General features: G+C 53.8%; 53 protein-coding genes. 17 read left to right on the top strand and 36 right to left on the bottom strand.

What is annotated here, in order from left to right; all coding sequences use genetic code 11:
* Nucleotides 1-558: 558 nt before the first annotated feature.
* A complete protein-coding gene (locus ABD920_RS04025; protein ID WP_345156965.1) occupies nucleotides 559-3,015 on the bottom strand; it encodes a bifunctional UDP-N-acetylmuramoyl-tripeptide:D-alanyl-D-alanine ligase/alanine racemase in 2,457 nt (818 codons plus the stop codon).
* A 210-nt stretch (nucleotides 3,016-3,225) separates the two neighbouring features.
* Here ABD920_RS04025 and ABD920_RS04020 point away from each other — a divergent pair, with 210 nt between their 5' ends.
* Nucleotides 3,226-4,176 (top strand): EamA family transporter, encoded by a 951-nt coding sequence (locus tag ABD920_RS04020; protein ID WP_345156964.1) that lies wholly within the window; start codon nucleotides 3,226-3,228, stop codon nucleotides 4,174-4,176.
* Nucleotides 4,177-4,275: 99 nt separating this feature from the next.
* On the opposite strand, the gene ABD920_RS04015 is transcribed toward ABD920_RS04020, so the two are convergent.
* The 4 genes from ABD920_RS04015 to ABD920_RS04000 form a co-directional block, all read right to left on the bottom strand.
* Nucleotides 4,276-4,572 carry a hypothetical protein gene (locus tag ABD920_RS04015; protein ID WP_345156963.1) on the bottom strand — a complete coding sequence of 99 codons (297 nt, stop codon included), beginning with the start codon at nucleotides 4,570-4,572 and terminating at the stop codon, nucleotides 4,276-4,278.
* A 257-nt stretch (nucleotides 4,573-4,829) separates the two neighbouring features.
* Nucleotides 4,830-7,424 carry a DUF5686 and carboxypeptidase regulatory-like domain-containing protein gene (locus tag ABD920_RS04010; RefSeq protein WP_345156961.1) on the bottom strand — a complete coding sequence of 865 codons (2,595 nt, stop codon included), beginning with the start codon at nucleotides 7,422-7,424 and terminating at the stop codon, nucleotides 4,830-4,832.
* A gap of 289 nt (nucleotides 7,425-7,713) precedes the next feature.
* On the bottom strand, nucleotides 7,714-8,700 hold the full coding sequence (locus tag ABD920_RS04005; protein WP_345156960.1) for an AbiH family protein: 987 nt from the start codon (nucleotides 8,698-8,700) through the stop codon (nucleotides 7,714-7,716).
* Between the two features lie 187 nt (nucleotides 8,701-8,887).
* The gene (locus ABD920_RS04000) at nucleotides 8,888-9,766 is read right to left on the bottom strand and encodes a DMT family transporter (RefSeq protein WP_345156958.1); all 879 of its coding nucleotides are present in this window, start codon (nucleotides 9,764-9,766) and stop codon (nucleotides 8,888-8,890) included.
* Between the two features lie 253 nt (nucleotides 9,767-10,019).
* Between ABD920_RS04000 and ABD920_RS03995 the strand changes: the two genes are divergently transcribed.
* Nucleotides 10,020-10,505: a regulatory protein RecX gene (locus tag ABD920_RS03995; protein WP_345156957.1), complete on the top strand. Its 486-nt coding sequence runs from the start codon at nucleotides 10,020-10,022 to the stop codon at nucleotides 10,503-10,505.
* Between the two features lie 304 nt (nucleotides 10,506-10,809).
* On the opposite strand, the gene ABD920_RS03990 is transcribed toward ABD920_RS03995, so the two are convergent.
* Nucleotides 10,810-11,445 carry a DUF4230 domain-containing protein gene (locus tag ABD920_RS03990; RefSeq protein ID WP_345156955.1) on the bottom strand — a complete coding sequence of 212 codons (636 nt, stop codon included), beginning with the start codon at nucleotides 11,443-11,445 and terminating at the stop codon, nucleotides 10,810-10,812.
* A 65-nt stretch (nucleotides 11,446-11,510) separates the two neighbouring features.
* Between ABD920_RS03990 and ABD920_RS03985 the strand changes: the two genes are divergently transcribed.
* Nucleotides 11,511-12,689: a hypothetical protein gene (locus ABD920_RS03985; protein WP_345156954.1), complete on the top strand. Its 1,179-nt coding sequence runs from the start codon at nucleotides 11,511-11,513 to the stop codon at nucleotides 12,687-12,689.
* On the opposite strand, the gene ABD920_RS03980 is transcribed toward ABD920_RS03985, so the two are convergent.
* The 5 genes from ABD920_RS03980 to ABD920_RS03960 form a co-directional block, all read right to left on the bottom strand.
* Entirely contained in the window at nucleotides 12,690-13,577 is an 888-nt protein-coding gene (locus ABD920_RS03980) for a 1-aminocyclopropane-1-carboxylate deaminase/D-cysteine desulfhydrase (protein WP_345156952.1), read from the bottom strand.
* Nucleotides 13,578-13,678: 101 nt separating this feature from the next.
* Nucleotides 13,679-16,126 carry a YfhO family protein gene (locus ABD920_RS03975; RefSeq protein ID WP_345156951.1) on the bottom strand — a complete coding sequence of 816 codons (2,448 nt, stop codon included), beginning with the start codon at nucleotides 16,124-16,126 and terminating at the stop codon, nucleotides 13,679-13,681.
* Nucleotides 16,127-16,168: 42 nt separating this feature from the next.
* Nucleotides 16,169-16,456: a DUF4834 family protein gene (locus tag ABD920_RS03970; RefSeq protein ID WP_345156950.1), complete on the bottom strand. Its 288-nt coding sequence runs from the start codon at nucleotides 16,454-16,456 to the stop codon at nucleotides 16,169-16,171.
* Between the two features lie 592 nt (nucleotides 16,457-17,048).
* On the bottom strand, nucleotides 17,049-19,862 hold the full coding sequence (carB, locus tag ABD920_RS03965; RefSeq protein ID WP_345156949.1) for a carbamoyl-phosphate synthase large subunit: 2,814 nt from the start codon (nucleotides 19,860-19,862) through the stop codon (nucleotides 17,049-17,051).
* A 139-nt stretch (nucleotides 19,863-20,001) separates the two neighbouring features.
* Complete coding sequence (locus ABD920_RS03960) at nucleotides 20,002-20,592, bottom strand: CAP domain-containing protein (protein ID WP_345156948.1); 591 nt, start codon at nucleotides 20,590-20,592, stop codon at nucleotides 20,002-20,004.
* Between the two features lie 128 nt (nucleotides 20,593-20,720).
* Between ABD920_RS03960 and ABD920_RS03955 the strand changes: the two genes are divergently transcribed.
* The 6 genes from ABD920_RS03955 (at nucleotide 20,721) to ABD920_RS03930 (ending at nucleotide 26,120) form a co-directional block, all read left to right on the top strand.
* Entirely contained in the window at nucleotides 20,721-20,942 is a 222-nt protein-coding gene (locus ABD920_RS03955) for a hypothetical protein (protein WP_345156947.1), read from the top strand.
* A gap of 260 nt (nucleotides 20,943-21,202) precedes the next feature.
* Nucleotides 21,203-21,604, top strand: coding sequence for a hypothetical protein (locus ABD920_RS03950; protein ID WP_345156946.1), 402 nt, complete (start codon nucleotides 21,203-21,205; stop codon nucleotides 21,602-21,604).
* 354 nt (nucleotides 21,605-21,958) lie between these two features.
* On the top strand, nucleotides 21,959-23,314 hold the full coding sequence (locus ABD920_RS03945; RefSeq protein WP_345156944.1) for a lysophospholipid acyltransferase family protein: 1,356 nt from the start codon (nucleotides 21,959-21,961) through the stop codon (nucleotides 23,312-23,314).
* A gap of 364 nt (nucleotides 23,315-23,678) precedes the next feature.
* Nucleotides 23,679-24,029 carry a hypothetical protein gene (locus tag ABD920_RS03940; RefSeq protein ID WP_345156943.1) on the top strand — a complete coding sequence of 117 codons (351 nt, stop codon included), beginning with the start codon at nucleotides 23,679-23,681 and terminating at the stop codon, nucleotides 24,027-24,029.
* 104 nt (nucleotides 24,030-24,133) lie between these two features.
* On the top strand, nucleotides 24,134-25,657 hold the full coding sequence (locus tag ABD920_RS03935; RefSeq protein WP_345156941.1) for an HTTM domain-containing protein: 1,524 nt from the start codon (nucleotides 24,134-24,136) through the stop codon (nucleotides 25,655-25,657).
* Between the two features lie 178 nt (nucleotides 25,658-25,835).
* The gene (locus ABD920_RS03930; protein WP_345156939.1) at nucleotides 25,836-26,120 is read left to right on the top strand and encodes a hypothetical protein; all 285 of its coding nucleotides are present in this window, start codon (nucleotides 25,836-25,838) and stop codon (nucleotides 26,118-26,120) included.
* 123 nt (nucleotides 26,121-26,243) lie between these two features.
* Here ABD920_RS03930 and ABD920_RS03925 read toward each other — a convergent pair whose 3' ends face one another.
* The 5 genes from ABD920_RS03925 to ABD920_RS03905 all read right to left on the bottom strand — a co-directional run bounded on the left by ABD920_RS03925 (nucleotide 26,244) and on the right by ABD920_RS03905 (nucleotide 30,879).
* Complete coding sequence (locus ABD920_RS03925) at nucleotides 26,244-26,693, bottom strand: hypothetical protein (RefSeq protein WP_345156937.1); 450 nt, start codon at nucleotides 26,691-26,693, stop codon at nucleotides 26,244-26,246.
* A gap of 78 nt (nucleotides 26,694-26,771) precedes the next feature.
* Nucleotides 26,772-27,863 (bottom strand): DUF3616 domain-containing protein, encoded by a 1,092-nt coding sequence (locus ABD920_RS03920; RefSeq protein ID WP_345156935.1) that lies wholly within the window; start codon nucleotides 27,861-27,863, stop codon nucleotides 26,772-26,774.
* A gap of 170 nt (nucleotides 27,864-28,033) precedes the next feature.
* Nucleotides 28,034-28,540 carry a hypothetical protein gene (locus ABD920_RS03915; RefSeq protein ID WP_345156933.1) on the bottom strand — a complete coding sequence of 169 codons (507 nt, stop codon included), beginning with the start codon at nucleotides 28,538-28,540 and terminating at the stop codon, nucleotides 28,034-28,036.
* A 237-nt stretch (nucleotides 28,541-28,777) separates the two neighbouring features.
* Complete coding sequence (locus ABD920_RS03910) at nucleotides 28,778-30,028, bottom strand: zinc dependent phospholipase C family protein (protein ID WP_345156931.1); 1,251 nt, start codon at nucleotides 30,026-30,028, stop codon at nucleotides 28,778-28,780.
* Between the two features lie 59 nt (nucleotides 30,029-30,087).
* Nucleotides 30,088-30,879, bottom strand: a complete 792-nt coding sequence (locus ABD920_RS03905; protein ID WP_345156930.1) for a phosphatase PAP2 family protein — start codon at nucleotides 30,877-30,879, stop codon at nucleotides 30,088-30,090.
* Between the two features lie 137 nt (nucleotides 30,880-31,016).
* Here ABD920_RS03905 and ABD920_RS03900 point away from each other — a divergent pair, with 137 nt between their 5' ends.
* Nucleotides 31,017-31,577 (top strand): DUF4864 domain-containing protein, encoded by a 561-nt coding sequence (locus ABD920_RS03900; protein ID WP_345156929.1) that lies wholly within the window; start codon nucleotides 31,017-31,019, stop codon nucleotides 31,575-31,577.
* A gap of 147 nt (nucleotides 31,578-31,724) precedes the next feature.
* On the opposite strand, the gene ABD920_RS03895 is transcribed toward ABD920_RS03900, so the two are convergent.
* The 9 genes from ABD920_RS03895 to ABD920_RS03855 form a co-directional block, all read right to left on the bottom strand.
* Entirely contained in the window at nucleotides 31,725-32,015 is a 291-nt protein-coding gene (locus ABD920_RS03895; protein ID WP_345156928.1) for a GNAT family N-acetyltransferase, read from the bottom strand.
* Nucleotides 32,016-32,018: 3 nt separating this feature from the next.
* Nucleotides 32,019-32,222: a hypothetical protein gene (locus tag ABD920_RS03890; protein ID WP_345156927.1), complete on the bottom strand. Its 204-nt coding sequence runs from the start codon at nucleotides 32,220-32,222 to the stop codon at nucleotides 32,019-32,021.
* A 122-nt stretch (nucleotides 32,223-32,344) separates the two neighbouring features.
* Nucleotides 32,345-32,839, bottom strand: coding sequence for a CHRD domain-containing protein (locus tag ABD920_RS03885; protein ID WP_345156925.1), 495 nt, complete (start codon nucleotides 32,837-32,839; stop codon nucleotides 32,345-32,347).
* A 196-nt stretch (nucleotides 32,840-33,035) separates the two neighbouring features.
* Complete coding sequence (locus tag ABD920_RS03880) at nucleotides 33,036-34,133, bottom strand: efflux RND transporter periplasmic adaptor subunit (RefSeq protein WP_345156923.1); 1,098 nt, start codon at nucleotides 34,131-34,133, stop codon at nucleotides 33,036-33,038.
* A 28-nt stretch (nucleotides 34,134-34,161) separates the two neighbouring features.
* Entirely contained in the window at nucleotides 34,162-34,536 is a 375-nt protein-coding gene (locus ABD920_RS03875) for a four helix bundle protein (protein ID WP_345156921.1), read from the bottom strand.
* Between the two features lie 26 nt (nucleotides 34,537-34,562).
* Nucleotides 34,563-35,813 (bottom strand): ABC transporter permease, encoded by a 1,251-nt coding sequence (locus ABD920_RS03870; protein ID WP_345156919.1) that lies wholly within the window; start codon nucleotides 35,811-35,813, stop codon nucleotides 34,563-34,565.
* A 210-nt stretch (nucleotides 35,814-36,023) separates the two neighbouring features.
* Nucleotides 36,024-37,268: an ABC transporter permease gene (locus ABD920_RS03865; protein ID WP_345156917.1), complete on the bottom strand. Its 1,245-nt coding sequence runs from the start codon at nucleotides 37,266-37,268 to the stop codon at nucleotides 36,024-36,026.
* 51 nt (nucleotides 37,269-37,319) lie between these two features.
* Nucleotides 37,320-38,045 (bottom strand): ABC transporter ATP-binding protein, encoded by a 726-nt coding sequence (locus tag ABD920_RS03860; RefSeq protein WP_345156915.1) that lies wholly within the window; start codon nucleotides 38,043-38,045, stop codon nucleotides 37,320-37,322.
* 368 nt (nucleotides 38,046-38,413) lie between these two features.
* A complete protein-coding gene (locus tag ABD920_RS03855; RefSeq protein ID WP_345156914.1) occupies nucleotides 38,414-38,629 on the bottom strand; it encodes a PLDc N-terminal domain-containing protein in 216 nt (71 codons plus the stop codon).
* A 113-nt stretch (nucleotides 38,630-38,742) separates the two neighbouring features.
* On the opposite strand from ABD920_RS03855, the gene ABD920_RS03850 reads away from it, so the two are divergent.
* Nucleotides 38,743-39,315, top strand: coding sequence for a hypothetical protein (locus ABD920_RS03850; protein WP_345156912.1), 573 nt, complete (start codon nucleotides 38,743-38,745; stop codon nucleotides 39,313-39,315).
* A gap of 44 nt (nucleotides 39,316-39,359) precedes the next feature.
* On the opposite strand, the gene ABD920_RS03845 is transcribed toward ABD920_RS03850, so the two are convergent.
* The 10 genes from ABD920_RS03845 to ABD920_RS03800 all read right to left on the bottom strand — a co-directional run bounded on the left by ABD920_RS03845 (nucleotide 39,360) and on the right by ABD920_RS03800 (nucleotide 49,395).
* Nucleotides 39,360-40,151 (bottom strand): pentapeptide repeat-containing protein, encoded by a 792-nt coding sequence (locus ABD920_RS03845; RefSeq protein WP_345156911.1) that lies wholly within the window; start codon nucleotides 40,149-40,151, stop codon nucleotides 39,360-39,362.
* Between the two features lie 155 nt (nucleotides 40,152-40,306).
* Nucleotides 40,307-40,489, bottom strand: coding sequence for a hypothetical protein (locus tag ABD920_RS03840; RefSeq protein WP_345156909.1), 183 nt, complete (start codon nucleotides 40,487-40,489; stop codon nucleotides 40,307-40,309).
* A 43-nt stretch (nucleotides 40,490-40,532) separates the two neighbouring features.
* Nucleotides 40,533-40,904 carry a GntR family transcriptional regulator gene (locus ABD920_RS03835; RefSeq protein ID WP_345156908.1) on the bottom strand — a complete coding sequence of 124 codons (372 nt, stop codon included), beginning with the start codon at nucleotides 40,902-40,904 and terminating at the stop codon, nucleotides 40,533-40,535.
* A 1-nt stretch (nucleotide 40,905) separates the two neighbouring features.
* Nucleotides 40,906-41,643 carry a hypothetical protein gene (locus ABD920_RS03830; protein ID WP_345156906.1) on the bottom strand — a complete coding sequence of 246 codons (738 nt, stop codon included), beginning with the start codon at nucleotides 41,641-41,643 and terminating at the stop codon, nucleotides 40,906-40,908.
* Nucleotides 41,644-41,647: 4 nt separating this feature from the next.
* On the bottom strand, nucleotides 41,648-41,845 hold the full coding sequence (locus ABD920_RS03825; protein ID WP_345156905.1) for a hypothetical protein: 198 nt from the start codon (nucleotides 41,843-41,845) through the stop codon (nucleotides 41,648-41,650).
* The gene (locus ABD920_RS03820) at nucleotides 41,835-42,686 is read right to left on the bottom strand and encodes an ABC transporter ATP-binding protein (protein WP_345156903.1); all 852 of its coding nucleotides are present in this window, start codon (nucleotides 42,684-42,686) and stop codon (nucleotides 41,835-41,837) included. Before ABD920_RS03820 ends, ABD920_RS03825 begins: the two co-directional genes overlap by 11 nt.
* Before the next feature lie 321 nt (nucleotides 42,687-43,007).
* Nucleotides 43,008-44,411 (bottom strand): dihydrolipoyl dehydrogenase, encoded by a 1,404-nt coding sequence (gene lpdA, locus ABD920_RS03815; protein WP_345156901.1) that lies wholly within the window; start codon nucleotides 44,409-44,411, stop codon nucleotides 43,008-43,010.
* A 33-nt stretch (nucleotides 44,412-44,444) separates the two neighbouring features.
* Nucleotides 44,445-44,801 (bottom strand): four helix bundle protein, encoded by a 357-nt coding sequence (locus ABD920_RS03810; protein ID WP_345156899.1) that lies wholly within the window; start codon nucleotides 44,799-44,801, stop codon nucleotides 44,445-44,447.
* 127 nt (nucleotides 44,802-44,928) lie between these two features.
* Nucleotides 44,929-46,527 carry a 2-oxoglutarate dehydrogenase complex dihydrolipoyllysine-residue succinyltransferase gene (gene odhB, locus ABD920_RS03805; RefSeq protein ID WP_345156897.1) on the bottom strand — a complete coding sequence of 533 codons (1,599 nt, stop codon included), beginning with the start codon at nucleotides 46,525-46,527 and terminating at the stop codon, nucleotides 44,929-44,931.
* 108 nt (nucleotides 46,528-46,635) lie between these two features.
* Nucleotides 46,636-49,395, bottom strand: coding sequence for a 2-oxoglutarate dehydrogenase E1 component (locus tag ABD920_RS03800; RefSeq protein WP_345156895.1), 2,760 nt, complete (start codon nucleotides 49,393-49,395; stop codon nucleotides 46,636-46,638).
* A gap of 636 nt (nucleotides 49,396-50,031) precedes the next feature.
* Between ABD920_RS03800 and ABD920_RS03795 the strand changes: the two genes are divergently transcribed.
* From ABD920_RS03795 to ABD920_RS03785, 3 genes are all read left to right on the top strand, one after another.
* A complete protein-coding gene (locus ABD920_RS03795) occupies nucleotides 50,032-50,334 on the top strand; it encodes a WYL domain-containing protein (protein ID WP_345156893.1) in 303 nt (100 codons plus the stop codon).
* A gap of 67 nt (nucleotides 50,335-50,401) precedes the next feature.
* Nucleotides 50,402-50,881, top strand: a complete 480-nt coding sequence (locus ABD920_RS03790; protein ID WP_345156892.1) for a very short patch repair endonuclease — start codon at nucleotides 50,402-50,404, stop codon at nucleotides 50,879-50,881.
* A gap of 66 nt (nucleotides 50,882-50,947) precedes the next feature.
* A complete protein-coding gene (locus tag ABD920_RS03785; RefSeq protein ID WP_345156891.1) occupies nucleotides 50,948-52,702 on the top strand; it encodes a M28 family metallopeptidase in 1,755 nt (584 codons plus the stop codon).
* An 83-nt stretch (nucleotides 52,703-52,785) separates the two neighbouring features.
* Here the strand turns inward: ABD920_RS03785 and ABD920_RS03780 are convergent, their stop codons facing one another.
* Nucleotides 52,786-53,442 carry a DUF5602 domain-containing protein gene (locus ABD920_RS03780; protein ID WP_345156889.1) on the bottom strand — a complete coding sequence of 219 codons (657 nt, stop codon included), beginning with the start codon at nucleotides 53,440-53,442 and terminating at the stop codon, nucleotides 52,786-52,788.
* Between the two features lie 508 nt (nucleotides 53,443-53,950).
* Between ABD920_RS03780 and ABD920_RS03775 the strand changes: the two genes are divergently transcribed.
* The 3 genes from ABD920_RS03775 (at nucleotide 53,951) to aspA (ending at nucleotide 56,910) form a co-directional block, all read left to right on the top strand.
* A complete protein-coding gene (locus ABD920_RS03775) occupies nucleotides 53,951-54,145 on the top strand; it encodes a hypothetical protein (RefSeq protein WP_345156888.1) in 195 nt (64 codons plus the stop codon).
* Between the two features lie 141 nt (nucleotides 54,146-54,286).
* Nucleotides 54,287-55,471 carry a ribonuclease D gene (locus ABD920_RS03770; protein ID WP_345156886.1) on the top strand — a complete coding sequence of 395 codons (1,185 nt, stop codon included), beginning with the start codon at nucleotides 54,287-54,289 and terminating at the stop codon, nucleotides 55,469-55,471.
* Between the two features lie 29 nt (nucleotides 55,472-55,500).
* The gene (gene aspA, locus ABD920_RS03765; RefSeq protein WP_345156885.1) at nucleotides 55,501-56,910 is read left to right on the top strand and encodes an aspartate ammonia-lyase; all 1,410 of its coding nucleotides are present in this window, start codon (nucleotides 55,501-55,503) and stop codon (nucleotides 56,908-56,910) included.
* Nucleotides 56,911-57,073: the final 163 nt, after the last annotated feature.

Raw genomic sequence — 57,073 nt, 5'->3', positions numbered from 1 at the left:
AAGCAAAAGAATTAGGCGAATGTGCTGCAAGGATGCAAAAGATGTGGGAGTGAAAGGGTTATCTCTCATATAGACAGGGCAATTCCGATATATGATGCGGCCTTCAGAGTAAAGCGCTATAAGATAAAACCAAAAAATCGCCTATAAAAAATTTATTCATATAGCTAATCTCTTCATTTATATCATTCCCAAATTTCATTGCACATGAAGCCCCGCAGCAGGTTCGGAATACCTGGTCCAACCACCCCTGCCCCTCAGAGCTTTGCTCAGTAGCTCTAAATTCTCGTTTAGGCTACTCCAAGGAGGGGAGCCTGTTCTTGCTTCCGCCACACTCAGAGACTATAGCAGGCAATACAGTTGTGAAAACAAACATACCATATATAGCCAGACGCTTGCAATAAGCGGGAAAGGAGAAGGAGTAAGGAAAACTCCCCTCCTTAGACAAGGAGGGGCAGGGGTGGTTGGATATGCCTGCAAAATCCTGTCCGCATTGCAAACACCCTCCTACCGCATTCAAAGGGGTGCAACAGGAGAGCATTAGTGCACCAATTTAATACATCACTCCGAGTAAAAAACCCGCTTCACCCGGGCGCTTACATTCGTGAGCAGCTCGTACGGGATCGTGCCGATGCTTTTGGCCAACTCCACCAGCGTGAGCTGCGGCCCGAACACGATCGCCTCGTCGCCCGCTTTCACCTGCAGCCCTGTCACGTCCACCATGCACATATCCATGCACACGTTGCCGATAAGCGGGCAGCGCTGCCCGTGGAGGAGCACATGCCCGATGCCGTTGCTGAAGCGGCGGTCGTAGCCGTCGGCGTAGCCAATGGCGATGGTGGCAATGGTTTTGTCTGCCTCGGCCACGCCTTTGCGGCTGTAACCCACCGTTTCGCCCCGGCTTATATGCTTTACCTGCGACACCGTGGTTTTGAGCATGCTCACCGGCCGCAGCGCCTCCTGTTCACTGCCGGTTGCCTCCACGCCATATATGCCGATGCCCAGGCGCACCATGTCCAACTGGTGCTCCGGGAAGCGCACAATGCCTGCCGAGTTGAGGATATGCTTGATGACTTTATATCCCAGCTGCTCCTCTACCTCGGCGGCCATTGCCCGGAACTTGCTGATCTGCTGCTGCGAAAAGTCGTTGTGCACCGCCTCATCGGCACCGGCCAGGTGGCTGAAGGCACTCACCACCTGCACCTGCGGGTGCTGCCGCAGCAGGGCAAAAAGGGCTTCAAAGTCATCCGCTGTAAAACCAAGCCGGTGCATCCCGGTGTCCAGTTTCAGGTGTATTTTATATAGAGCCGTTCCCGACAACGATGCCATATAGGCCTGCAATTGCTCCAGGGCATATAGCTCCGGCTCCAGGCTGTACTGCCGCAGCTTCGCGAAACTGTCCGGCGAGGGGTTCATCACCATAATGGGCAGCGTAATGCCGTGCTCGCGCAGCGTCACGCCCTCGTCCACATAGGCCACGGCCAGGTAATCGACGCGGTGGAACTGCAACAGGTTAGCCACCTCGAAGCTGCCGCTGCCGTAGGCAAAGGCTTTTACCATCACCATCAGTTTGGTGTCCGGGGCGAGTTTGGAGCGGTAGTAGTTGAGGTTGTGCACCAGCGCATCCAGGTTTACCTCCAGCACCGTACCATGTACTTTCTGCTGGAAAGCCTGCACAATCTTCTCAAAGCCGAACACGCGCGCACCCTTCACCAGGATCAGCTCATCCCGAAACCTTGCCGGGTTAAACTGGGCCAGAAAATCTGCGGTGGATCTATAAAACTCCGCCGGAACCCGGAACAGGCTGCTGTAACGACTGATCTTTTCGCCGATGGCTAGCAACCGCTCCACGCCCCGGGCCTCCACCAACTCCGCCACCTGCTTATAGAGCTTCTCCTCGGGCAAGCCTGACTCCAGCAGATCGGAAAGGATAATGGTGTGCCTGCCCCGCTGCGGCTGGTTCACCAGCAGATCGAGGGCAATGGCCAGACCGGCAAGATCGTTGTTGTAGGTGTCGTCGATGAGGTAGCAGCCGTTGATGGCCTCCTTCATCTCGAGGCGCATGGCCACGGGGTGCAGGCGGTCCAGGCGGTCCTGGATCTCGGAGAGCGGCAGGTGGCGGTACAGCAGCACCGACAGGCAATGGAGTGCGTTCTCCACCGAGGCCTCGTCGGTAAACGGAATGGCCAGCCGCTGCTTTTCATGCTTATATAGATACTCGATAATGGTTTTGTGGCCAACGGAGGTGCTGGCTGTAATGGTGACATCAGCGGGTTGCGTGCGCGACCAGGTGAAGGCCTGGATGCCCTGCGCCTGCACCGCCTCGTGCACCAAGGCATGGTCGGCGCAGTAAAACAGCAGCTCCACATCTTTAAAAAGCTTCAGCTTCTCGGCCGCCTTCTGCTGATGGGATGTAAACCCTTCGTCGTGGGCGCTGCCGATGTTGGTGAAGATGCCCAAGGTTGGCTGGATGATGCGCTGCAACTTTTCCATTTCGCCGGGCTGCGAGATGCCGGCCTCAAAAATGGCGTAAGTGTGGTTCTGATCCAGCTGCCACACGCTCAGCGGCACGCCCAGCTGCGAATTGTAGCTGCGCGGGCTTTTCACCACCATCTCGTCCGGGCTCAGCAGCTGCGCCAGCCACTCCTTCACGATGGTTTTACCGTTGCTGCCCGTTATCCCGATCACTGGGACGGAAAACTGCGCCCGGTGCCACGCGGCCAGCTTTTGCAGCGCCTCCAGCCCGTTCTCCACCAGCAGGATATTCGCCTCCGGGTATAAATGCTTCAGCTCTCCCGGCTCTCCCTGCTCCACCACCAGTTGCCTCACCCCTTGCGCATATAACTGCTCCAGGTATTTGTGGCCGTCGTTGTACCTGCCCCGGATGGCGAAGAACAGGGTGCCCGCCGGTTGCGAAAGCTTGCGGCTGTCGGTGAGCAGGTGAATGACAGGCAGCGGCTGTGCCGACTGCACCACCTGGCCTTGGACGATAGAAGCGATTTGCTGAAATGTGAGCATATATACTTTAAAGAGAACTTGGCTAAAGATAACCGGAGGAGTTAGAAAGTTAAAGAGTTACAAAGTTAGAGAGTTAGAAAGTTGAAATTTAAACACCCTCAAGCTGATCATTCAGAATTACAATTCAGCCATTCAACAATTTAACCATTCAACAACCATCAACTAACACGTAACAAATCCTTACCTTTGCGCTCTTTTTATATATACGCGATGGAAGCAACAAACAAAAATCCCTATTACGCGTCGGCCATCGCGGCCTTCGTTATATGGGGGTTTATACCATTTCCGCTGAAGGCGCTGGCAGCTTACCCCAGCGGCCAGATCCTGTACTTCCGGGTGATGCTGTCGGTGGTGTTGCTGCTGGCGATATCGCTTTTGTTCCGGCGCGGGCAGTTGCAGGAAACGCTGGCGCAGGTTAAAAACGCTTCAGCCCGTGATAAGCGTGCGTTTGTGCTGTATACCTTCTGCGGAGGCGCGCTGCTTACCGTCAACTGGCTGGCATTTATCTATGTCATCAACCACATCAACATCCAGACGGGCTCTTTCTCTTACCTGCTCTGCCCCATCCTCACGGCGGTGCTGGGTTTCCTGCTGCTGAAAGAGGAATTGCGCGCAAACCAGTGGCTGGCCATCGGGCTGAGTGCCCTGAGCTGTGCGCTGGTGGGAAGCGGCGAGATTACGAGCCTGCTGTTCAGTCTGCTGATCGCGCTGAGCTATGCTTTTTACCTCATTACGCAGCGCCTCCTGCGGGCCTACGACAAGATCGTGCTGCTCACGCTGCAACTGCTGCTTTCGTTTGCGCTGCTGGCACCGTTTTACGCTTACTTTAAGGGCGACAGCACCGTGGCGCTGGACACAAACTTTTTCCGGAACATCGCCATCCTAAGCGTGGGTTTTACGATAGTGCCGCTTTTCCTGAACCTCTACGCGCTGAAAGAGCTGAAATCCGGCACCATCGGCATCCTGATGTACATCAACCCGATCATCAACTTCGCGATGGCGTTCCTGTACTTTGGCGAGAAAACCACACCTGTGAAGCTGCTGGCTTACCTTCTGATTTTTATCTCGGTGGTTATATATAACCTGAACATCAAAGGGCGCAAAAAACGGGGGAACGGGCTGGTAATCCCCACCGTGGGCACCACGGCAGTCGGTAAATAAGAAGAAGCCCCGCCAGCAGTTAACTGGCGGGGCTTCTTCTTATTTTGCTTCCTAAATCACGCAGCCTCCGGACAGAAGATGCTGTGATTTATTACAGGTTTAGTTTTCCTGCTCCTTCTGCTTATCCAGCTCTTGCATTTCGCGGGCAGCTGAATCTACGTTAGAAGGCATATCACCAAACTGGTCGGCCTGCTCACCTGTCACGGCGGTATCGCCGATGGCTGCCGGGCGCGGCTCGTTCAGGTGCTCGGCATCGGTCATGTCTACAATGGCCTCTGAGGTGCTGGTATCGTCAGTCGGGTTCGTTGCGGGGCGCTCGCCGTTACAGCCAAAGCCCACGACAGCCGCAAACGCCACGGCTGCCCCTGTTTTATATATTTTTGATGTGATTTTCATGTTTGTTTCCAATTAGTCCTAAAGCTATTTTTAACGGCTTATGGGCTAATAGGTTATACAAGTGAGTTCTGAGTCGCGAGTTCTGAGTGCTGAATGCCGGATCAAACCACCCCTGCCCCTCCTGTTCGCGAGACCTACATAGAGTCCAAGGAGGAGAATAATTTTGAGACTGCACCGCCTTCGTGCTGTGGCTACTATGTAAACAATCAACAACTAACGATCAACAATTTAACCATATAGCCATTTAACAATTAACATTAAAACCCGACCCCGATGGTAAAGCCGGTCCTGGCTTTGTTGCCTTCCTGAAACGAGGTCACAAAATCAACCCGGATCACCTTGAAGATATGCTCAATGCCCAAGCCCAGTTCCAGGTAGTGGCGCGACTGCTGCGTGTTCAGGTAATTCAGGCTCACAACCTCCTGCCACTTGAGCCTGCGGAACAGCGGTACTTTGTTGAACAGGAAGCCGTTGAAATGGTGCTCGTAGTGCGCCTCCAGGTAGCGGTTGTTGGTGCTGTAGCGGTAGTAATCCAGCAACTGGAAGCCCTCATATATACCCGCAAACAAGGTGCGGTTGCCGTTGAAGTGCTTGTAATCCATGAGGTACATCGCCTTCTTGTTCCAGAAAACGCCGCCCATCACGCTGTACTTGCTGCTGCCCAACAAGCCCATGCTCACATCGTCGCTGATGTGCAACGCGGCTGTGCTGAAGTGCACATCGCTGCCCAGCGCTTTTAGGCCGGTGCGGTAGCCCAGCGTTAAGGTAGGGTACTTTGAGCCGAGGTTGATCTTGTTGTCCGGGCGGGATATATACTCCTGCCCCGGCCGGTAGCTTAGACTAAGGCTGAGCGTGAGCGCCTCGTGCGGCGAGAAGGCAGCATCTGCCAACTCAGCATTTTCCGGCACATTGGACGTAAAACGGCTTTCTACATCCTCCTGGTCCTTTCTCAAACTGAAGTCGGCGGTGTTTTGCAGCGGCATGCGGTGCGCGTAGTCCAGCCACCCGTTCAGGAAAACGCCATTAAGCGGCTCGCCCCGGTAGCTGACGCGGGCAAAATCGCGCTGGTACAGTTTCATATAGTTGCGCTCCGCCACCAGGGTATAGAGCGTGTTCACAAATGGGGAGATAGGGTTCACAGTGCTGATCTGCTCCACGTAGCGGCCGCCTTCCACGGAGACCGTGCTGTTGTCGATGGGGTCGTAGTTATAGGTCAGGCGGAGTTTGGCGTTGAGCTTTTCATTCGAGAAGCCGTAGCGCACAGCCGGGGCAATCTCGTAGCGGCGGCGGTCTTCGAAGCGTTTGGTGAACTCCATCCGCACATCAGCCACCACGCCCTCCACGGTGTTATACTGCAAAATACTTGGCTCCCCGGTAACACCCAGTATGGGGTTGATGCTGAAGAATTTGCGCTGAAAGGAGTTGGAGTAGGTGTACCCGCCCACCAGGAAGCTGCCGAAAGACGGTTTGTTGCGCACCCGGTCCAGCGAGTCCTGGTAGGGCTGCGACTTTTTGATCACTTCCAGGCTGTCCTTTTTATGATAATCCACCACCTCTTCCTCCGTCAGCGGCACCGGCCTGATGGCGGCCCAATAGGCCGAGTCGCGCTCGTTGGCATCTTCCTCCACCACCATGATCTCCTTGCTGAACAGCTTGTCTTCTAAAATTGGCTGCTGCGCTTCCGGCGCTACCTCCTGGGGTTCTATCACCCTTACCTTCGTTTTTTTGGCAGGCGCAGCGGCCGCTACGGCTGTTTCCTCCTCAGGCTCCGGCTCCACTTCCTGCAGCTGCGGTGGCCTGGCGTAGGCTGGCTGCACCTTGTAGTTGGAGTACACGCCCATGGCATAGCCTCCGCCCTTAAAGCCCAGTCCTGCCGCCTCAAAACTGAAACGCTGCGACACCGGCATCCAGACGTGCTCGGCCACCGGCGCATATACCTGCCGCACCCGTATCCAGTCGACAAACTCGATGCCCGCGCTTTTTGTCAGCCGCAGGTCGGTGCTGTGGATGCGCCAGCTGCCGTCTACGATATAAATGTTGCCCGAGAAAACCGGGTCGTTTTTGCGGCGCGGGATTACTTTGATCTTGTTGATGGTGCGTCCATCCTCCTGGAAAGTGCCCAGGTACTCGAAACGGTAATAAAAGAGTGCGTTGCTGGCCAGCGGCGACACAAACCCGCGCTCGCTCAGGCCCTCCACCTTCAGCAGGTTGTCGTAAAAGCTGATGCTCATCTCCGAGGCCTGGTTAAAGCTGAAGCCTTTCTTCTGGCCGCTCACCTTGCTCGAGATCATGCGCTCGTTTATCTTGTTCGGCTTCTTAAAACGCAGCTCCGACACCGACTCCGACAGGTACACAATGCCCGTGTCCACGTCCACTATCTTCATGCCCAGTATTTTGGACGGCACTTTGTCCATGCGGCCCACGCCTTTCATATAGACGCGGGCGCTCCAGGCGTTCACCTCGTTCTGGTGGTACTTGCGCAGCCGGATGGCGTTGCGCATGATGCCGTAGGCGGGGTCTTCGTCGGCGGCACGCACGGTTACCTCCTTTAGCTCCAGCACCTCGGGCTGCAGCTGCACGTTCAGCTCCTGCGTGCCCTCCGTTACCGTCACCGTCTCGAAGCGGGCGCGGTAGCCGACATATTTGAACTCTAAGGTGTAAGTGCCGGAGCGGAGCTGGAGCTGGTAATCTCCCTGGTCGTTGGAGGCGGTGCCGCTGGCGGTTTCCTTTATATAGATGCTGGCAAAGGGTAGGCCTTGTCCGTTCTCGTCGGTGATGCGCCCGCGCAGCATGCCTGCCATCGAAAGCACGGGCAGGAGCAACAGCAGCAAAAGCAGGTAAAAGTGGCGCATGTGCGAAAGGGTGTGAAGCGGCGGGAGGCGGATCAATAATTTTCTGTGTCGTACTGTTTCCATCTATCTCTCAAAATACGAGATATAGTTTAATAACGCAGAGATCGGCCCGAAATGTTTGGGGTGGAGAAATTTATATTGATCCACGTTTGGTACAAGAACAGTTGTGATTTACCGTACAAGTTATTATCAAGGAAATAGGGTGTAATAATATTGTACCCATCAAAGATTACACGTTATAACTATTACAATTTCTGTAGCTCCATGGCAACAAGAACTTTTATAGTATTCAATTTTTTTTCATGATTCCATGAAACATCTTTGTGTTAAGTCCTATGAAAATTTTTTTTTCAACAGTTTCCATCTCTTCTTCACTCAATTTTGTTTTGCTTAAGAAAAAATCTCTGAAGGTTCTTTCAGCTCGTGCTTGCATATGGCGTATTCTTGGTGGTATTTCAGCTCCTTTCGAAAAAATAATTAAATGGCAATCAGATTTAAGCCTTTCGCCAATGAGTTCCCACCATTTATTGTCAGTTTCTCCAATTGAAGAACCAAAAATGCAAATCATATTTGCAGAATTGATTGCATTGGTAAATTGTCCGTCAATATTATTTCTATTCGCTCGATTGCATTCACTCTTAACAATTGACTCTAACACATCTATATTACCGTGAAAGGATTCATTTTTTATTTGATTCTTATCGTTTACCCCTATAACCATGTCATTGTCTAAAAAGCCGTGTATATGCTTAATCTCTCGCAATATGATTGAAGATTGGTTTGTGTGATTTGCGAGTATTACATTTTTCTGTTTACCACCGAATATTCTTTCAATTACCGACGTGTAATTAAAAGTGTAAATATTCAAATTCCACTGATGATTTTCCCACCTCTTTTTGAGATTAAACAAGACTTCCTTGTCCGCTGGTAAAAATACACTTTCAGGGAAACTTAGATAATTGAAAAAGGCTTTCTGGTCAAATTCATAATTTTCAAGTTTTAGTTCTTCAAGATGAAGATATTTAGAAAGTTCATCCCCTATATCGAGCAAAATATCATCTAACTCTTCTATTTTTTCTAAGTGTTGTGTATAAGACCCGAGAGCCAACTCTAAATCTGACCAACTTTCATATGATTTTGATATATTTTCTTTCAATCTCTGAACATTAGCATTATCGGATTCTACAGTTTTATAATAATTATAAAAATCGCTATAACTTGTTTTTAATCCTAAACTTAGGTCAAATCCATTCCCAATAATGTAAAGTATCTGCATAAATTTTCTTTCCTTTTGAAGATGAAATTTAACTTTATCAAGTTGCTAACTTTAGATATAAAAAGGCATACGGCTTATTGACGTTTTTGACAAATAACCGCAACCTGACTTGCGCATATACTATATACCAAAAGCAATGTAATCAAAAGCTAAACTACTTTCCCTCTTGCCTATATAGCTGCCCGAGCTATTTTACCGCGACGCCTTCCTGCGCCACTGCCTCCCGCTTCGCCAGACGGTTTTTGTAGCGCATGTTCAGCACCACGCCCAGCAGCACCAGCGCCATGCCTATATAAGACCACAGGTTGAACAGCTCCCCGAACAGGAAGTAGCCCAGGATCAGGGCATATATGATGCCTATATAATTGAGGTTGGCGACTTTGGAAATCTCCTCCGTCTGGTACGACATCGTCATATAGTACTGCCCCAGCTGCGTGAGCACGCCCACCAGCAACAGCAGCGCCCAGTCCCAACCCTCCGGCTGCACCCAGTTGAACAAGCTGTATATACCCACCACCGGCAGCGTCACCAGCGGGAAGTAGAAGATAATGACCAGCGGGTGCTCCTTGGTGTTGAGCTTCCGGACGATGGTATAGGCAATGCCGGAGAAAACGGAACTCAGCACGCCCAGCCACAGGTAAAACGCATCCACGTCCGTCTCCACGCCCTCGATCACCAGCACCCCGGCAAACGACAGCCCGAAAAACACCCACTGCCAGGGCCGCACCCGCTCCTTCACGATAAAAATGCCCAGTATCGCCGTGAAGATGGGCGACATATACTGCACCGTGGCCGCCGTGGCCAGCGGAATGTTCTGGAGCGTGTTAAAGAACAGGAGCAGTGCCGTGGCCCCGGCGACTCCCCGCGCCACCAGCCATATATGATTGTTGCCCCACACACTCACGTTCGCGCGTCGCAGGTATATATAACTGATGAACAGCGAGATGATGGACCGGAACATGATCACCTCCGCCGCCGGTATATGCGACACCAGCTTCACGCTGACGTTCATCAGCGAAAAGAACAGCGTGGACAGCAGCATGTACTTTACTCCCTTGGAAAGCATGGGCTTTTACGATATGCAAGGCTGCAAAGGTCAGGATTTTTGGTTGTGGATTGTTGATTGCTGGTTGTTTATTGTTGATTGTTAGTTGCTGATTGTTAAATTGTTTAATGGTTAAATGGTTGATTGATGATGAGCTATATATAAACGGCACCACTCGTTTAACTTTTTAACTTTCTAACTCCCAAACTTTCTAACTCCGAAACTCTGCTTCAGCCCGTATTGTTTATATTTGAAGCATCAACCCATCCCCCACTTGGACCGACAAAAGAAGCAGAAGCACTACACGCCCAAAGAGGCGTTGATTAAAGCGGCAGCCTACTGTGCCTACCAGGAGCGGACGCAGCAGGAGGTGCGCTCGAAGTTATATACCTATGGCCTGGAGCCGGACGATGTGGAAGAACTGATCGTGCGCCTGGGCCAGGAGAAACTGCTGGACGAGGAACGGTATGCTCAAAGCTACGTGCGCGGCAAGTACGGCCTCAAGAAATGGGGCCGCCGCAAGATCAGCCAGGGCCTCAAAAGCAAAGGCATCTCCGACTACTGCATCAAACAGGGCATGAAGGAAATTGACCCGGAGATATATGAGCAGAACCTGCTGAACCTGCTGGAGAAAAAGGACGCCACCGAAAAGGAGAAGAACCCATTCCTCCGCCGCCAGAAGCTCACATATTTCCTGGTGAGCAAAGGCTACGAAAACGACCTGGTGCAGGATGCGCTGAAAGGGTTGGAGGAAAACTGAAGAAGTATAGAGATGCCGTAAATGCCGCAAGTTTAGCGCCAGCGTAACTTGTGGCTGCACTTGATGCAAGTTTGCAACTTGCATTCTGCGGAGCAGGAAAAGTGTAACTGAGGTTGCTTTGAATATCCTTTTGTCCAGAAGCTGGTTCAAACCACCCCTGCCCCTCAGAGCTTTGCTCGGTAGCTCTAAACTCTCGTTTAGGCTACTCCAAGGAGGGGAGTCTGTTTTCTTTCCATGGTTACAGCTATATATGGCTACTGTACAACCTTAGAATAGAAAACAATCAGCAAACAACAACTAACAATTAACGTCTCGGAGGGAGTTTCGGGTTCTGGATTCGGCGTTGCGGCACCAGCACCACGCGGCGGCCGGTGATTTCTTCCAGCATGGGTTTCAGTATCTTCTCGGCGTTTACCGTGGTCTGTCGCAGGATGCCGGAGTTCAGGGCAGCCTTTTTCACGTTCTGCTCGGCGTATTTATAGCCCTCCTCCACCAGCTCCGCATCCTGAAAGTAGGTGTTCTCCTTGCTGAAGACTTTTGATTTGCTATGGTCCACTTTATAGTAGCAGATCTCGGGGGCAGGCAAGGCCACCTGCACCAGCGTATCGCCCTGGAACTGGATATCCGCCTGCGTGATTTTGGCGAAGTCCACGCAGCCCACCGCCTCGCCCGACACGATCAGCACCAGCTTGGAATTGGGGATAAAACGGGAGACAGTTTTCTCGTACTCCACCACATCCTTAAAGTTGTAACGCACCAGTTCCATCCGGCCCAGGTCCTCTACCGAAGTCAGCACGGTATTAAAGTTCACGACTACCTCCGGTTCTTTCTTCTCCTCGGGTTTGTCAAAATAGCTTTTGAAGCTGCTCCATAGAAAGTATCCGGCCAATAGGATGAGAATCCAGGGCAAGAATTTGAACAGGAGGCGGAGCAGGGGCATGAGGCAGAATAAGTTTTTAGATGCGTGTGTAATTATATTACATTTATGCTGTTTCAACACAAACCATGCCCAATAAGTTACAGGCTATATTGCCTTGCCCCCAGCTAAGCGCCACCACCGAGACCAGAGCACAAGTAACATTGGCTCTCCTCTGGACACTCCTGCACACAGTGCTTTTCTTGAAGTACGGCGTCCGCACCACTGACGACTCCCGGGAGTATTTAGCCTATGCGCATTCCATCGCAGATGACTTCTACTTCGCCAACAACTATTACATAAAGTACCTGGGCTACCCGCTGTTTCTCGCGCTGCTGTTCAAGCTGGGGGTAGGCCTGAAAAGTGTAATTATAGTGCAAACGCTGCTTTCGGGTGTCGCCACCGTTTTCTTTTACCGCACAACGAAGCTGTTAGCTGGCAATGCGCTCGCTCCCGTCCTTTCTACATTTGTGCTGATCATTTGGTACGACCTGCAGTTGTTTCACGCCTTCCTCATGACGGAGTCGCTTTATGTAAGCTTGCTGATGTACGGGTTTTACCTCGTGGTGAAGTCGAATTCGGTGAGGCAATCCCTATGGGCGCTTCCGGTGTTGCTGTATGTGGCGCTGGTCCGGCCAAACGGCTTCATTGCGGTAGTAGCCTATATGGCTTATATCGTTACTGTTGCCTATTTAACTGCTCCGACAGTAAGAGCCAAACGAACGCTGCTCTTGTCCATAACAATCATTCCTACGCTCACCATTTTAGTCGTAGACCAGTACCTGTTACAATCTTTTACTGTTGTGGAAACTTACGAAAAAGGCGAAGTTATATACCTGTACAAAGGCCTGCTCGTGCATTCAGCTCAACCGATAATCATGCCTCCCGCTGATGCATCCCCACTTACAAAGCTCTACCTGTTTGTGCGAGACAACTCCTCCTATTTTTTCAGGATGTCTGGCCTCCGCTTCCTGCTGTTCTGGGGAAATGTGAAGCCGTTCTTTTCTGTGTTTCATAACACGATGATCGCGCTGCTTCTCTGGCCAATGTACATCTTTGGGGCTATCGCTTTATCAAAGTATCCTATATCCCTGCCTGTCCGGGTATTTGGCGCATTGCTGGTGCTGCAGCAGGCATTCATCACCACCATCACCAGTGAAAACGAGACTGGACGTTTCCTGATGAGCGTAGTATTTGTGGTGTTTGCCTTTGGAGCCACAGGAATCAGCTGGCAAATAGATAAGTGGAAGAAACAGGGGGAAGGATAGTTACACTTCCACCCCCAGCCGCTCCCTAAACCCGGCGTTGCCCTGCAGGCCACCCGTATGAACAGCAACGATCCGGCTGCCTTTGGGGAAGTAGCCCTGCCGGATCAGGTCGAAGAGGCCGTAGAGCATTTTGCCGGTGTAGATAGGCTCCAGCGGGATGTGGTGCTGCTTCTGGAAGGCCTGCATAAACGCCAGCAACTCCGGCTTTACCTTGGCATAGCCGCCGAAGTGGTAGCCGGTGAGGAGGCGCCAGTTGCTGAACTCCCGGCCGCTGTATTCATATACCAATTGCTTTATCTCCTCCTGCAGAAAGTCACCGCCCTTCAGGGCCGGAAAGACCAGCACCTGCCTCTCCCCGGCCAGCCCGGCGATGATACCAGCCGCCGTGCCGCCCGTGCCGGAGGCGCAGCATATATAATCGTAGCCGATGGCGATGTCTTCTACTATTTCCGTGCACCCTTTCACAGCCAGGCTGTTTGTGCCACCTTCCGGCAGTATATAAGGCTGCGCATACCGCTCCGACAGTTCCTGCAGAAAAAACGGATCCTCTTTTAGGCGGTACTGTTCGCGGGAGATATACTGCAGCTGCATGCCGGAGGCGGTGGAGAAGCGCAGGGTCGGGTTCAGAGGCAGGTGCTCCTCCCCCCGGATGATGCCGATGGTAGTGAAGCCATGTGCCTTTCCTGCCGCCGCCGTGGCGGCTATATGGTTGGAATAAGCCCCTCCGAAGGTCAGCAGGGTGTGGTGCCGCAGCCGCTTCGCCTCCTGCAGGTTGTATTTCAGCTTGCGCCACTTGTTGCCCGATATCTCCGGGTGCAGCAAGTCCTCCCGCTTTATATATAACGCGATCTCCTGCTCCTGCAGCAGCGGGTCCTGTAGTGCTTGCAACGGTGTTTCCATCTATCAAAAAGAAGCCCCAGCAAATTGCCGAGGCTTATATTCTCTACCTTATCAGGAGTTTAACTCTTAACTTTGAACTCTTAACTTATTTACACTTTCTCCACGATCGGCACCTCCGTCGGCTTTTTCTTTACCGCATAGGCAATGGCACCCACCACCACAAGCAGCAGCAGGACAGACGACACCAGGGAAATGGTGTTGCCTAGGGTATAGGCCTCCGGCGCAAACTTAAACTCAATGGTGTGCTTGCCCGCCGGCACCTGCATGGCCCGCAGGATATAATCCGCCCGGAAATGGTCGACCGGCTGCCCGTCGAGGTAGGCCTGCCAGCCGTCGGCGTAATAGATTTCGGAGAACACCACCAGCCCCTCTTTCTCCGCCTGGTACTCATACTTCAGGTAGTTCGGCTGGTATTCGGTGAGCTTGATGGTGGCGTTGTCGACAGGGAAGTTGCGCCTCCCTACCTCCGGAAACTTGGTTACATCTACCACCGCTGTCGCGCCGGCGTCAAACATGGTCAGGGCCTCCAGTTCCTCGTCCGGCGACTTCACCGGCTTTACTTCCTCCACAAACCAGGCATTGCCCAGGGCACCCGGCACGCGCTGCACCGACTGCTTCGGATCGCCGGTAATGGCATAGCGGGTGTTCAGCATGCGGTATACCTCCAGGTTGTTCTGGGAGATATGGCGGTCGATCACGTCCTGGTAGCGGCGCAGTTTGGCGCCGTGGTAGCCGCCGACGGATTTATGGAAGTAAGAGGTGCGGGCGTCGTTAAACGGGTTCGGCAGGTTGATGACGCGGTAGCTCAGGTCTTTGTCCTGCAGAATTACCTGGTCGGCGGGTGTCGGCTGGAAGTAGTTCGTCACCACATTCTGCTGAAAATCGCTGTTGTTCAGGTAGCGCTTGTCCACCGCCCACAGATCCACGAGCAGCAGCACGCCAACCGCGGCAATAGCGGAGGTGGCCGACAGCTTGTTTTTGAGATAGAAATACAGCACACCCGCCGCCAGCACGATAAACACCAGGGAGCGGAAGGCATCAGAGCGCATCAGCCCCTCGCGGTCGGCCCGGATGGCATCGATTGGGAACTGCGCCTGTATCAGCTGCTGGTCTGCGGCCGACACGAAGCTGGCGCTTCCGGCAAACAGCCACACCAGCAAACAGATCCCGCCTGTTATGCCTACCGAAATCAGCAGCTTCTTTTCCAAATCCTTGATCGCCTCCCGCTCGCGCAGCAGCTTCCAGAGGGCCAGCAGCGCCAGGAACGGCATCGTGATCTGCGCTATCACCAGCGCCGACGACACAGCTCGGAACTTGTTGTAGCCCGGGAAGTAATCGAACATGAAGAAGTTAAAGGCTTCTAAGTTTTTGCCCCAGGCCAGCATGATAGACAGAATGGTCCCCGCCACCAGCCAGCTCACCCAGCGCCTGTCAACAATAAAGAGGCCCAGCACAAACAGGAAGCAGACAATGGCTCCCACATATACCGGCCCGCTCGTCATGGGCTGCGGCCCCCAGTACATGGGCAAGCCCTGCTTTACGATCTGGTCGGCCTGCGCCGCCGGCACGCCCATGCTGGTGAAGGCCTTGTACGTCTCGGAGTCTTTGTCTAAGGTCGCGCTGGAGCTGCCGCCGTAGAAATCCGGGATCAGCAGCGTCATGGTTTCGCCGATGCCGTAGCTCCAGTTAAAGGCATATTCGCGGTCCAGGCCGCTGCCAATGTTCTCGCCGCTGTTCGGCTGCGTCAGCTCCGACTTGCCCCGGATGCTGTGCGCGCTGTACTCGGCGGTGGTATATAAGCGTCCGAAGTTCACGCCCACAGCCAAGATGGCAGCCACGCCCAGTACCAGCCCGCGCTTCAGCAACTCTACAATGGTGCCGTGCTTTACAGCATATATAACCTCCACCACGCCAAAGATGATCACCAGCAGCAGCATATAATACGTCATCTGCAGGTGGTTGAAGTGCAGGTTCAGCGTGAGGCCCACGGCAAACAGCGCGGCCCCGATCCAAAGGTTGCGGCGCAGCGCGTAGATCAGGCCGGCCAGCACCATAGGTATATAGGCGATAGTCAAGGACTTGGTGTTGTGACCCGCCTCCAGGATGATGATGTTGTAGGAGGTGAAGGCAAACGCCACCGCGCCCACCATGGCCAGCCACGCGCTCATGCCCATGGCCACCAGCAGGATGTATGCGCAAATCAGGGTGATGAATATGTTACCGGCCAGGGCTGGCAGGTTAAACGTCAGGATGGAGTGGATATAACCGGACCAGTCGCCGGGGAAGTGCGTGTTGATGAGGTAGGCCGGCATGCCCCCGAACATGGAGTTCGTCCAGAGGGCCTCTTTGCCGGTGGCCTCGCGGTAATCCTGTATCTCTTTGGCCCCACCCTTAAACTGCAGGATGTCGTGCTGGGCCAATCCTTTGTCTTCGAAAAGTACCGGTGAGAAGTACGCCGCCGTCAGGAGCAGAAAAACCAGCACGGCGATCAGATGCGGGAGCGCATCCCGCTTAAAATCAAAGGAAGTAGTTGTCATATCTTTCAAAAACCTCGAAACAGAGGTTGAAAGGTAACAGTTTTATTTTACTTCTTCATAATCCACGTACTCGCCGCCGTTGAAATCCTTCCGCCCCGGCTGCTCCGGAATATAGTCGATCTTCACGCCGCCCTGGGCCCTGCCGTTCTGCTGGCTGCCGTTGCTGTGGGGCTGTTGCTGCTGGCGCTGCTGGTTAGCGTTTGGGTAGAAGAACGTGCCGTTGCGCATTTTCTTCTTGATAAACATCCCGATCAGCCACCGGAACAGCACCGGTGCCACCATGCGGATAAAGAAGAGGATGAGGAGTGTGGTAAATATGAATTTGATCATGACAAAGCTTTCTTAGGTAAGGTGTATACTGCAAAAACAGTACCTATCTGTACTTACAACTCTTTTGCCAAAAGTTTGTTATATGCCGTTTTGGCGGTGCCGGGCAAAGATAAGAAGTATAGTTTTGAAATGCAGGATCCAATCACTTAGTTCCGGGGATATAGGAACTGCCGAAATATAGAACAGCTTTTAGAGGTGCGATTCATATCGCCATTCAATGTATTCTGCGTCTGGCTGCTTTGATACTGGGTCCAACCACCCCTGCCCCTCCTGGGGGTGAAGGGGCCCCCTTTGGAGTCTAAGGAGGGGAGTTTTTCCTACTCGTTCTTCTCCCTTCCATACTGCACGTGCCTTGCTATTGATATATCCTGACTATGTAATGTATGGTTATATATAAAATGTTTGTGTTGCAGCTATATCTCATACTATAGTCTTTAAAGCCTGAGGATGCAGCAGCAGACTCCCCTCCTTGGACAAGGAGGGGTAGGGGTGGTTGGACCCGGCACAGCAGACGCAAGCCTCTGTTCTGTACCCATATAAAAAAAAGCCCTCCCCTGTATAAGGGAAGGGCTTGATAGAAGAAATGCAGAACCTACTTACTCAGGTACAGATTCCTTTCCGAATATACCTTGGTAAAGTAATCGTCCTCCAGGTCGTCGATAAAGTAAATGGCCTCGCCGGTGGACTTCATCTCGGGCCCGAGCTCCTTGTTCACTTCCGGGAACTTGTTGTAGGAGAACACTGGCACCTTGATGGCATAGCCGTGCTTGTATGGGTTGAAGGTAAAGTCCTTCACCTTGTTCTCGCCGAGCATGATTTTGGTGGCGTAGTTTATATATGGCTCCCTGTATGCCTTGGCGATGAACGGGAACGTGCGCGACGCACGCGGGTTGGCCTCGATGATATACACCGTCTCGTTCTTGATGGCGAACTGGATGTTGATCACACCCACTGTCCGGAGCGCCACCGCGATCTTTTTGGTATAATCCTCGATCTGGTTCAACACGTGCTCGCTCAGGTCAAACGGCGGCAGCACCGCGTAAGAGTCGCCGGAGTGGATGCCGGCCGGCTCGATGTGCTCCATGATACCGCAGATGTACACGTCCTCGCCGTCGCAGATGGCGTCGGCCTCGGCCTCAATGGCGTTGTCGAGGAAGTGGTCCAGCAGCACCTTGTTGCCCGGGTGGTCTTTCAGCAGGTCGATGACGTGGGCCTCCAGGTCCTTGTTGTTGATCACGATCTTCATGTTCTGGCCACCGAGCACGTAGCTCGGGCGCACCAGCAGCGGGAATTTAAGCTCTTTGCTCAGTTCCAGCGCCTCCTCCGCCGTCTCGATCACGGCAAACGGCGGGTACGGGATGTTCAGGTCGCGCAGCAGCGAGGAGAAAGAGCCGCGGTCCTCGGCCAGGTCCAGCGCCTGGTAACTGGTGCCGAAGATCTTGATGCCGAAGCGTTCCAGCTTCTCGGCCAGCTTCAGGGCCGTCTGGCCGCCCAGCTGAACAATCACGCCCTCCGGCTTCTCGTGCAGGATGATGTCATATATATGCTCCCAGAAAACCGGCTCGAAATAAAGCTTGTCCGATATATCGAAGTCCGTCGACACTGTCTCCGGGTTACAGTTGATCATGATGGTTTCGTAGCCGCACTCCCGCGCCGCCAGCACCCCGTGCACGCAGCTGTAGTCGAACTCAATGCCCTGACCGATGCGGTTCGGGCCGGAGCCCAGCACCACGACTTTTTTCTTATCTGTTACAATGCTCTCGTTCTCGCCGTCGAAGGTGCTGTAGTAATATGGCGTGCTGGCCTCAAACTCAGCGGCGCAGGTATCCACCATTTTATATACCCGCGTGATGCCCAACTCGGTGCGCACGCTGTGCACTTCGCTCTCCTTGCAGCGCAGCAGGTGCGCAATCTGGCGGTCGGCGTAGCCTTTCACCTTGGCCTCGCGCAGCAGCTCGGTCGGTATCGTGGTCAGGCTGTATTTCTCTATCTCCTTCTCCAGCACGTCCAGCTCCTCGATCTGGGCCAGGAACCATGGGTCGATTTTGGTCAGGTTCTGGATGGTGCTGGTCGGGATGCCGATGCGCATGGCGTCCTTGATGCTGAAAAGGCGGTTCCAGCTGGCGTTCTTCAGGCTGTAAATCAGCTCCGCGTAGTCAGTCTTCTCCTTGCCGTCGGCCCCGATGCCGTTGCGCTTGATCTCCAGGCTCTGGCAGGCCTTCTGCAGCGCCTCCTGAAAGGTGCGGCCGATGCCCATCACCTCTCCCACAGACTTCATCTGCAGGCCCAGCTTGCGGTCTGCCCCCGGGAACTTGTCGAAGTTCCAGCGCGGGATCTTCACGATCACGTAGTCCAGCGCCGGCTCGAAGTAGGCGGAGGTGGTTTTGGTGATGGCGTTCTTCAGCTCGTCCAGGTTATAGCCAATGGCCAGCTTGGCCGCGACTTTCGCAATAGGGTAACCGGTGGCTTTAGAAGCAAGCGCGGAGGAGCGCGACACGCGCGGGTTAATTTCGATGGCGATAATCATATCGTCTTCCGGGTTCACGGAGAACTGCACGTTACAGCCGCCGGCAAACTGCCCGATGCCGTTCATCATCCGGATGGCAAGGTCGCGCATTTGCTGGTACACGGTGTCGGGCAGCGTCATGGCCGGGGCCACGGTAATGGAGTCGCCGGTGTGGATGCCCATCGGGTCGAAGTTCTCGATGGAGCAGATGATGATCACGTTGCCGATGTTGTCACGCAACAGCTCCAGTTCATACTCCTTCCAGCCCAAGATGCTTTGCTCCACCAGCACTTCGTGCGTCGGCGAGGCGTGCAGGCCGCGGGTAAGGGCGGCGTCGAACTCCTCCGGCGTGTGCACAAAGCCGCCGCCGTAGCCGCCCAGGGTAAACGAGGGGCGAATCACGAGCGGGAATCCGATGTCCTGCGCAATCTCCTTGCCTTCCAGGAACGAGGTAGCGGTCTCGCCCCGGCAAACGTTCACGCCCAGCTCCAGCATCTTCAACCGGAACTGCTCGCGGTCTTCTGTCGTCTCGATCGCTTTGATGTCTACCCCGATGATGCGCACCCCGTATTTTTTCCAGATGCCTGCTTTCTCACAGTCGATGGCCAGGTTCAGGGCCGTTTGCCCGCCCATGGTGGGCAGCACCGCATCAATCTTGTGCTTCTCTAAAATCTCGATGATGTACTTCTTCTCCAGCGGCTTCAGGTACACGTTGTCCGCCGTCACCGGGTCGGTCATGATGGTGGCGGGGTTCGAGTTGATGAGCGTTACCTCGATCCCCTCTTCGCGCAGCGAGCGGGCGGCCTGGGAGCCGGCGTAATCGAATTCACATGCCTGGCCGATAATGATGGGACCAGAGCCAATAATGAGAACGGATTTAATACTGGTGTCTTTAGGCATTTGAGTTGGTATGTATAAATTGCTCAAAGTTAAGGCAAAATGCTTAGCCGGGCAAAAGGAATCTCGCGCGAATTGAAAATCAGAAAGATTTTTGCCCGTTTTTATGCCATTCAGACATTATTTAACGCCAAAAATTATTTCACTGATTCTCCAGCTTCGGCGCAATCAGGATGCTGCAGTAGTACTTGTACCTGGAGTTGGGGTTGTAGGCAATGCCGATGCCCACATGCGTGGCCGGGGTGTCGCCGTCGTGAAAGCCCAGCAGGTGCTTCCGGTGGCCGAGGTTGGGCACCCCCTTGTCTACGATCAGTTGCTTCACAAAGTCAGCGGGGCCTTCGGTATTGGCCGCGATGGACTCCACGTTGTTCGCCCGGCTGTCTTTGGAGTAGAACGCCGGCAAGGGGTAGCCTGCCTGCCAAAGGTAGTAGTTCATGCCGCGGCCTTTTTTATCGATATGCGCCATATAATTTTTCCTGGCCATATCTTCGGCTTTCCGCTGTGCCAGCGCTGCCAGTTGCTCATCCCAGATCAAGGCAGGTTTGGCAGGCACCATGCGCAGCGCAGGCACTTTATATATAGCAGCGTATTGTGCGGGGTTCTGCCTTACCGCGTTTAGCTCTTCGAAGTTTGCCTCTATGGCTGTCTGTAGATCAACTGCGGGCGCTTGCATCGCCGGTGCGGCAGGCAGGAGCAGTGCAAGCCAAACGATCAGGTTCTTTAATGCCATCATTCTCTTTCCCCCTTTTGTTTCTTTAGGTTGATAACGCTGAATTCGGCCCATAATTTCGGGACACCTGAAAGAGGGGCACACAATCCGCCCGGTTTGCGTAAAAAGGGTAAGACCTATATAAAACGACCATGGAAGCACCGAAAGAAGAAGATATCATCACGAACGCGGACGAGAGTAAGCGCCTGCCTGACGAGAACCCGGAGCCGCTGACCGGCACGAAGAAAGAGGAGGTGGATATACTGGAATCAGGCTTCGAAGGCAAGGAAGAGGGCGGAAACGTGGCCGCCAAAAGCGAGGAGGGTACCCGGGAACTGGACGGCAGCAACGCCAACAACCTGCGCACGAAGTAGTCTGCCCCACTGCTCCTGAAACAAAGCGGCGGCGGCAGCGGCAGCAGGATACACCTGCGCCGTTGCCGCCGCCGCTTTATTTCAATACATTCAAAAAATCTTGCTTAATCATAATTGAAATTGGCAAACTGATGGTGCTACTTCAACTCAAACGGCTACTTTTTGGGTTTAAAGAAGCATTTAAAATAAGTAAAAGAATTTGTTATTACGTTGGTAATTAGTAATATTAGTATATGTAAATACCTAAAAGGCCGCCGCTTATGGTCCTCTTCGACTCAGAGTACATCCACGTTGAATATTACGCAGAGCACCATGTACTGGTCAGCCAGTGGTGTGGCGGCTGTAGCAGCGAGGAGTACCGGGAAGCGGTGACGATGACGTCCAATTACATCCGGAAAATGAACATCCCGTTTGCCATATCAGACAGGCGCCTGCTTCACCCGCTTTCTGTTGAGGACCTGAGATGGACCGGGACGGATTTCCTGAAAGAATTCAGCCAGCTCCCGCTGAAGCGTTTTGCCATCATCAACTGCTTCGATGAGGCGGCGGCGAAACAGCTGCATTACTTCCTTCACAGCAAGCGTTACCCCCTTCCATTCGAGGCGCAGGTATTCGAAGACCTCACTTCGGCATATGAGTGGCTGGTCTCGGTGGAGGCCTGACGCTGCTATTCCGCCGGCAGAAGCCCTGCCGCCTTGGCCCCGCATGCCACCTCTTCCAAGCCCCCTAAACTTCGTCCTGGTGTCGCGGCGCTGTGGATAATTGCTCATTCGCACGGCGCTTGCCGTAGCACCAGCCCTGCGAAGCATCCCATATATAGCCGTCGGCTGCTTCGCCTGCACCCGGTATATGAGTTTCTCCAACCCGTCCGGTGGTGCAAACTGCCAAAGCGCGAGTTTATGTTAGCGCTGAACTAAGCCGCGCCGGCGGCTTCGGCTTGCTGACAATTTGCTTATATTGCCTTTCGGGATCAAGTTCCATCTGTTCCGCAGTACCTTTCGTTACCTGATGCCGCCATGCTCTACGCCATCCTGAAGCTTATATATAAAATCGGACTGTGGATTTTCTTCCGCCGTTTCGAGGTGCATAACCGGCACCTGATGCCGGACGGGGGGCCGCTCCTGGTCGTATCGAACCACCCCAACACGTTCATGGACCCGATTGTGACGGCTTCACTGCTGCGCCAGCCGGTTTACTTCATTGCCAAGAGCACGGTGTTCGGGTCTGATTTTCAGAACTGGATGTTGCGCCAGATGCACCTGATCCCGATCCACCGCCGCGAGGATAATCCCGGCAAACCCGTGAGCAACGAGGAGGCCTTTTCCGCCAGCTTCGAGGCGCTCCGACAGTACAAAACACTCCTTATTTTTCCGGAGGGGAACAGTTTTAACCAGCGCCGCCTGCGCAAAGTAAAGACAGGCACTGCCCGCATCGCCCTGGGCGCCGAGGCGACGGGTGTCAAGGGACTGAAGATTCTGCCGGTAGGCCTGAACTACTCCGCTCCCACCCGCTTCCACAGTGATGTGTTCGTGAACGTGGGCGAGCCGATTCTGGTGGCCGATTATGCCACGGCCCACCGGCAGGACGGGCAGGAAGCCGTGCTCGCCCTGACCGAGGAGATCAGGAAGCGGCTGGAGCAGCTCATCATCCACACCCCCACGGATGAGGAAGACGAGATGGCCCGGCAGGTGGAGGCGATCTACAAAGAGCGCCTGGCGGCGGCGGCCCCCTCAGACATCCCGGCACACATCCAGGACTTCCTGCTGACAAAGGCCATCGTCAGCGGCATCAACTACTTCAGCCAGCGGGAGCCGGAGCGGGTGGCCGCGCTGAAAGAGAAGCTCAGCAGCTATATGCTGCAGCTCCGGCGCCTGCGCCTGAAGGACGAGATCATGGGCCTGCGCCGCAAAACCGTGTTGTGGCGGAGTGTGCTGCGCGTGCTTTACCTGGCCCTCGGGCTCCCGGTGTACGCATATGGCCTGTTGCACAACTACCTCCCGTACATCATCCCGTCGAAAGTGGCCAGGGCCGCCACCAGGGAACACGAATGGTACGCCCCCATCATGCTGACGGCCGGTATTTTCACGTTCCCGCTGTTTTACCTGCTCGAGGCCTGGCTGGCACAGGAACTGCTGCACCTTTCCTGGAGCTGGACGGCTGTTTACTTCCTGACCCTGCCGCTAAGCGGCTTTTTCACACTGCACTACTGGAACACCCTGCAGCACACACAGGAGCACTGGCTGCTACTGCGCCTCTTCGTGAAAAGGCGTGCCCTTGTGAAGAGCCTGAGGCTGCAGCGGGAGGAGATCATGGCGGAGCTGGAGGCGGCCAAAGAGGAGTACCTGGCACAGGCAAACAGGGGCCTGCAATGAAAAAAGGCCCGTTCTGAACTCAATCAACAGTTTCTATATATAACTATTTATATAGATAAACATCAGCACAGTCCCCTGCAACAAAATCACTACTGCCTATATATCAGACATTTAATATCACCCTCTATACGCCGTTTATTGCACAATAATTTTTGATCATTTTTAGATCGGCTCCGTAAAAGGCTTATTTGAGCTCTATTCTGAACTGACATTTCGGTTTAAGAGCCTCGGAAACAAACTTCAAAAAGGATCTAATATCAAAATTATGAAAAAGACTTTTGTAAATTTTTGCGCATCAACGCTTGTAATGAGTGGGCTTCTGTTTGGTTGCTCAACCACTGACACAACCACTGACTCCGAAGGAATGGATACCACAGACGATTACGGCACCACCACCGGAGCAACGACAGATGGAACGACCACTGATGGCACGACAACAGGTACCACTACCGGCATGACGACAGGTACAACCACTGGCACGACCACTGACGGCACAACGACAGGAACGACTACTGGTACCACGACTGGCACGACCACTGACGGCACCACGACTGGTATGACAACCGGAACGACAACGGGTACCACGACCGGAACGACTACCGGCATGACGACAGGTACTACAACCGGCACTACCACCGGGACAACTACTGGCACCACAACAGGTACGACTACTGGCACTACAACCGGGACTACCACTGGTTCCACTACTATGTAGGATGACACCGGACTTAGATTGAGACACTATACCACAAAAGCGAAAGGCAAGCACCGAAAGGTTTTTGCCTTTCTGCTTTTAGAAACGCCCTTACCATCTGACAGATGAAGTACCTGGAGCCATACTTCCGCAATGTTTTTACGGTAGACCTGCGTGCGCTGGCTGTGATGCGGATCTGGCTGGCAGGCATCATCCTAACCGACCTCGCCATCCGGGCAACGGACCTGGAGGCGCATTATTCGAACATGGGCGTTTTGCCGCTTCACGTGCTGCACCAGCACCTGTGGCTGCCTTACCTGTTCTCTTTCCATGTCATGAGCGGGCTGTGGCAGTTTCAGTTGGTGCTGTTTGCACTGGCGGCTGTTTTTGCGGTATGCATGCTGCTGGGCTATAAAACGCGGGTGTCCACTTTCGCGTCCTGGCTGTTGCTCCTGTCGCTGCAGAACCGGAACCTGCTGATTGGGCAAGGCGGCGACGACCTGCTTCGCATGCTACTGTTCTGGGGCATTTTCCTGCCTTGGGGCAGGTTCTACTCTTACGACGCCACCCGTATTCCCCCGCTTTCCGGCACCCCCTCCGGCACGAGCTGTTTCAGTGCGGCAACGGTGGCGTATATCGTGCAGGTCGGGATGGTGTATTTCAGCACGGCGTTGCTGAAGAACTCGCCCGAGTGGAACTCGGAGGGCACTGCCCTGTACTACGCTCTCAGCCTGGACCAGATCCTGATGCCCGGCGGCAGGCTTATATACCCTTACCCGGAACTCCTCCGGGTGCTCACCCTCAGCGCCTACTACACCGAACTGCTGCTGCCTTTCCTGCTGCTGATTCCGTTCTACAACAACTTCTTCCGGGTGGTGGTGGTGGTGGTGCTGTTTGGCTTCCATATCGGCATCAGCCTGACGCTTTTTGTAGGGTTGTTTTACCTCATCAACATGGCTTCGGTGGTGGGGCTGCTGCCGCGCCCGGTCATGGACTGGGTGGACCAACGGCTGTTTTCTTCTTTCAGGAGGCCCTATTCCGGGCAGTTCCAGAACATCTTCAAGCACCTCCGGCGTCCGTCGCTCCTAAGTGTGCAGGTAAAGCTGCAACGTCCGCTGGTGCCCCGGCACCTGTTGCCGCAGCTCCGCAACGGCTTTGTTACCGTTGCGCTGCTGTACTGCGTCTGGTGGAACCTGAGCGGCACCCACCTCCCGCTATATAAGCTGCCCGACAGCAGCAGGTGGTTTGGCTACCTGCTGCGCCTCGACCAGCACTGGGGCATGTTTGCACCAATCGTTTTCCGGGACGATGGCTGGTATATACTTCAGGGGCATATGGCAAATGGGAAGTCCATTGACCTGAACCAGCAGGGAAAGGCGGTGAGCGAGGTGAAGCCAGCCTCGGTGGTGTCGCTGTTTAAGAACGACCGCTGGCGCAAGTATTCGGAGAATTACCTTTTCGTGAACAACGCCTATATGCGCCCCTACTACTGCAACTACCTAATGCGCCGCTGGAACGAGGGCCACCCGAACCAGCCGATTACGCAGTTGGAGGTGATTTATATGAAAGAGCCGACACAGCCCGACTATCAGGTGGTAACGCCCACGCGGGAGGTGCTCTGCATTTGCGCCAACGAGCCGGAAAAGTAGGTTTTCTCATTTTCCGGCCTATCAAAACCTACATTAGCTCGTACAAAGGAGGTTATATGTAAAGTGAAGGTACCAAGGCAGCAGATGGTTATATCAACTACCCGCCTTACCATGGGACCAAAGCGTTGCTTTATTTTAAGTATATACCTGAGAATTAGAATATCAAAAAATGAAACAGATGAAAAAGACATATGCAATTTTACTGTCAGGCGCTATGCTCATGAGCGCAGGCCTGACGGGATGCTCCAGCGAAAACACCACCGGCGTAGACACCGAAACGAACGCGAACGAAGTAGACGGACAGCTAAACGACCCGGATGAAGGCCCCGTGACGGAAGAAAACGTGAGCCCGCTCGACACGGCGAATGGTGGCGCAGGCGCTGACATGAACGGAAACAGTAACTCCGGAACAGGCGACGAAACCAACCGTACCACTACGCCTGGCACAGACAGCGGCAATTGACTGATAAAATAAAAACATAAAAGGGAGGCTCTTGTGAGGGCCTCCCTTTTATGTTTTTATAGCTTTTAAACAGGAGCTTCTACAGCCTGGGATAAAGCATGGCTTTCGCCTCACCGTAAGGGTTTACTCATCCTCATCGTCCCGGAGGGCAAAACCCACGGCTGCGGCTACCAGACCGCCCAACAGGTAATACCCTATGGCCAGCGCCTGCGTCTCGGTGGTCTTGTTGCTTGGCTCCTCGCCCAGCCCCAACGGACCTGGCAGTAACACTGCTCCTGCCCCGGCTGCTGCACCCAGTACAGCCCCACGCCACCAGGCGCTTTTGCCTGTGCCCGCCATGCTATAATAAAGCGAGTTAGAAACCACGTCGCCTACCAATGCCCAGGTATGCAGTTTCTCTTTGTCCTGCGGTGGCGTCAGATCGGCTTTGTGCATTAGTTTTGAGATGGAGCGCATGCCCAGCACATCCATGCGCGGCGCGTCCGGGTTTAGCCTCCGCACCGTTTCGTGCACCGCCGTCACGACGCAGGCACCGGCAAGGCCGCCTGCTAAAGCTTTCAGTATGTCGTTCATAGTCTATTTAGGTTTCAGGTCATATATGAGTTGAATACACCTGTATAGCCTGCTGCGCCTCATAAGGTTTCAATCCGGCTATTTTACGAGTTGAATTAAGTCGGCGAGCACAGCATTGTTCTCCGCTTTCCGGGCATCCACCGGGCTGTCGAACACAACCAGTGCGTGCTTCTCATCAAATATGGCCAGGCCCTCCGCCTTGTCCTTGCCTGAGTCTGCGCCTGAACCGTGCGGCACCTCGCACAGGCGCTCCAGTTCTTTGGTATGCACCATGCATTCCTGCTCTGTCTGCACAAGGGCGTTGGGCCACCGGTAGATAGCGATCACACCATCCTGATCCATGGTGGGGCCGGCCAAGATGTACATGTCCTCCCCGAAAATGCGCAGTTCCCGGATGCCTTTGCCCTTCAGGTGCAGAAAGTGCTTTTTGTAGGGCCGCTTTTCGGTCAGCTGCTTCAGGTGTAACTGGCCTTTATCGTCCTCCTCTGTCTCTACCTCCAGTATAATGGCCCAGCCCCGGAGCACTGGCCCGCGCAACCCGATAAAAATCCGCTCCCCGCTCGTGGTCAATCCTTCCACATCAAACCCGTTGTCTTTACCCGGTATGGACAGGAAAGGGCTGATATGCTCGTCCTGTTGCAGCACGTCCGTGAGCAGGCTGCTGGTTTTGTCTCCGTGCAACTGGGCCGCCCGCAGCATATACCCCGGCCACTCCGGGTGCTCGCATTGCTTGTGCAGTTCGTACTGCCCGGTTTCTTCATTCAGCAAAAAGGGGATACGGGCCAGCAGGTAGCGGTTCGGGTCGTTCTGGACTTTTGACAGCCGCTTCATCTGCTTTTCCACGGAGTCGTGGCTGCGGGGCTTTTTGCGTTTGAGGCTGTGCGAACCTATAATCCATATATAGTTGTCGGTAGTGCCCATGCCCTCAATGTCTACTTCGCTGTTATCGCCGTCGGGCAGTTCCAGATAATCCCTCAGGTCGAAAGACTGGTGATCTCCAAAGGAGCCGTCGCTGTGATAGGTCAGGCGCTCAATGGTCGTGCGCTCGTCGCAGCTCAGCCACAGGTTGTCTCCCGTGCGAAGCCCTGTGGAAAGCCCGTCCCGCACGTGTTTCCCTTCCGGGTTCAGGCTTTGGCCGGCATCAAACCGGAGCTTTATCTTTTTTGTCATCAGCTTTATTTATATATACCCAAAATTTTCTCCCTTGTACGTGGCTTACCGGCCCAAGTCATTCGCCTTACCACTCACCTGCTACAAGGGCCGGTGCAGCGGCTCTACCAAACAGAAGAGCCGGACTCGCAGGCCCGGCTCTTCTCTGTATAAATAATCGTACTGGTAGTCTACTTTACTCTTGCATCCACTGCAGAACTTCCGGTTCTGTTCATGCTGCTGTTATAGCTACCTGATGTATTGTCTTTATTTTTGGAGCTAATCTTGTCCTTCGCTGTCGACTTGAACGTGCTTGCTTTGCTCTTAAGTTTGTTCTTGTTCTTAGAACCCATCGCCAGCCATCCTGCCCCGAGGGCAAGCAGAGAACCGCCCACAACTTTCTGCGTGGTCGTCAGGCTATTGAATTTTTGAGCAATAGGACCGGAATACTTTTGCAGCATGTCCTGGATGTTCTTCATACTGTCCTTTCCGGACGTGGCCTGCTGGTTGCTTCTGCCTTGGGTAGACTGGCTGCTTGAACTTCCTGTTGAGCTGGCACTGTTAGCGGAAGCGTTATCACGCGAGGTGTTGTTGCTTTGTGCCGAGGTGCTGCCTGCGCTGCTACCTGGAGTGGTATTGCTTTTATTCTGGTTCTGAGATCCTGATTGTGCCGATGTATTATTCGGGTTGTTTTCCATGGTTTTATTCTGGTTAAGTTAAAATACAATTTCTGCAGCTTTGGCACTGTCCGTGTTTATTTTCCCGAACCAGCCAGAGCCTAATCTATTTTATCGTTAACCAAGTGATATAGTTACACCTGCAATCACATTTTTGTATGGCATCCCGTTTAAAGGCGCTCCTGCTACTCATCAGGAACAGCTACACCACCCAACAGCAGCTATATAAAATCAGTACAATATTGTAGGCGTCCTTTCTTAGAGTGGGGCGTCCTCCAGCCTGCTCAGGTAATCCTGCACTTCCTCCCAATCATCGCGCTCTTTTTGCCTGGTCGGGACGCGGGCATGCCTGTAAAACTGCAGAATATCTGCCTTTAAAGCGGGTGTGAGGTGTTTGTAGTCCGATTTGTAAAGCTTCTCGAGCAGTGCCGCATATGTCTCGTCGGCCAGGGCATAGGCGCCCGGCTCTGTTGGTGTGCCGGTGTCCAGTTCCATGTTTTCAAGGTCAGGCTCATGCTGCCGCATCTTCCTCAGCATGGCGCTGTACTTGTCTACGGTAACGTTAAAACTACTGTAAAATATTTCTTCCGCCTCCGGGGTGGGAGGTTTGAAGGCCAGCGGGCGCAGCGGCCCGATTTTGGGCAATACTTTGATGATATAGGCAACCGTGCGGGCAAAGAAGCCCGGCCGCTCGTAATCGCGCCCCCACGCGCCATGGAAGTCTGCCCGGCTCATGCGGTATATAAAGCGACGGCGCGTTACGCCTGGCCTCGCCTCCTGTATCTCAGACTTCTTCGCCATCCAAGCCGCCTTCGTCAGTTCCGGGAAGATGCCGCGGATTGTGTAGCGGTAACTCCCGATAGCCAGCGGCAGGTTCAGGAACACATCGTTCAGCTCCAGCCCGTAGGTCTCCTGAAACGCCTCCTGCAGCACTTCCTTCGCCACCTTAAACCCGATAAACCTTTGATAAGACTCCGATGCGAAGTTACCGCGCGCCACCTGCAGCACATCAAAGCCAAACTCCGTTTTTACATGCGAAAGGGGGTCCTCGGCATACGTGACCACATCGCCGTGCTCGGCCCGTACTTCGGGATACACCAACGCCACCGCTTTGTTCGTGCCGATGGGATGCCCGTAGATGTCGGCGTTGAAATGGGCCAGTGCCCCGAGCGAAAATGCGTACTCATCCAGGGTATTGGAGGCATGCATGAGGTTAGACACAAAGTCGCCGCTGCGGACGTAGTGGGTCAGTTCCGTGAAAAAAGCACTCCCGAAAGGATAATAGCCCATGTCCTGCACAATAGCGCCGCCATAGGCGTAGGCATGCGCCTGTTCCAGTTCCTCTTTGGTCGCGTTCGGGAAGCGCAGGAGCAGGAGCGGCAGCAGGCTCTTCTCCCAGGCGGCGTCTACCACGGCCTGGTGCGTGAGGATGCTGTAACTGTAGGCTGGTCTCGCCGTGACAACCAGCAGGCACAGGACAAGGGCAAAAGAGGCGAGGCGGCTACACATACTTTATTCCATATATTTATATATATGAAATACGCATCAACAGGCGAAAGGATACGGGATCAGGAGCCGGGCAGGCGTCTCTCCCTTTTCCTCCGGTACGACATCACCTCCATCAGGCTGACGCCCACCAATAGCCACAGCGCCCCCAGCAGGAAGCCGGCCAGCACATCCGACAGGTAGTGCACCCCCAGGTAAATCCTGCTAAAACCCACGATAACGATCAGGGCCGCCGCCAGCCACAGCACATACCTCCGGTGCGGGTGGGCGTGGTAGTGCCGGTACAGGAAGTAAGCCAGCAGCCCGAACATGGCCATGACCGTGGTGGCGTGGCCGCTCGGGAAAGAAAAATGCTCCACCACATAATAGGCCACGTCGGCGGGGCGCTCCCGGCTGATGAACGTTTTGCCATACCGGGTGGAGATGCCGACGCCGGCAAGGGCGAGCCAGAAGGCAAACAGCGCCACAAAGTGCCGGCGGTACAGGAAAACAGCAGACACAAGCCCTCCGATGATGAAAACCGCCTCCCGCTCCCCCAACAGGGTGAAGCCGTACAGTATCCTGCTCAGCGAGTCAGAGCGCACCTTGTAGAGGATGGCCGTGAACTCCTTGTCCAGCGTTACGATCCACTCCGTATCCAGCACGCTTTCGGTCAGCTCCGACAGCAAGGCAATGTTCACGCCAAAGGCCAGCGCCATCAGGGTGAGCGGCAGCCCGATAAAAACCCTGGTGTCGAAGCGGTTTATGACAAACTGCCACAGCCCGGGATAGCGCTGCCGTAGCCTCAGCACAACAGGCTGACGCTTTACGATGGCAATGGCCTGCTTTATATGGTCGGAGAGGGGGTTTTTCATAGAATAGTGCTGACCTTGCTATACGCAATATGGCAGGTTTGTTTACTGCTTGCCTCCCCTGCCCCCTTTCAGCCGCCATATACTTCAAAACAAGGCCCCTGCACAACCCTGCCTGCCTAAATAAAGTACATATTTGTATGAAGGGCAAAGACAATGTGTTCGACTATCTCATGTTTCTGGTGGGCTTGTTCCTCCTGATCCTGTTCTGGGTGCAGTTCCCGGCCATGCCTACCTTAGAGGACAGGCAGTATGCCACGTACGTAATGCCTGACGCCGTCGCCAGCTCTTCCTCCAAATGGACATATATAAAACCAGACAAGACACTTTCGCCGCAGCAGGTCGTCAACATCCAGCTGCAGGCCCTGCAGCAGAACGACCAGAGCGACAGCGGCGTGATCACAGTTTTCAACTTCTCGTCGCCCCAGAACAAGCTGCACATCGGGCCGATCAACCACCTCCGGGTACTGGTGCGCGATCCTGCCTACCAACCCATGCTAAACTTTAAAAGTTATAAAAAAGGGCAGCTTGTCGTCTCCGACGACTCGGCATACCAGCTTGTGGTCATAGAAGGGCGGGACGGTCGCCAGGAGGTGTATATGTTTATCCTGTCGAAGCAGCGCAGGGGGGCTTACAAGGGCTGCTGGATGACCGAAGGGATAGCCCGCATGGAGCAGGATCTTCTGACAAGCCTGACCTAAGCAGCCATTTTATATATGGGATACAGGACTCACTCCCTGTATCTCAGGCCATGCGTTGCCTACCATACAGCGCTCAGCCGTAACATCAGGTAAAGCAGTTCTCTTGCCTTGCCAACTGCCTGCCAATGTACTTACCCGATTTACTTTTCAGGCCACTTCTCCGTCCAGGTCCAGCTCCATTTTTATATCGGCACGCGCGTAGATGCTGGGTGGCATGGGCACTTCCACAAACCCGAGGCGGGTGTAGAGGCTAAGGGCGGTGGTGAGCCTTCGGTTCGATACGAGGAAAATTTTACGGGCACCCGCCTGCCTGGCTCTCTCTATGATTCTTTCGCCTAGCAGCCTGCCAATGTGAAGGCCCTGGGCCCGGGGCGTCACTGCCATCTTGGCCATTTCATATATACCCTCCTCTTCTTTCAGCAAGGCACAGGCACCCACGGGCTACCCATGAAAAAGCGCGATGAGTATATGGCCCCCTTTGTTGATGATGTAGCGCTGGGGATCTTCAAGCGATTGCTCGTCGGCCTCCTCCATCACGAAGTATTTCGAGATCCACTCGTGGTTCAGATCATAGAATGCCTTTGCGTAGAACGGGTTATAGTCCACGATCTGGATAGTAGAAGGCATGGTATAGTGCTGTGGCATATGCGGTGTGATTTGTCCCTATGCGCAAAGGTATATATAGCCAGCCGCTTCTGCCACAAAAACAGCGTTCCCTTCGGGGCAGTTTCCTGCCCCGAAGGGAACGCTGTATGCCCGGACCTCTATTAATGTATGATATTCCCTCTCAGTTCGCCGGCAGGATAAGTTTTACTGTGGATGTTGAAGTACCAAAGCCCGTTCAGGAGTTGCCTTTCCTCCTCCTTGGTGAGGGCGCGTGTAGAGCCCGTCAGGGAGCCTTTGGAGGTGTTGGAGAAACCAGTGACAGGTATCACGACACCCGCATTCATATTCGGAGTGGCAGGCCCGTGAAAGTGCATGCCTACGGTTTCATCATCGGGTTTCCCCAAGGTCCAGACAAGGTCGTAGGTAATGATTCTGGTGTTACTGTTGTAATACACGTTTATCAGCCCGATCCCGTCAGACGGCACCGCAGGCACCTCGTGAGCCCCCTTCAGTTGTACGCCTTCATAGGCCACATCATTGTTGAGGAGGTCGTCTAAATTGATGTCGTCCTCGTCGCAGGCAGTCATAAAAGTGCCCAGCAGTAGCAGCACGGCCAGCAGTAATCTGTGTGTGAGTAAATTTCGCTTTGCCTCCATAGTCATCAGTTTTTAAGTGTTTAGTATTTAATTGTTTATACTTACTTACACTGATCTCAATGGTTAGACAAGGGCCTCTGGTTTTCCGTGAGTTATATAAAACCCGCTACCAACGCACGGCTGGAGTGGGTACAAGTTTTTATGGGGTGTGTACAAAAAAAGCGGGCATCACCCGCTTTCCCTTTTCAGCCTTTAGCTATATATGGGCGATGCCCAGATCCGGTACTTTGACTTTTTCTTTTCCGTCGAGGCCTGACACCACCTCAATGTTGATCCCGTCCGACAGGCCCGTCTGGATCATGCGCTTCTCAAATTTTTGGGGCGCCACCTCCACCTCCACATAAGGCTTTTCTTTATCGAACTGTAGCATGCTTTCTTTGATGGCCATCACTTTGTCGCGTTTGTCCAGCACGATGTCGGCGTTGGCGCTGTAGCCGGCCCTGATGAAGTCTTTCTCGTCCAGCACCACCTGCGCCCGGATCGGGAACTTGATCGAGCCTTCCTCGTCCAGCCCTTTCGGGGCGATGTACTCCAGCTTGGCGTCAAAAACGCGGCCTTCTATGGCGCCGATGGTCAGCACCAGGTCCATGTTCTCCTTCAGCTTGCCCACTTCCGACTCATCGATCTTCCCCTCAAACACCAGGCTGCGCATATCGGCCACCGTGGCGATGGTGGTGCCTTCGTTGAAGTTGTTGCGTTCGATGATGGAGGTACCCACCTTGATCGGGACGTCCAGCAGCATGCCGTCGATGGTAGAGTATACCAGGTTGGAAGACTGCTGGCCGCTTTTACGGGAGGAGCCCTCGCGCACCAGCTGTAAATTATTCTCGGCCGCCTGCATGGCCTCCTGCTTCAGGGCAAAGTCTGCCTTGTATTTGCGGTACTCCTGCTCCGGTATCACCTTCTCTGCATACAGCTGGTCGTAACGGGCAAGCTCGCGTTTTGCCTCCTCGAAATTGAGCTTTGCCGTTTGCAGGTTTGTCTCGGCGTTGTTCACGCTCACCATGTTGGGCACAATCCGGATCTTAGCCAGCAGCTGCCCCTTCTTCACGATCTGGCCCGCCTCCACGTGCAGCTCCTCCACAATACCCGATACCTGCGACTTTACCTGCACCTCTTTGCGCGGCACGATGGAACCCGTGGCCACGGTCTTTTTCACGATCTCGGTCTCGAACGGGGCCTCGGTTTTATATACCACAGGGTCTGTGTTCGCTTTCTGATAGAAGTAATAGCCGAGCCAGGCAGACAGGCCCAGGAACACTAACACAAAAACGCCAAGCAATACCTTTTTCATAGTAATCATTCAGTTATCGATTTTCCAATTATGCGTTGTCCATCAGGATGTCCTCTCTGCTGCGGATGCTGCTGGAGAGGAGCTGGCACAACTCCTCCGCCTCTCCGTACAGGCTCCTGTACTGCTCCTCCTCAATAAAACGCGTGTCCTTCAGCAGGTCGAGCCAGTCTTTCGTTTCCTGGCACTCCTGGTAAGCAAGGGCCAGCTTTTCCAAAAACGCCTCTTCTGAAACAGCGCTGTTGGCCTCTACCACGCTGGCGCCGATGGAGGTGCCGCTGCGCAGCAGTTGCCCGGCCAGTATATACTCCCGCTTCTCCTGCCCCAGGTACTGGTGCGCTTCCACCACGTTTACCGCAAAAGCATATGCTTTCTCATACAGTAAGTTTTCTTTCCCATTTATCATGACTGATAAGGGTTAACAGATACTTTTTACTCATCGCGCAGCGCCACCACCGGGTTCACCCGGGCCGCTTTGGTGGCGGGAATCAGTCCGGCCAGCGCCCCTGTGAAAACCAGCAGCACGGTGGCCGTCACGGCTATGCCCAGGTTTACCTCCGGAATTCCGAAGAAGCCGGCCTGCACATCGAACCTGCGCATCAGGTACTCGATCAGGGCGATGATGCCGGTGCCCGTGAGCAGCCCCATATAACCGGCGAAACCCGTGATCACGATGGACTCCTGGATGATGAGGCTGATGATGGACCAGGGCGTGGCGCCCAGCGCCTTGCGCACCCCAATTTCCTTTGTCCGTTCCTTCACCACGATCAGCATAATGTTGCCTACCCCGATGATGCCCGCGATGATGGTGCCGATGCTCACCAGCCAGCTAAACCCCGCGATACCGGTGAAAAGCCCCTGCACATCCTGAAACTCCTTCTCCACATTGGCCGAGCCAAACGCCTTCAAATCCTCGGGGGCCACCTGGTGCCGCTGCATCAGCAGGGTTTTCACCTTGTCTTCTATCACGGCTGCCGGCACACCGGGCTTCGGGATGAGCGCCATAAAGCCAACCTTGTTCACCTCGTTGTAAGTCTGCTGCAGCGTGGTGTGGGGAATATAGATCACTTTGGCGTCCTCCATGACATCCTCGCCTTTGCCGACAGGCTCGAACGTGCCTACCACCTGGAAATAGCTGCCTTTGATGCTGATGTACTTGCCGATCGGCTGCTCCTCCCCCGGAAACAGCACCTCCAGCACGCGCGGCCCCACAATGGCCACCTTGCGCTTCTCCTGCAGGTCAATGCCGTTCACGAAGCGGCCGGTGGTCACTTTCAGCGGCTTTACCGAGAGCAGCTCCGGCGTTTCGCCGTTCACGGTGAACGCCGAGCTCCTGTCTTTGTAATTCACGGTGAAGTCGCCCTGCAGCTGGTTACTGGGTGCCACCACGCCTACCTCGGGCACGCCTGCTTTGATGGCGGCCACATCGTCGTTGGTCATCTGGATAAAGCGCCCCGCCTTCAGGCCCATATAGGGAACGCTGGTACGCTGCGTCCAGATGAAGACAGCATTCTTGGCGATATTGAACTCACTTGTGATGCCGTTCTCCAGCCCTTTGCCCGCGCCCAGCAACACCACCAGCATGAAGATGCCCCAGAACACGCCAAAGGCCGTCAACGCCGTGCGGAGCTTGTGCTTCTTCACGGTGTTGTAGATTTCGGTCCATTTATCGATGTCGATCATACTGGTTGTTGGTTGTTAGTTGTTAATTGCTGGCAGTTGCTGATTGTTAGTTGACGATTGCTACTTGTTATATATCACTTGTCGGTAGTCTTACTTTGTTATCACTGTAGAGCCTCGTTATTTGACTGTTGAGAAAGCCGCTATCGGTAGATTGTGTAGCTATAACCTCTGCGTAAATACAACTAACAATCAGCAACTGCCAATCAACCACTAATCCGCCCGCAGGGCCTCAATGGGCTTGATGTTGGCGGCTTTCAGCGCGGGCATCAGGCCGGCAACGGCGCCGGACAGCACCAGGATCACCGTGGCGGAGAGCGCCACGCTCAGGTCTACCTCGGGCGTGCCAAAAAACGCCAGCTCCGCCCCCGACGACACCAGCATATACTCCAGCAACGCCAGCACCCCGGTTCCGGCCATCAGGCCCATATACCCTGAGAAGGCCGTGATCACCACCGACTCCTGCAGGATCAGGCTCACGATCGAAGCCGGCGTTGCCCCAAGCGCCTTCCGCACCCCGATCTCGCGGGTGCGCTCCTTCACAATGATCAGCATGATGTTGCTGACCCCCACGATGCCCGCTATCAGGGTGCCGATGCCCACAATCCAGACGAAGATGCGGATGCCGCTGAAGAGGCCCATCACTTTAAGGTACTCCGCCTCGGTGTTCTCCACGCCCAGCGCCATATCGTCCTCTTCCGAGAATTTGTGCCGCTGTGCCAGCAGTGTTCGCAGCCGGTCTTCCATCTCCTTCGCCGCCACGCCGTCCTGCGAAGTGAGCGCCATCATCTGCACCAGGTTGGGCTGGTTAAAAGCGCTCTGTAAGGTAGAGAACGGGATATAGGCCCTTTCCTCGCGGCGGCCGCTGTTGTTGCCGCGCGCCTTGAACGTACCGATTACCTTGAAATGAATGCCCCGGATATTCACGTACTCCCCTATCGGGTCCTGCTCACCGAACAGCACCGTTGCCACCTGCTCGCCCAGCACCACCACTTTGCGCTTCTCTTTTTCGTCGAAGTGGTTCAGCAGGCGTCCGCGGTAAGCGCGCTCGCCGTTCAGGTCCAGGAAATCCGGCTCAGTGCCGAACACTTGGTACGAGCCGTTCTGCTTTTTATAGTTAATCGTGTACTCGCCCCACACGCGGTTGCGGGGCGCCAGGATGTTCAGGTTCGCCACCTCGCGCTCGATGGCCCGCAGGTCCTCGTTGGTCAGTTTTATCTCGCGGCCGGGCTTCATGCCTTTGTGCGCCACGGCCGTTTTGCCGCTCCACACATAAATGCTATTCTTGGCCCCGTCGCCGAAGCGGTTATATACCCCGTTCTCCAGCCCCTTGCCTGCGCCCAGCAACAGCACCAGCATGAAGATGCCCCAGAACACGCCAAAGGCCGTCAGGAACGTGCGCAGTTTGTTCTTCTGCATCGTAGCCCCTATCTCCTGCCATTTATCAAGGTCGAACATCGGCTGATTGCTAAATTGTTAAATGGTTGATTGTTGGTCAGCTTTCGGCGGCTAACGATCAGCGGCGACGGCAGAATTGCCTGATTCGGCTTCCTCCACAGGCAGCCCGTGGTCGTCGTTCACGATCAGGCCGTCTTTCAGGCGGATGATGCGGTGCGTCTGGTCGGCGATGTCGTTCTCGTGCGTCACGATCACCACGGTCATGCCCTTGCGGTTCACGTCTTTGAAGATGTCCATTACTTCGTAAGACGTCTGGGTGTCGAGGGCGCCGGTTGGCTCGTCGGCAAGGATGAGTTTGGGCTGCGAGATGAGCGCCCTGGCGATTGCCACGCGCTGCTTCTGCCCGCCCGACAGCTCATTGGGAGAGTGCTCTGCCCAATCCCGCAGACCCACCATATCGAGGTACTCAAGCGCCAGCTTGTTGCGCTGCTTGCGGCCCACCTGCTGGTAGTAGAGCGGCAGGGCCACGTTCTCCATCGCATTCTTGAACGAGAGCAGGTTGAACGACTGGAACACGAAGCCCAGGAACTTGTTGCGGTAAGCAGCCGCCTTTGTAGCCGAAAGGTTCTTGATCCGGGTGCCCGCCAGCGTGTACTCGCCCAGGTCATAGTCATCCAGGATGCCCAGGATGTTGAGCAGCGTGGATTTGCCGGAGCCCGAGGAACCCATGATCGAGACAAACTCGCCCTCGCGCACGTGCATGTCTATCCCCTTCAGCACATGCAGCTTATTCTGTCCCACGGCATAATACTTTTGGATATTCGTAAGCTGTATCATTGGCTGCGGCTTTTGAGTGGCTGTCTATATAAATAACGGTAGTTTGTAATACAAGGTACCAAAATATCACATTGTTTATTGCTTCTATTATACTTACCTCTCATTTATATCGATGGATAGCACCCCGGAATCGACGAACCTGCATCGCACTAAAATGCCTTCATCTGCGGATGGCGCAAAGCCAAACCGATTATATATGCAGCGCCATGAAAGAGGCTGCTTTATAAGAGATAGATGCTACAAGAACAGGAAGGGTTGCCTGCGCGCTATATAATTTTGAGAGGGAGCTAACCAACGAAGCAGGAGCCGCTGATGGCAAAGAAAAGCATTCAAAAAGCTTTTACGCTGCTCCCCAAGCTATATATGGCTTATTTGGCTAACCGTCTCCTGCCAACCAGAAAGTAAAACGCCAGGCCAAACACCGGCACCATGAGCACAAGTAAAAGCCAGACCACTTTGTCAACGCTATCCCTGAAAGCACCCGTTACAATTTCCACGATGGCATAGCCCCATACCAAGAGAGGGATAAGGAACAGAAGCATCTCTGCATCAAACCCACCGATAAACAAAATCAAGTTCGCCATGCGTTTCGGGGTTGACTTTAGTCAATTTAACTGTTTATGTTTGAGATTCAAACACATAATACAGCAGCAATACACTACAAGTACAAACGAAGCAAGCACAAGGCCTTTGTAACATGTTTTCAGCACAACTACCTGCGCCCATCCTTTTCCACCCGCTTAAGCACCACTTAGGCTACATAAAAGCGTATATCCGGCAAAACTGCGCTGCTCCCGAGGCCGAGATCAAAGCTGCGCTGCAAACCCTGGGCGGTTCGCAGCTGGATTTATATATAGGTCCGCTTTCGCCGCCGCAGGTTGCGCAGGAGGTTTTGCAACACTTACAGGAAAATTGCCTGCTACAGCCGCTCACCTATCAACGTTACCTTGCCGCCTCCGGCACTTCTTACCAGGTTGCGACCCTCTCCGACGGCACCAACTGGATACTGCGCTGGGGGGTGGTAGCAGGGCGGCATGTGCACCTGCACCCTGCCCGCTATGCCCGCCATACGCTGCGCGTGAAAGCCAGCGTGCTTAAAATAGCCATTGCAGCCTTGGTGGCGGCAAAACGGCGTGGCGGAAACACGGTGATGGACACTGCCTATATAAACGGGGTACGGGCGGCCTGGCTGGGGCTGCCCCCTGTCAAAGACATCCGCCTGAGCGAGGTGCTCCTGCACCTGATCGCGCTGCTGGAAGATACTCTATAAACAGCGCCACTTGCCCCGTAGCGCCATTCATAAAGCGGGTGAGTTTAGTTGTTCGCGCTTTGCAGGGCAGAGAGCGAGACAGACCTGTTGTTCAGTTTGGTGTACTTAAAGTCCTCGCCGCCCCGGAAGTCCGCGCCCCTGATGTTGAAGGAGTCGGATATTTTGGCATATTTGAAATTGGCCGTGCCGTCGAATACCGCATTCCGGAAATTCACGCCTTCCTGAAACTTGGCGTACTTAAAGTTCGCCTCTTCCATGAACGTTGCGCCGGCAAAGCTGACATTCTTCGGAAACGCTACATATTTGAAGTTGGCTTCTTCCTCAAAACGCACGTTGCTGAAGTTCACATTCTTTGAGAACTCGCTGTACTTAAATAAAGCTTCTTCTGAGAATCGGCTGCCGACAAAGGAGGCGCCTGCCTTAAACTCCGAGTACTTGAAGGCGCTTTTCTGCTGAAACGCACAGTCCTCGAAAAGCACGTCCCGCTCAAAGTTGGTGTTATATACCTCGTTGGGGCCGCTGCTGAATATGCCGGACCCATCATCCCCGGGGTTGAAGTACGCCAGCACATCGCCTTGGAAGGTGCAGTTAACGAAAGTGACCGGGGCTGTCACCGTGCTGATGTATTCCCTGGTGTCGCCGTCCCCGCCTTTCTTCAGCTTCTTGTTCTGCAGTTGCGTCATATCCAGGTTGCCTGTTATCACAGTGTTTTTGTAAGATACGGCTTCGCCCCGGTTCAGCTTTTTGATAATCTCGGAGGCGTCCACTTTTGCCTGTGCAAACGACAGCAGCGGCAACAGCAGCAATACGAATAGGAGCTGTACTTTTCTCATCATAGTTTTGGTTAAAGGTCCTGACTTCTGAAGTGGTGTTTGGCTAATAGATGAGCCAGCGGGGCCAAAGGTTGCCTGCCGTTCAGAAATTCTGTAAAAAGGACACTAAAAGCCCTCAGCCGATGCGAGGTGGGACTTGCATCGGCTGAGGGTTAAGTTTATTCCGCAACAGGCGGCGCAGTCGGCTCTGGCACCGCAGGCGGGGCAGGGGGCGGCACAAGTTCCTGGTTTGCCCTTTCCTGATCTTTTCTCTCCTGTTCGTAAAATTTAGCTGTGCCGAGCATCACGGTTATAAATACCAGGATCGTCAGCAGCAGGCCCAGCAACAATTTATTACTCATGTTCATGTTTTTAGCGCTTTAAAATTTCTTTCAAATTTTAGACTTAATGGCCATTCAGCTCCGGCTTCCCGTTTACATAATCCCGCAGGTCGTCGAGCTTGATGCCCAGCAGCTGCATGTTCTTAAAGAACACCGGCAGGTCCTCTTCCAGGAACTGCTCCCGCTTGATGGCGATGGTTTTCTCGAAGCCGTCGTCGGCCAGGAAATAGCCAATGCCGCGCTTGTTGTAGATGATGCCTTTGTCCTGCAGGTAGTTGAACGTACGCATTGTTGTGTTGGGGTTCACCTCAAACTCCACGGCCATGTCGCGGATGGAGGGAATTTTATCGCCGCTGTCCCACTTTTTCTGGAGGATGTTCTCGAAAAAGCGGTTTGCGATCTGTAGATATATGGCTTGGTTTTCTTTGAAGTCCATCTTACACCTGCCTTTCTTTTAGTTTGAAATAAGAAACCACCAGCATGAACGGCGCAAACAGCCACCAGAACAGCATCGGGATCACCTTGGTGAAGATGTATTCTGCGGTGTCCTTGAACTCGTCGCTTGGCCCGCCCCGGTAGTTGCTTTGCCCGAACAGCAGATAACCCACGCCGCCGCTATATGCCGCGATCAGCAGCACCGCCACGATCACCGCCAGCAGCGTCTTCAGGAAGTTGTTGCCCCGGAAGGCGGTTGCCCCCAGCAGGAACAGGGCCTGCGTCACTATATATACCTGGATGCAGGTAAAGAAAGTCCGGTCGAACAGGAAGGGCAGGGCATCTACGCTGCCCGCCAGCAGCGAGCTGAAGAAGGAGAGCACCAGCATCATCAACCCAAACACCACCACATACACCGGCGAGGAGATAAACCAGGCCGCCAGCAGCTTTTCTGCCGCCGAAACCGGCAGCGTCAGGAACATATAGCTTTTCTGCGGGGCGTGCATCTCGTCAAACACCTTGCTGGTGAAGATGTAGCCGCCCAGCATAAACACCACCAGGTACAGGTTGCGCAGCCCAAGCAGGGTATCGGCGTCGCGGTTAAAGTAGGCAAACAGCGCCGAGATGATCAGCAGCAGGCCCAGCACTGCCGTGATGGCAATCCACATGGTGCTGAAGTTTAAGTAGAGCTGCCTTCTCAGGAAGAAGCCCAGTCGTTTCAGGTTCAGTTCAGTATTCATGGTTTTATTTTGTACTAATGGTTAGGATAACGGAGTCATTGACAAGGCCCTGCAGCACCAGCTCCAGGGGATAGGTATAATTAATCTGGCCGGTCTCTACCAGGAAGGCACAGCCCAGAGCCGCAATGGCGACAAGCGGGGTGCTTAGCTCGAGGCCCATATACTTTAGCCAGGAACGCAGCCTCTTCGGTTTAGTACTCATATTTATAGCTGGCAAAGTGTTCGTTTATGGCGGCAGCGTTCTTCATGATGCCATTGAAAAGCAGCTCCAGGTCTACCCGCGCGTCGTGGCCGGATATATTCTTCACAACACCCGCTTTTCTACCCTGCAAATCCTCCGCATACAGCACTTCGTCGGCCGGCACGCCCGCCAGGTCATATTCAAAAGCCAGCTTTTCGGAGATCTCCCCAATGTTGTGGTTAAAAATGATGCTCCCGTTCTCCAGCACCACCACGTTGTCGATCAGGTTCTCGAGGTCGCGCACCTGGTGCGTGGAGATCACGATGACCTTCTCCTCATCCAACGCGGACACCATAATTTTGCGGAACTGGCTCTTGGAGGGGATGTCGAGGCCGTTGGTGGGTTCGTCCATGATGAGCAGGCGGGCGTTGGTGGCCAGGCCAAAGGCGATCAGGAACTTCTTCTTCTGCCCGTACGACAGCGTCGACAGCTTGGCATTTTCAGGCAGCTCAAACTCCGCCAGGTAGGCCTGCAACTGGTTGTAGCTGAACCTGGAGTAGAACACACCGTTCGTTTTCACATAGTTGTGCAGGCTGATGGGCGGCAGGCTGAACTCCTCGGGAATCAGGTAGATGTCCTCCAGCATAGCGGGCTTGCGCGCGGTGGCGTCAAAGCCGAACACGGTGCACTGCCCGCTATCGGGGTACAGCAAGCCGGCGATATGCTTCAGCAGCGACGACTTGCCTGCGCCGTTCTTCCCCAGCAGGCCATATATAAACCCCGGCTCCAGGGTCAGGTTCAGGTTCTCGAAGAGCGGTTTGCCCTTTTTATACCTGAAGTGGATGTTCTTTAACGCTATCATAGTTTTACCTGGTTAGTGTATTAGTTACATAGTACACTACAAAGGTAAAAACAGTTTTGATATTTGCAATTATTTGTAAGAAATATTTTTTTGAAGGAAAGAGATACTGATTTAAAGCGCCTTATACAGGAAAAAAGCGCTATTTAAATTATTCAGCCACTGAAGATCTCGCAGTGTCTGGAGGTCCCGCGAGCGGCTGCACCACGAAGCGGCAGTCCTTCTCCGGACACTGCCAGGGACTGCGCACGCTGCCGGGCGTAACAAGAAAACAGCGCCACCTCTTACGGGGTGGCGCTGCCTGTATATAGATCGAAGCTGCTTTTATATATGAATGGCGCGGTTTTCCGTTGCGGCTAAACAGGCCTCTTTCATGGCTTCGGCATAGGTGGGGTGCGCGTGGCTCATGCGTGCCACGTCCTCGGCAGAGGCGCGGAATTCCATCGCCGTCACGGCCTCGGCAATCAGGTCCGCGATGCGCGGGCCGATCATGTGCACCCCAATGATCTCGTCTGTCTCCTTATCGGCCAGCACCTTCACGAAACCGTCCGTATCCATCGAGGCCTTGGCACGACCGGAGGCCTTGAACGGGAATGACCCGACTTTATAAGGGCGTCCCTGCTCCTTCAGCTGCTCCTCGGTAAAGCCCACTCCCGCCACTTCTGGCCAGGTATAGACCACGCCCGGTATGAGGTTATAGTTGATGTGCGGCTTCTGCCCCACGATCTGCTCGGCCACCAGCACGCCTTCCTCCTCGGCCTTGTGTGCCAGCATGGCCCCGCGCACCACGTCGCCGATGGCATAGATGCCGTGCACGTTGGTCTCGAGGTGGTCGTTCACGGCAATCATCCCGCGGTCGCCCATCTGCACGCCCGCGTTCTCCAGGCCCAGGCCCTCGGTGTAAGGCTTCCGGCCAACCGATACCAGCACATAGTCGCCCTCAAACGTCACCGTTTCACCTTTCGGGTTCTCGGCCGTCACTTTCACGGTCTCGCCTTCGTTGGTGGCGCCGGTTACCTTGTGGCTCATGAAGAACTCAAAGCCCAGGGTCTTCTTCAGCACGCGCATCAGTTCTTTGCCCAGTGCGCGGTCCATGGTCGGGATGATGGAGTCCATATACTCCACCACCTGCACTTTCGTGCCGAGGCGGGCATATACCGACCCCAGTTCCAGGCCAATCACACCGCCCCCGATGATGATCATGTTCTTCGGCACCTCCGTCAGCGTCAGCGCCTCGGTAGAGGTGATAATGCGCTTCTTGTCGATGGGCAGGAAAGGGAGGGTCGTTGGCTTGGAGCCTGTGGCGATGATGGTTTTATCCGTCTCGATCTCCTGCACATTGCCATCCACACCCGTTACCTTGATCGTGTTCTTGTTCACGAAAGAGCCCAGGCCGTAATAGGTATCGATCTTGTTCTTTTTCATCAGGAAAGCGATGCCGTCGTTGTTCGACTTCACGACCTCCGCCTTGCGCTTGATCATCTGCTGGATGTTCACCTGCAGGTTGTCGAGCTCAATGCCGTGCTCCTGGAAGGTATGCGCGGCGTTGTGAAAGTGCTCCGAGGAATCGAGCAGCGCTTTCGAAGGGATACAGCCCACGTTCAGGCAGGTACCACCCAATACAGTATATTTCTCAATGATCGCGGTTTTCAGGCCCAATTGGGCGCAGCGTATCGCCGCCACATACCCACCAGGCCCCGAACCGATAACGGTTACGTCGTATTTCACGTCTTAAAATAGTTAAGAGTTTAAAGTTATGAGTTAAGAGTTGGTCTTCTTAGATGTGAGGATGATACTGCTCAGCATCTTCTGCAACTCTACGCAATCTCTATATATGCTTTCAAAGGCTGCGGTTTCCAATAGTTCAGTTGCGTGTAGCAAGCGTAGCCAATAGCCTGTTTCCCGAGCTTCTTTTAAAGCAATATGCAGCTTATGTATAAAATCTGACTTAGATTGTGCTGCTACGGCTTCTTCTGTATTAGCACCGATAGGAGTACCACTTCTGACCAGTTGCTTTGCCAGAATAAACTCGTGCTTCTGGTCTTTCAGAAACATGTACAAATTTACAATTCGAATTGCAAACTGAAACGATTTCTGGGCTACTATACTGTCGGCCATAGCTTTTATAGTTAAGAGTTAAAAGTTATGAGATAAAAGTGGTTTTCGAATAAAAGAGTAAAATCTTCGTAATCACCTTTCAACTCATAACTTTTAACTCTTAACTGCGCTTATTGCGCAGGCGGCGTTAGACGCCCAGCAATAAGCGCATCGGGTCTTCCAGCAGCTCTTTTACGCGCACCAGGAAGCTAACAGACTCGCGGCCGTCGATGATGCGGTGGTCGTAAGACAGGGCCAGGTACATCATCGGGCGGATCTCCACCTGCCCGTTCACGGCAACCGGGCGCTGCACGATGTTGTGCATGCCTAAGATAGCCGACTGCGGCGCGTTGATGATCGGCGTCGACATCATGGACCCGAACACACCGCCGTTGGTGATGGTGAAGGTACCGCCCGTCATCTCCTCGATAGACAGTTTCCCGTCCCGCGCTTTCTTTGCCAGCCGTACTACTTCCTTCTCAATACCATCCAGCGTGAGGCTCTCCGCGTTGCGGATAACCGGCACCACCAGGCCTTTCGGGGAAGACACGGCAATGGATATATCACAGAAATCATTGAAGATCATATCGTTTCCGTCGATCTGCGCGTTCACCGCCGGCCACTCCTGCAGGGCCACTGTACAGGCCTTCGTGAAGAACGACATAAACCCAAGGCCTACCTCGTGCTTCTCCTTGAACTGCTCCTTGTACTTGCTGCGGATGTCCATGATCGGCTTCATATCCACCTCGTTGAAGGTAGTGAGCATGGCGGTATCATTTTTCACCTGCACCAGGCGGCGGGCCACTGTTTTGCGCAATGAGCTCATTTTCTCGCGGCGCTGGTTGCGCTCTCCGGCAACTGCCTGAGCATTGCCGCCTGCTGCTGGCCGGGTCTCTGCCGCTGGTTTCGCAGCCGGTTGGGCCGGTCTGGCCTGTGCACTTTGGGCGTCCTCTTTTGTGATGCGCCCGTCACGGCCTGTGCCCTGCACATCTGCCGCATTAATGCCTTTCTCAGCAAGTATCTTTCCGGCGGCCGGTGAGGGTGTGCCGGAAGCATAGGTCTGGTTGCCGTAACCGGTGGCGGCGGCAGGTTGTGTCGCTGATTTAGAGGCTACCTGCTGTGTGGCGGCATCCTGTTTGGCAGCAGCCTGGGCATTTGCCTCTGCGGGGCCCGCACCGGCAATTATCTTGCAGATGGTGGCGCCAATCTCGATCGTGTCGCCTTGCTGGGCCACAATCTGCAGGGTACCACTAGCCTCGGCTGGCAATTCGAAGGTGGCCTTGTCAGACTCCAGTTCCGCGATCACCTCGTCCATTTCCACATGGTCGCCGTCCTTCTTCAGCCAGCTGGCTATCGTCACTTCCGTGATCGACTCCCCTACCGTTGGAACCACCATTTCGACGGTCTCACCGGAACTACCGCCCTGTGCAGCGGCAGGAGCCGCCTGCTGTGGCGCAGCAGCGGAAGAAGCTTTTTCAGCTGCAGGGGCCGCTGGCGCAGGAGAACCGGCACCGTTCTCTTCAATCCGGCAGATGGTGGCGCCCACGTCAATGGTCTCACCTTCCTTAGCTATGATGCGTAAAATGCCTGCTCCTTCGGCTGGCAGTTCGAATGTGGCTTTGTCAGATTCCAGCTCAGCAATCACCTCATCCATCTCCACACGGTCACCGTCTTTCTTTAGCCACTGGGCTATGGTTACCTCAGTGATCGACTCACCTACGGCAGGCACTTTAACTTCTAAGCTCATATATTAAATCTATTATGAATTACGAATTTTGAGTTACGAATAATAAAGAAGGTTGACGGTGATACCATTTGATTCCGCTTGCCTTTCTTTCAGATTTTTTATCTCTGGCTAGATCGAAAACGCACGGTCTATGATCTCCTGCTGCTCTTTGGCGTGCACCTTGTTATACCCTGTGGCAGGCGAGGCGCTGGCCTTACGCGATATCACGTCCTCTACCTCCCTGCGCATCAGACGCAGGATATAGGTCCAGGCACCCATGTTCTCCGGCTCTTCCTGTACCCAGTATATTTTTGCGTTCCCGTACTTACTTAGCTCTGCGGCCAGCTGCATTTTGGGGAACGGCGCCAGCTGCTCCAGGCGCACAAGGGCCACATCCTGGCGGTTGTTCTTCTGCTGCTCTTCCAGCAGGTCGAAGTACACCTTGCCGGTGCAAAGCAATACCTTCTTCACGGCTTTGGCATCGGCGTAGTCATCGCCGATCACCTCCCGGAAGCCGCCCGATGTGAAATCCTCCAGCGGAGAGCTTACCAGCGGATGGCGCAGCAGCGACTTGGGCGACATGTTGATGGCAGGCTTGCGGAATGGCAGGGCCAGTTGGCGGCGCATCATATGGAAGAAGTTGGCCGGCGTGGTGATATAGGTCACGAAGATATTGTTCTCGGCAGCCAGCTGCAGGAAGCGCTCCGGCCGGGCGTTGGAGTGCTCCGGGCCCTGTCCCTCGTAGCCGTGCGGGAGCAGCATCACCAGGCCGTTCATACGCTGCCACTTCGATTCTGTGGCTGTGATAAACTGGTCGATCATTACCTGGGCCCCGTTTGCAAAGTCACCGAACTGGGCCTCCCATATCACCAGGGCATTCGGGTTCGCCATGGCGTAGCCAAACTCAAAGCCAAGCACTCCATACTCCGATAAGAGCGAGTTATATATCTCAAATGATCCCTGCTTCTCGGCCATATGGTCCAGGCTGCTGTACGGTGCGCTGGTAACCGCATCGTGCAGCACCGCGTGGCGGTGCGAGAAAGTGCCGCGCTGCACATCCTGTCCGCTGAAGCGAACAATCTTGTCATCCAGCAAAATGGAGCCGTATGCCAGCAGCTCACCGGCCGCCCAGTTCAGTTGCTTCGCCTCAAAGAACATCTCCTTGCGCTCTTTGATCAGCTTCTCGATCTGCTTCAGCGGCTTGAAACCCTGCGGCAGCTCCGTCAGGGCCCTGCCCACTGTTTCCACTGCCTCTGGCGAAATACCGGTATCCGGCGATTGGTTAAAGTCTTCGGGCGTGGAGCGGCGCAGCTCCTGCCAGTCTTTCTCCAGCACCTGGTAATTATAAGGCAACGGCTTCTGCTTCACCATGTCGAGGCGGTCTTGCAGCATCTGCCGGAATTCCTTGTCCATGTTCTGCGCCAGTTCTGCGTCAATCTCACCGCGGCTGATCAGGCTCTTGTTATATATCTCGCGCGGGTTGGCGTGCTTTGAGATGATGTTGTACAGCTGTGGCTGCGTGAACTTCGGCTCGTCTGCCTCATTATGGCCATGGCGGCGGTAGCACACCATGTCGATGAAGATATCATTGCCGAACTTCTGGCGGTATTCCGTAGCGAGGCGCACGGCAAACACCACGGCTTCCGGATCGTCGCCGTTCACGTGAAGCACCGGTGCATCAATTATTTTAGCTACGTCTGTGGAGTAGATGGAAGAGCGGGCATCCTCAAAGTCAGTAGTAAAGCCAACCTGGTTGTTGATCACAAAATGAATGGTGCCGCCCACCTGGTAACCGCTCAGCTTCGCCATCTGCGTTACTTCGTACACAATGCCCTGGCCTGCCACGGCTGCATCCCCGTGTATCAGGATCGGCACGATCTGGCGGTCATCATGGTCATACATGCAGTCGATCTTGGCACGCACGAAGCCTTCCACCACCGGGTTCACCGCCTCCAGGTGCGAGGGGTTCGGGGCCAGTTTCAGGTTTACCTTATGGCCTGATGGCGTGTCTACTTCCGAGGAAAAGCCCATGTGGTATTTCACGTCGCCATCGCCCATCGTCAGGTCCGGCACGGCCGTGCCTTCAAACTCAGAGAAAATCTGCTCATAGGTTTTGCCCATGATGTTGGCCAGCACGTTCAGGCGGCCGCGGTGCGCCATCCCGATCACGACCTCCTTGGCACCAAGCTCGGCGGCTTTGTCGATGATGGCATCGAGGGCAGGGATGGTTGTCTCGCCGCCCTCCAGCGAAAAGCGCTTCTGGCCCAGGAACTTCGTGTGCAGGAAGTTCTCAAACACCACCGCCTCGTTGAGCTTAGAAAGGATGCGTTTCTTATAGGCCAGGGTCGGATCAAAACTCAGGTAGTCCTTTTCTATTTTTTCCTGCAGCCAGGTAAGCACCTCCGGGTTGCGGATATACATATACTCATAGCCGATGGCGCCCTCATAGATCTTCTTGACGGCATCCACTATATCGCGCAGCTTGGCAGGGCCGATTCCGATTATCTCCCCAACCTGGAACACAGTGTCCATATCCGCCTCGGTCAGGCCGAAGTCCTTCAGGTCCAGGTAGGCTTTGCGGTCCTTGCGCTCGCGCACCGGGTTGGTCCTGGAACGGAGGTGGCCGCGGCTGCGGTAGGCATATATAAAGTTACGCACGGCCACTTCTTTCTCAGACTCGCCCTGCGACGCAGCGGTCCTGGCAGGAGCAGCGGTTGTCGCTACTGTTTCCATTTCCTGGCCGTTCCCGTTGTAGGCGGAGGAGAAGTCGAAGCCTTCAAAGAACTTTCGCCACCCGAACTCCACTGACTCCGGGTCTTGCTGATAAGCCTTGTACAACTCATCAATATAATCGCCGTGCGCGTTGGCGATATAGCTATATTTGTCCATAAATAATGTACTCCTTTTGTATTAAGGCAAAGTTATAGGTATAATATGAATATCAAATATCGTGTAACCGCCTAAGCAAATATAATTAAAAATCAAACACCTTCTCTTCTTTAAACCCCTTCCGTGGCCCGCATGTTACAGAAAAGAAGAATCTGTGCCATTATAATTAATCGCCGTAAGTTAAATAAAACGTGCACAACCTCCCACCTTTTATGGCAGGATTATGTGATCAGTCACTTTTGGACAGTAAATCAGGCACTTACACTTACATAAATGAAACACTAAGCTGCTGAATTACTTTTTAGTGCATATCAGACCTGCCTGTCATATGCCTATAGGGGACACACTTGCTATGAGAAGACAGCAGGCAAAAATATTTTTTGACCGCTACACAAAAATGTTACTTTAACTGACTTTTGTGTCTGCTGCGACTGCCGGTTACATGGTTCCTCTCCTTTACAAATATATTTTACCTTCTTCAGCGCCCGCACCCTTTGCAGTTCTTATGTTACCTTTCACCCTTTTGTTTCCTGTACATCCTATAGATTGGTTTATATATTTATATGAGTCACCTGACCTTGTTCGAGGGGACCAGGTGCCTCCGAAAAAAGTCCGAAGGTCAAAATTTCGAGCCGCATGTACAGTCAACTGTTAGAAGAGCTTTCGAGAGCGGTGGGCGCAAGGCTTCTCATCTGCTTCGACTACAGCGGCGAAACGTATATAGTAGAACCGCATCTGGTGGGCAGCAACCAAAGTAACGAAGACTGCCTGTGCGCCTGGCTCGACAGAAAGCATGCCATGGGCAAGAAAGCCGGCTGGCACTGTTTCCTGTTCAGCGGCATGAAGAACGTAAAGCTGCTCGATGACAGGTTCAGCCGCAAGCGCCCCGGCTACGACCCCTATAACAGCACTATGAACCGCATCTATTACCGCCTTTAACTGGGCCCGGGCGCGGCACTAACTTCTTCCGCCCTATGTTCTATAGCTGCACAAAGGCATTTCTACGTTGGCAGCAAAGCGCAAAAAGAGAAAGTACAAGGCCCCGCCACCTTCCCTGACGGCAGCGGAAAAAGTAAGCCGCTACATGCGGGGCAATAAGAGTAAAAACACCCGGCCTGAGCTCGTGGTGCGGAAAGCGCTCTGGCATGCCGGCTTGCGCGGTTACCGGGTACACTGGCCCAAAGCGCCGGGCAAACCCGACATCTGCTACCCCGGCCGCCGACTGGCCATTTTTATACATGGCTGCTTCTGGCACCGCTGTCCCCACTGCCAGCCTTCCTTACCGAAAACCAACCTGACTTTCTGGGCAGATAAATTTGAGAAGAACAGAATCCGGGACGCCCGGTACCAGTTGCAGTACCGCGAGGCAGGCTGGCAGCGCATCGTGCTTTGGGAATGCCAGTTGCAACAGAACTTAGCCGGCAGCCTCACGTTAATCCAGGAACTGCACCGCGGAGTGCCCTCCAGCTGGGAAGTAGCCGCTTAAACAGCGGGAAGCACAGGCCGCGTGGCAACTGTCAAACTTGAACGAACAAAAGCGAAACCAATCCCTATGAAGAAGAATATTCCGCTGCTTTGCCTGCTGGTTCTGCTGGCAATAGGCTGCAACGAGAGCTCCCGGCAAGTGGGCGAAGAAGAGGAGGCAAGCGCCGCCGCTTCTGCCGCCGCCGATAGCACCGCCCTGGAGCCTGCCCTGCAAAGCATAACCGCCGCCGATATCCTGAAGCGCACCAAAGTACTGGCCTCCGACGCCTTTGAAGGACGTGCGCCGGGCACAGCGGGCGAAGACTCCACCGTAAGTTACCTGGTTCGCCAGTTTAAGGCGCTGGGCCTGCAGCCCGGCAACCCCAATGGCACCTTTGTGCAGAAGGTGCCGCTGGTAGGCTTCACTGCAAAGCCAAAGGCAACTTTCAAAGCTGGCGGCCAGACAATACCGCTCAACTTCCCTTCCGATTATGTCGCTATCACCAAGCGTTTCGTGCCCGACATTGCTGTTAATAACTCTGAGATGGTGTTTGTGGGATACGGCATTGTGGCCCCTGAATACGGTTGGGACGATTACAAAGGCCTGGATGTAAAGGGAAAGACCATTGTGATGTTGATCAACGACCCGCCCATCCCAAGTGCAGCCAAGGCCGGCGAGTTGGACAGCACCATGTTTGGCGGTAAGGCCATGACGTATTATGGCCGCTGGACCTATAAATATGAGATTGCCGCCGAGAAAGGCGCTGCCGCTGCCATCATCATCCACGAAACAGAGCCCGCTGGCTACCCTTACGAAGTGATATCGGGCAGTTGGAGCCGCGAGAATTTCGACGTCAAAAAAGCGAACAACAACATGGACCGGGTTTCGGTGGAGGCCTGGATAACGATGGCAAAGGCGCAGCAGCTTTTGTCAGCTGCCGGCAAAGACCTGGAGCAACTGAAGCAGGCGGCTGTGCAGAAAGACTTTAAGCCGGTGCCGCTGAACGCCACCGCCAGTTTCAGCATACAGAACGAGCTGCGCGAGATAGAGTCGCAGAATGTGGTGGCTAAGCTGGAGGGCGCAGACCCGCAGTTGAAGGAAGAGTACGTGGTGTACACGGCCCACTGGGACCACCTGGGCAAGGACGAGACGCTGCAAGGAGACCAGGTATACAATGGTGCGCTGGATAACGCCTCCGGCACGGCAGGCCTGGTAGAACTGGCCGAGGCTTTCACGAAGATGCTCACCAAGCCGAAGCGCTCTATCCTGTTCCTGGCCGTGACGGCAGAAGAGAAGGGCCTGCTTGGCTCAAAATACTACGCAGAGAACCCGCTCTACCCCCTGAACAAAACCGTGGCCAACATCAACATGGACATGCTGAACGCCTATGGCCCCACCGAGGATGTGGTGGTGATCGGATACGGGAACTCGACGCTGGAGGATGTGCTGGCAGAGGCCGCCGCTACGCAGAACCGGCGCATAGTGCCGGAGGCATCCCCGGAGAAAGGCTCTTTTTACCGCTCCGACCATTTTGAGTTTGCCAAACAGGGCGTGCCGGCCTTATATGCCAAATCCGGGGAAGTGGCGCGCGACCAGCCTGCCGATTACGTAAAGAAATGGAGCGACGGCTATACGGCCCAAAGCTATCACAAGCTCTCTGATGAAGTGGGCGACGACTGGAACCTGGAAGGCGCCGTAGAGGACCTGAAGCTTTTCCTGCGTGTGGGGTACAAAGTGGCCAACACCGAGAAGTACCCCGAATGGAAACCCGGCACGGAGTTCAAAGCCAAACGGGAGGCCTCACTGGCATCGCCAGCCGATAGCACAACCACCGTGCAGTAGCAGCACCTGCCCCATATAACTTCTTCTATATAAATGCCTCCGGCACTCAAGTGTACCGGAGGCATTTATATAGAAGCGCATGCTTATTGAGCCATCCTGTATTTCATGTTCCGGAGCGAGATGATGTACTCCCCTGGAATAGCATCATGGCCTACGGAGTAGGCAGTCGGGTAATAGCCCGTCTTCTGCACTTTGAGTGGCTGCGCAACAGGAGCGGCTACGCGTGTATCTGCGCGTAGTCCTTTCAAATAGTCAACTGTTATCATTGGCTCATAGAAGATAACCTGATTGTTGTAGGCGCCATAGACGAAGGTCTTGGTAAAGGCATGGCCATGGAATTCGGGTGAAGTCGCATCCACCCAGTGCACGCCCATGCCTGGCACTGCCATACCCATCAGAGGGTCAGGCAACCCTGTCACATAATTCTCAGGGATATAGTTCTCCATAAATGTGGGCGTATGCGCATGCGGTCCCCCCGGAATGCTTTCCCTTTCTGCATCCGAAATCATGTAGAAGTGAAAGTCGAAGTGAGGATGCGTGTATATAGGATCAGGATCGTGGCCGCCCGGGTTCCAATCGACCATGATTGCCTGGTAAATTGTAGACGACATTTGCCTGGGGGGGTGCAGCGTATATATGGTCGGCTCTTCAGGCAGCCCCTCCAGCGCTTCTTTTGTCATATTGATTCCGACGGCTAAGGGTTCCCCATCCGCTGACAGCCTTACCCAGGTCCGGGCCATGCCATTTCCGATTTGGGTCTCTGGCCCGTAGTAGGTGTTGGTATTGTCATTTCCATCCGGTAAAAAATCTTCTAGCTCCTCACAACCAGCTAGCAGCAGGAACGATAAACAAAACAGCGGCAGTGCCAGCGCATTTCTGAATAATTGTTTTCTCATAGCAGTAGATATATGAATATAAATAATCCTCCGTAGGTAGCTTATTTACTGGCCACTAAGCCTGGTAATAGAGGTTATATATACGTACTATTCACATTCTATGACTTTAATTATATTTTTTTAAACTAAATAAACAATATTTTTCACCTTCTTTCTGGCTGCGTTCACCTTCAGGATGTCATTCGCTGCCAGATTCTTCCTTTCACATAGCTATTGCGCCCGTTAACTTCAAAAAACCATATTTATGCATACACATAGGGTTACCTCCCCTCTCTTTTCGTATAAAGAGTACAAAACCAATAAGAATACGATTATGAAAAATACATGGAAATTAGCTTTTGTCGCCTTCACTATGTTTGCTTTCACTGCATGTAACAGCGAGGAAAACGCGGCAACAGAATCTGAGAATATTGAGACAACAGACCAGATCGAAACAGATATGGAGACTGATATGGACATGGCCGAGGACACTACCGTTCTGGAGGATACTACAGTTAACGACGGTGTAGCGGATGACATCCAGGAAGAGCAGCCTCCGGTAGAATAACCAAGCCATCAGATAGAAATATAAAAGTCCCTGCCACATAGCAGGGACTTTTTTTATGCGTACAGGTGTAGCATATATAGCACGGCATAAAAGGAAGAATACAGATGGTATATATATGCTGTAACCTTTTTATCTTTAGGAATGGAAAATATAACGCTCACGCACGATGGCGTAACCATAAAGCTAATTGAATCGGATGGGCAGCTACAGGAGGCAGTCGCTCATTTGCGCCAGCACAAGGAGCTTGCCCTTGACCTAGAGTTTGATCAGAATCGCTTTACCTATGGTTTTAACCTGTGCCTAATACAGATATCGGATGGATGCGGCACCTGCTACATCATCGACCCTTTCACTATCAATGACCTGCAACCGCTCTTCCGGGTATTGGAAGACAAGTCCATCACTAAAATTATCCATCACTCCAACAACGATATTCTGCTGCTCAACAAGCTAGGATGCAATATCCGGGGCGTACTGGACACGGATGTGGCCGCCAAAATCCTTAATTATGAGCGGTCGTCGCTGGCTACCGTGATGAAGGAGGAGTTCAGCCATGAGGTGGACAAGTCGCAGCAGTCAAGCAACTGGAACACGCGCCCGCTCACGGAGGCGCAGCTTATATATGCGGCCATCGACGTGATTTACCTGCACCGCGTAAAAGAGAGGCTGGTGAAGCAGATTGAGGAAGTGGGGCGCCTGCACTGGCTGCAGGAAGAAAACCAGTTGCTGGAGGCCCTGACTTATATCGAGTCGGAGAACCCGCATATGAAGCTCCGCAACGCCTTTCGGCTCAATTATTATCAACAGTTCATCCTGAAGGAACTGTATGCATTCCGGGATGAGATGGGGAAGCAGCTGAACAAGCCCTCGTCATACGTGATCTCAAACGAGGGCCTGGTAGAGCTTGCCAATAACCCGAACACCGATGTGCACGAGTGGCTAAACCACACCAAAGGCATTCACGGTGCGCTTAAAAGGCCGCGCAACGAGAAACTGCTGAAAGATGCCCTGGATCAAGCCAAGGAAAAAGCGAAGGCCGAGAACATCAGCCATGATTACCCACAAAACCGTTGGCAGCGCCCGCCCCGTACCCCAGAAACTGAGAAGCGCAAAGAGGAGCTGACAGCGGTGCAGAAGCAACTGATTGCCACCTATGGCGAGTTTGCGACGAGGCTGATCATTAACCAGAGCCTGATTACGGACTACAGCATAACGGGCCAGTTGCGCTGCACGAAGCAGTATGCCACCGATATTTTATTCCAAACAGCCGCTGCCCTGGATGTTCCGCTGCCGAAACCATCCCTGAGAACAGCAGATGAGTTATAGCCCTCTTCTTATATATAACTGGCAACAAGATGCGCGAATTTAGAGTTGAGCATGATTTTCTGGGTGAGAAAGAAATTCCGGACGAACTGTATTATGGCATTCAAACTGCCCGTGCCTTAGAGAATTTTTACATAACAGGCATCCCTATATCCAAGGAACCTCTTTTTATTCAAGGTTTCGGCTACGTGAAAAAAGCGGCCGCCATGGCCAACCGCGACTGTGGCGTGCTGGCCCCAGCAATAGCGAACGCCATTTGCCAGGCTGCGGACAAGCTGATCGACGGGGAGTACCTTGATCAGTTTGTGACGGATATGATCCAGGGGGGCGCCGGCACCTCCGTGAACATGAACGTCAACGAGGTGATCGCTAACATTGCCCTGGAACTGCTGGGTCACCAGAAGGGAGAATATGACTACGTGCACCCCAACAACCATGTTAATTGCTCCCAGTCTACGAACGATGCGTACCCTACCGCTTTCCGACTCGCGCTTTACAGGAAGATAGAAGGCTATATAAAAAGCCTGGAGGCCCTGGAGCAGTCTTTTGCCAGAAAAGGGAAAGAGTTTGTGAATGTGCTGAAGATGGGCCGTACGCAAATGCAGGATGCCGTACCGATGACATTGGGTGCTGAGTTCCACGGCTTCTCCACCACCATCAAAGAGGACATTCAGCGTCTGAAAGAGTCGCTTCCCCTCATCTGCGAGATCAACATGGGCGCTACGGCAATCGGCACCTCTATCAACGCCCCGGAAGGCTACCCGCAGATCGTAACCGAACATCTCCGCAACATCACCCGGATTCCGGTTGTGCTTGCCGAAGACCTGATCGAGGCCACCTGCGATACCGGCGCCTATGTGCAGGTATCCGGCATCTTAAAGCGGACAGCCGTGAAGATATCGAAGATATGTAATGATCTGCGCCTGCTGTCGTCTGGGCCAAGAGCGGGTATAAACGAAATAAACCTGCCGCGCATGCAACCAGGCTCCTCTATTATGCCCGGCAAGGTAAACCCGGTGATTCCGGAAGTCGTGAACCAGACCGCTTATTATGTGATAGGGGCCGATATAACCATCACTATGGCAGCCGAAGCAGGCCAGTTGCAATTGAACGTGATGGAGCCGGTTATCGCTTACAGCCTTTTCACATCTCTAACATATATGAGCAATGCCTGTTATACGCTACAGGAAAAATGCGTGGATGGCATCACGGCCAATGAGGAAATATGCAAGAACATGGTGATGAACAGCATCGGCATTATTACAGCACTTAATCCGATCTTAGGATATGAAGAATCCTCCTCTATCGCGAAGGAAGCTTTGGCAACTGGTAAATCAATTCACCAGATCACGGTGCTGGAACGCAAGCGCATTACGCAGGACAAGTGGGATGAAATTTATTCAATAGAAAACCTGATTCACCCGAAGTTCATTACCCTATAATACATTATCCTATTGCCCGCACAGCAAGGAGGCCCTGGCTATATATAGCTAGGGCCTCCTTGCTGTGCGGGCGGGTGGACTGGCAGGGCCGGCCCCGCTGAACGCCCGCTTCCATGGCAAAGGCGCCTGCCCCGGGCGCATACGGCTGGGGCAGGCGCCTTTG

It is taken from the genome of Pontibacter saemangeumensis (assembly GCF_039541895.1).
Taxonomy (GTDB): Bacteria; Bacteroidota; Bacteroidia; order Cytophagales; family Hymenobacteraceae; genus Pontibacter; species Pontibacter saemangeumensis.
This window is presented reverse-complemented; position numbering and strand designations above follow the sequence as displayed.

Coding starts and splice junctions, on each gene's coding strand:
- ABD920_RS03835 (WP_345156908.1), bottom strand. CDS start 40,904: ATGGACTTCAAAGAAAACCAAGCCATATATCTACAGATCGCAAACCGC.
- ABD920_RS03875 (WP_345156921.1), bottom strand. CDS start 34,536: ATGATAAATGGGAAAGAAAACTTACTGTATGAGAAAGCATATGCTTTT.
- ABD920_RS03785 (WP_345156891.1), top strand. CDS start 50,948: ATGAAGAAGAATATTCCGCTGCTTTGCCTGCTGGTTCTGCTGGCAATA.
- ABD920_RS03810 (WP_345156899.1), bottom strand. CDS start 44,801: ATGGCCGACAGTATAGTAGCCCAGAAATCGTTTCAGTTTGCAATTCGA.
- ABD920_RS03870 (WP_345156919.1), bottom strand. CDS start 35,813: ATGATCGACATCGATAAATGGACCGAAATCTACAACACCGTGAAGAAG.
- ABD920_RS03990 (WP_345156955.1), bottom strand. CDS start 11,445: ATGCCCCTGCTCCGCCTCCTGTTCAAATTCTTGCCCTGGATTCTCATC.
- ABD920_RS04005 (WP_345156960.1), bottom strand. CDS start 8,700: ATGCAGATACTTTACATTATTGGGAATGGATTTGACCTAAGTTTAGGA.
- ABD920_RS03935 (WP_345156941.1), top strand. CDS start 24,134: ATGAAGTACCTGGAGCCATACTTCCGCAATGTTTTTACGGTAGACCTG.
- ABD920_RS03825 (WP_345156905.1), bottom strand. CDS start 41,845: ATGAGTACTAAACCGAAGAGGCTGCGTTCCTGGCTAAAGTATATGGGC.
- ABD920_RS03955 (WP_345156947.1), top strand. CDS start 20,721: ATGGAAGCACCGAAAGAAGAAGATATCATCACGAACGCGGACGAGAGT.
- ABD920_RS03865 (WP_345156917.1), bottom strand. CDS start 37,268: ATGTTCGACCTTGATAAATGGCAGGAGATAGGGGCTACGATGCAGAAG.
- ABD920_RS03845 (WP_345156911.1), bottom strand. CDS start 40,151: ATGATGAGAAAAGTACAGCTCCTATTCGTATTGCTGCTGTTGCCGCTG.
- ABD920_RS03830 (WP_345156906.1), bottom strand. CDS start 41,643: ATGAATACTGAACTGAACCTGAAACGACTGGGCTTCTTCCTGAGAAGG.
- ABD920_RS03855 (WP_345156914.1), bottom strand. CDS start 38,629: ATGGCGAACTTGATTTTGTTTATCGGTGGGTTTGATGCAGAGATGCTT.
- ABD920_RS03975 (WP_345156951.1), bottom strand. CDS start 16,126: ATGACAACTACTTCCTTTGATTTTAAGCGGGATGCGCTCCCGCATCTG.
- ABD920_RS03775 (WP_345156888.1), top strand. CDS start 53,951: ATGTTTGCTTTCACTGCATGTAACAGCGAGGAAAACGCGGCAACAGAA.
- ABD920_RS03985 (WP_345156954.1), top strand. CDS start 11,511: ATGCCCAATAAGTTACAGGCTATATTGCCTTGCCCCCAGCTAAGCGCC.
- ABD920_RS04010 (WP_345156961.1), bottom strand. CDS start 7,424: ATGCGCCACTTTTACCTGCTTTTGCTGCTGTTGCTCCTGCCCGTGCTT.
- ABD920_RS04025 (WP_345156965.1), bottom strand. CDS start 3,015: ATGCTCACATTTCAGCAAATCGCTTCTATCGTCCAAGGCCAGGTGGTG.
- ABD920_RS03930 (WP_345156939.1), top strand. CDS start 25,836: ATGAAAAAGACATATGCAATTTTACTGTCAGGCGCTATGCTCATGAGC.
- ABD920_RS03900 (WP_345156929.1), top strand. CDS start 31,017: ATGAAGGGCAAAGACAATGTGTTCGACTATCTCATGTTTCTGGTGGGC.
- ABD920_RS03780 (WP_345156889.1), bottom strand. CDS start 53,442: ATGGCCCGGACCTGGGTAAGGCTGTCAGCGGATGGGGAACCCTTAGCC.
- ABD920_RS03945 (WP_345156944.1), top strand. CDS start 21,959: ATGCTCTACGCCATCCTGAAGCTTATATATAAAATCGGACTGTGGATT.
- aspA (WP_345156885.1), top strand. CDS start 55,501: ATGCGCGAATTTAGAGTTGAGCATGATTTTCTGGGTGAGAAAGAAATT.
- odhB (WP_345156897.1), bottom strand. CDS start 46,527: ATGAGCTTAGAAGTTAAAGTGCCTGCCGTAGGTGAGTCGATCACTGAG.
- ABD920_RS03940 (WP_345156943.1), top strand. CDS start 23,679: ATGGATACCACAGACGATTACGGCACCACCACCGGAGCAACGACAGAT.
- ABD920_RS03890 (WP_345156927.1), bottom strand. CDS start 32,222: ATGCCACAGCACTATACCATGCCTTCTACTATCCAGATCGTGGACTAT.
- carB (WP_345156949.1), bottom strand. CDS start 19,862: ATGCCTAAAGACACCAGTATTAAATCCGTTCTCATTATTGGCTCTGGT.
- ABD920_RS03850 (WP_345156912.1), top strand. CDS start 38,743: ATGTTTTCAGCACAACTACCTGCGCCCATCCTTTTCCACCCGCTTAAG.
- ABD920_RS03970 (WP_345156950.1), bottom strand. CDS start 16,456: ATGATCAAATTCATATTTACCACACTCCTCATCCTCTTCTTTATCCGC.
- ABD920_RS03800 (WP_345156895.1), bottom strand. CDS start 49,395: ATGGACAAATATAGCTATATCGCCAACGCGCACGGCGATTATATTGAT.
- ABD920_RS03905 (WP_345156930.1), bottom strand. CDS start 30,879: ATGAAAAACCCCCTCTCCGACCATATAAAGCAGGCCATTGCCATCGTA.
- ABD920_RS03960 (WP_345156948.1), bottom strand. CDS start 20,592: ATGATGGCATTAAAGAACCTGATCGTTTGGCTTGCACTGCTCCTGCCT.
- ABD920_RS03920 (WP_345156935.1), bottom strand. CDS start 27,863: ATGACAAAAAAGATAAAGCTCCGGTTTGATGCCGGCCAAAGCCTGAAC.
- ABD920_RS03770 (WP_345156886.1), top strand. CDS start 54,287: ATGGAAAATATAACGCTCACGCACGATGGCGTAACCATAAAGCTAATT.
- ABD920_RS03880 (WP_345156923.1), bottom strand. CDS start 34,133: ATGAAAAAGGTATTGCTTGGCGTTTTTGTGTTAGTGTTCCTGGGCCTG.
- ABD920_RS03795 (WP_345156893.1), top strand. CDS start 50,032: ATGTACAGTCAACTGTTAGAAGAGCTTTCGAGAGCGGTGGGCGCAAGG.
- ABD920_RS03910 (WP_345156931.1), bottom strand. CDS start 30,028: ATGTGTAGCCGCCTCGCCTCTTTTGCCCTTGTCCTGTGCCTGCTGGTT.
- ABD920_RS03840 (WP_345156909.1), bottom strand. CDS start 40,489: ATGAGTAATAAATTGTTGCTGGGCCTGCTGCTGACGATCCTGGTATTT.
- ABD920_RS03950 (WP_345156946.1), top strand. CDS start 21,203: ATGGTCCTCTTCGACTCAGAGTACATCCACGTTGAATATTACGCAGAG.
- ABD920_RS03860 (WP_345156915.1), bottom strand. CDS start 38,045: ATGATACAGCTTACGAATATCCAAAAGTATTATGCCGTGGGACAGAAT.
- ABD920_RS03820 (WP_345156903.1), bottom strand. CDS start 42,686: ATGATAGCGTTAAAGAACATCCACTTCAGGTATAAAAAGGGCAAACCG.
- ABD920_RS04020 (WP_345156964.1), top strand. CDS start 3,226: ATGGAAGCAACAAACAAAAATCCCTATTACGCGTCGGCCATCGCGGCC.
- ABD920_RS03925 (WP_345156937.1), bottom strand. CDS start 26,693: ATGAACGACATACTGAAAGCTTTAGCAGGCGGCCTTGCCGGTGCCTGC.
- ABD920_RS03885 (WP_345156925.1), bottom strand. CDS start 32,839: ATGGAGGCAAAGCGAAATTTACTCACACACAGATTACTGCTGGCCGTG.
- ABD920_RS03915 (WP_345156933.1), bottom strand. CDS start 28,540: ATGGAAAACAACCCGAATAATACATCGGCACAATCAGGATCTCAGAAC.
- ABD920_RS04015 (WP_345156963.1), bottom strand. CDS start 4,572: ATGAAAATCACATCAAAAATATATAAAACAGGGGCAGCCGTGGCGTTT.
- ABD920_RS04000 (WP_345156958.1), bottom strand. CDS start 9,766: ATGCTTTCCAAGGGAGTAAAGTACATGCTGCTGTCCACGCTGTTCTTT.